This is a genomic window from Brevibacillus sp. NRS-1366 (assembly GCF_050467985.1).
This window is the reverse complement of record NZ_JBITPN010000019.1, coordinates 112,056-169,726: the sequence shown is the minus strand read 5'-3', so window position 1 is coordinate 169,726 and position 57,671 is coordinate 112,056. Positions and strand designations below refer to the sequence as shown.

Here is a 57,671-nt window from a genome sequence, read left to right as displayed (position 1 = left end):
TTTGTGTGCCCTATGGGGTCATCCCGCCTTTTCCGACCACTGTTCAGTCGGTGCAAGTGAAGGCGAGCCGTCCAAATCAGCGCGTGGTCTCAGCGATTCTGGTCGGAAAAGAAAAGAAAGTCAGGGTTGATTACCGGTTAATCAAAACTGGAAACGCCTCGTCTTTTACGATTATGAAACGGTCCGGAAGACAGTTTGACCCTAGATACCGTCCTCCTGCAGCAGCTAAACCGGAGCCATTGATGCATCCAAAGGCAAAGGCAAAGCCTAATGCTAAGCGTAAAGGAAAGAACAAGCTCCTCAGAACCCCATAATTATGGGGGCGAGGAGCTTCGCTTGTTTTATGGCTTACGCCTTTATCGTAACGCGGTATTCGCGGAGCCAGTAATCCAGTTGCCCGAGATAGGCAAACAATTGGGGGGTGCTCATCAACTGACCGAAAAAAGGGATGCTCGACGCCTCTGCATCGGATTCGGCAATTTTTCGGATCGCTTGCTTATCAATGAGCTGCACGAGCGGCGATGCCTGGTCATTCAAAATGTCCAACAGCCAAGAGCGAACAGCTTTCGTGTAGGTTGGATTATGTGTCTTTGGATACGGACTCTTTTTGCGATAGAGAACCTCGTCTGGTAGTAGACCTTCCATTGCTTTTCGCAAGATCCCTTTTTCACGATTGCCATACGTTTTCATCTCCCAAGGAATATTCCAGACGTATTCTACGATCCGATGATCGCAAAAGGGGACACGTGCCTCCAGGCTGGCTGCCATGCTCATCCTGTCTTTGCGGTCCAGTAACGTATTCATGAACCACGTGATATTGAGATAAAACATCTCTCGCCGACGAGCCTCCAGTGGATCTTCGCCCGGAAGCTGCGGGACTTCATTTAAGGCTTCTTCGTAGCGCATCGCTACATATTCCTCAGGTTTGACCCAGTCGCGCAGCTCCGGTGAGAGCCAGGAAGCCCGTTCTTTGGTAGCCCTGGACCACGGGAAAGTACCTGCTTGAAGGAGTTCCTCGCGGTGAAACCACGGGTAGCCGCCAAACACTTCATCTGCACATTCACCTGAGAGGACAACAGTCGTCTCCTTTTTGATTTCCCGACAGAATAAATAGAGAGAGGCATCTACATCAGCCATTCCCGGCAGATCGCGGGCCAGCGTGGCTATTTTCAGCGCTTCAATCAGCTCATCTGTATCGAATTCGATCGTATGGTGGTTTGTTCCAAGATACGAAGTGACGAGCTGTACGTAGGGAGCATCTTCATTTGGTTGAAACGCGCTTGCTTTAAAATGGCGTGCATTATCAACGTAATCAATCGAATAACTATGCAAGTCTTTGCGTCCTTCTCGCTTGAAATAATCGGCTGCAACGGCGGTGATGATGCTCGAATCCAGTCCGCCGGATAACAGGGTAGAGACAGGAACATCCGCTACCAACTGCCGCCTAATAGCATCCGTTACCAATTCCTTGACCCTTCTCGCAGTTTCCTCTGCGTTATCGAGATGAGGACGACTTTCCAGCTGCCAATAACGCTTTTGACGGACCCCATCACGTGTCACTGTGAGCGAGTATCCAGGGCGAACCTCATGCACATTGTGAAACACACCGTGTCCAGGTGTCCGTGCTGGACTAATGCCAAACACCTCTGCCAGCCCCTCACGTGAGAGGACGGGCTTGATGTCGGGGTGGACGAGCAGTGATTTCAACTCGGAGGCAAATAGGAATGAACTGCCTCGCTGCGCATAAAAGAGTGGCTTTACTCCCATGCGATCGCGACCAATAAATAGCTGCTCAGCCCGCTCATCCCAAATAGCGAAAGCAAAAATACCGTTCAGCTTGCCCAGGCATTCCGGACCCCATTCCAAATAAGTATGCAGCAATACTTCTGTATCGGAGTGAGAATGAAACGTATGGCCTGCTGCGAGCAGCTCCTGCCGCAAATCCTCTGTATTGTACAATTCACCATTGTAAATCATGGTGCAAGCATGCTCGCTTTTGCATGCAGCCATGGGCTGTTGTCCACCAGCAGGATCGACTACTACGAGGCGGCGATGGCCGAAAGCTACACGCGAACTCAGCCAATAGCCTTCGGCGTCTGGACCGCGATTAGCCAGGCACCGCGTCATTGCTTTTGTTACCGGAAGCTCCTGGGAAAGGTCCTTTTCCCAATCAATCCAACCGACGATTCCGCACATCATGATCACCCTTCCCTGAAGCTTTTGCACACTCAGCGTATGCGAATAGCCTAGGTGAATTGTCTGTCCAGCAGGGAAATGACAAGAAAAGGCGGAATTTTATAAAAGATTTACACACACATGGAGGCTGCGGTGGACAATCTCACACTTTTGCTCATCGAGAGGATGGGTATACTGCTGACATTGGCTTTTATTCTGACGCGGATCCCCCTCTTCCGTCAGCTATTGGATCGGGAATTGCACATGGGGACATCCATTGCTTTTTCTCTGATGTTTGGCTTGTTCGGGATGGCAGGGACTTATGCGGGTGTCGTGGTCGGAGAAGAAGGGTATTTGCCGACCTTCTGGATTTTTACGTTATCGGAAAAGGAAATTATAGCCAACTCCACGCTGGTTGGTGTCGTAATTGGGGGCCTGCTGGGCGGACCGTTAGTTGGTTTGGGAGCGGGTATAATCGCGGGCTTTCATGTCTTTCAGATGGGGGGCTTCGGAGGGCTGCCGATTGGACTCTCTATTCCTATTACGGGTTTATTGGCTGGATATGTAGCCCGGTTTTTTTCTCAAGAGCGTGTGATTTCCCCATCCAAGGCACTTTTTATCGGGATGTTCGCACCAGTTATTCAAATGTCTCTCTTGTTAATCATGGCAGGTCCTCCTGATTTGGTACGGACGATGGTGAATGTAATTGGAGTTCCAATGGTGTTGACCAACAGTATTTCTATCGCCATTTTTACGACGATGATTCGTGTTGCCTTACAGGAGGAGGAGCGTTCGGCAGCATTGGAGGCGGAGCGTGCATTTAAGATAGCGGAAAGAATTCAACCTCATTTAAAAATAGGGCTCACCCCGCAAACAGCTCAAGCGGCAGCATTGCTCCTACAGCGCGAGGTAAAAGCAGCAGCCGTAGCGGTAACGGATCGAGAACAATTACTCGCCCACGTAGGACAAGGAGCAGATCATCATTTACCTGGAGAAGCGATCCACTCTGATTTGGAGAGACGCGCCATTTTTAGCGGGGGGATTGAAAAGGGGTTTGGCAGAGAAGCTCTCGGCTGTTCGCACAAAAGCTGTGCATTGCAAGCTGCGATTTTGCTGCCGATTCGAGAAGGTGGCAGTGTCATTGGCTTGATCAAGCTTTACTTTCGGCGACCCCAACAGATTGGGAAGGTAGAGGAGGCATTAGCAAAAGGATTGAGCAATCTGATCGCCAACCAGCTTACTTTTGCCCTGACGGAAAAAATGAAGGGTCTGATGAAGGATGCAGAGCTGCGGATGCTTCAAGCCCAAATTCATCCGCACTTCTTGTTCAATACGCTGAACTCGATTGTCACCCTGATTCGCATTGATCCACAGCTCGCTCGCCATATGACCATTCAGCTTGGGACCTTCATGCGTCTCAATCTAAAACTGACTTCAAGTCCGCTCATCTCTGTCGGGCAAGAACTGGATCATCTATATGCGTATCTGGAAATCGTCCGGATTCGTTTTTCCGAGCAGTTTGTCATCACATGCCATGTTGATGAAGGAGTGGAGGAAGCGCTAATCCCGCCTGGAACTCTGCAGCCCTTAATCGAAAATAGTATTAATCATGGCCTGCGCAATATGCCTAGTGGGGGAAAAATTATTCTGACAGTTAAGAAAGAAGAAACACAGGTAGTATTTCATTTGGAAGACAACGGACGAGGAATTCCTGCAGAGCTGCTTGCAATACTCGGGAGTGTCCCGATGGAGGGTGGGGAAGGCAATGGCATTGGCGTACATAATGTAAATTCTCGTTTAGTCAGTCTGAGAGGACCGGGCGCCAAGCTTCTCTTTACAAATAAACCTGATGGTGGCTGCTACATTACGTTTACGATACCGATTCAAAAAGAGGAGAGTGCCTGATGCCGATTCGTATCATGATTGCCGAAGACGAACGACTAGCGCGTGAAGAACTGATTTACCTGCTCCAACAAGAAGCTGACGTAGAGCTGCTCCCCTATGCGACGAACGGACGGGAGCTTTTAGACATGGTGGACGAACACCAGCCGGATGTGGTGTTCCTCGATATGAAAATGCCGGAGCTGGAGGGGGATCAGGCAGCGAGGATGCTGGCTGCACGCAAACAACAGCCGTTGATTGTATTCTGCACGGCATACGAGGAGTTTGCAGTCAATGCTTTTAAATTGCATGCCGTTGATTATTTATTGAAGCCGACAGAGCCTAAGCGTCTGGAGGAAACGTTGCAGCGCATCCGTGAGCGATTGTCCAAACCCAAAGCAGAGCCTACCCATACGAAGCGTTCAAAGCTTCTGGTGGAGGAAAATAACAGACTGGTCGTCATTGATCCGGCCACTATTGTTTATGCCGTTCGTGAAGAGAGGTTTGTCCAGATCCATACCCAGACGGATACGTACACCACGCGAATGACACTTACGCAGTTAGCCCAAAAGCTGCATGGCTACGATTTTTTCCGAACCCACAAGAGTTACTTGGTCAATCTCCAATACGTGAAGGAGCTGGAGCCGTGGTTTAATGGAGCGTACAACCTGATTCTCAAAGGGGAGCAGCGGCTGAGAGTCCCTGTATCACGGACGAGTGTCAAAGATTTATTGAAGCGACTGGAAGAATAGAGAGGCATCCGGGACCGCCTGCATTTCGTGATGAATTATCTGCCTTTGACGCACGCTTCCCTACATCTTGCGCGTAAAAATCTCCACTTAGCCATCGCATTCTCTACAATGGAGGAAGCGCTTACAATCTATGTTTGAAGAGGGGGAGAATCCAATGGGCAAGTGGGCTTCAGCGCAAAATGGCGATGAGCAAACGCAGGAAAATAGCCACTACGCACAGGTGATCCAGTCGGAAACGTTTAAGGAGCTTTTGAGGAAGAAAAGAGCCTTCATTCTGCCTTCATCCATCTTTTTCTTCGTGTTTTACTTTACCCTTCCAATCTTGACCTCCTACTTCACGGTATTAAATCAGCCAGCCTTTGGAGCGATTTCGTGGGCGTGGGTTTTTGCCTTTGCCCAATTCATCATGACCTGGGGCCTCTGTATCCTCTACACCAAGCGTGCGGAGCAGTTTGATAAGCTGGTTGACAAGATCAAGCAGGAGACAGGAGGCAGAGGCTGATGAATGTAACCGCATTTTTACTCTTCTTGGGGATCGTACTGTTGACACTGGTTATCACGTATTATGCATCCAAGCGGACAAACACGACGAGTGAATTTTATACAGCCGGTGGCGGACTGACTGGTTGGCAAAACGGGTTGGCCATTGCAGGGGACTACATGTCGGCTGCCTCATTCCTGGGGATCGCAGGAATGATTGCACTCAGCGGCTTCGACGGTTTTTTCTACAGCATCGGTTTTCTAGTCGCTTATCTCGTCGTTCTTTATCTGGTTGCGGAACCGCTGCGCAACCTCGGAAAATACACAATGGCAGATATGATCGCAGCGCGTTTTGACAATAAGCAAATCCGTGGTGTAGCGGCACTTAATTCTATCTCTATATCGATTTTTTACATGATAGCGCAGTTGGTGGGGGCGGGAGCATTAATCAAGCTTCTCTTGGGGATCGATTACACGACTTCTGTACTGATAGTGGGTGCATTGATGACTGTATACGTCGTGTTTGGGGGCATGACGGCAACCTCGTGGGTGCAAATTGTCAAAGCGGTCTTGCTCATGGTCGGTACGTTCGTCATCTCTTTGATGGTGTTTGCGAAATTTGATTACAGCATTACAAATATGTTTGAACAAATGCGAACAGCCACACCGTTAGGGGATCAATTCTTGAACCCAGGCAATAAGTTCAAGGTGGGGCTGGACACGATTTCGCTCAATCTTGCTCTGGTGCTCGGGACGGCGGGACTGCCGCACATCCTGATTCGCTTCTTTACGGTCAAGGATGCTACGACTGCACGCAAATCGGTTGTCTATGCCACCTGGATTATCGGCGTATTTTATGTCATGACGGTCTTTCTGGGGTTTGGCGCAGCCGCATTTGTCGGAGCAGGGAATATGGATGCGGCGGGAAATTTGGGTGCACCGCTTTTAGCGCAAGTACTTGGTGGCAACTTCTTGTTCGCTTTCGTATCCGCGGTTGCTTTTGCAACGATTCTGGCTGTGGTTGCAGGATTGGTGCTGACCGCAGCGTCTGCGTTTGCTCATGATTTTTATGGACACGTGATCCGTCACGGAAAGGCGACAGAGAAGGAACAGATGAAAATGGCAAAATGGGCATCTGTCGGCGTATCGATTGTCTCGATTTTGCTCGCGCTGTTTGCCCAAAGCCTGAATGTAGCCTTCCTCGTTGCTCTTGCATTTGCAGTAGCCGCGAGTGCCAACCTCCCTGTCATTTTGTTCACGATTTTCTGGAGAAGGTTTAATACGACTGGAGCCGTTTGCGGTATGCTCGTCGGACTCTTCAGCGCATTGATTTTGGTTGCTTTAAGCCCGAACGTATGGAATCCGGTTGCAGGCAAAGCGATTTTGGTAGGAGAAGCCCTTTTCCCATTGCCTAATCCAGGAATAGTCTCCATCCCTCTCGGATTTTTGGCTGCATGGATCGGCACGCTTTTATCAAGCTCACGCAACGATGCCAAGTACGACGAAATTTTGGTGAAAGCGAATACAGGAATGAAAGAATCTGCGTAGAAAAATGTAATGCAAGGAAACGCATGCCAAATGAGCAAGGCTGGGGCGAACCCTCAGCTTCTTTTTTTCGTGAGGAGGAAGTACTGTCCGTGACGACCATTATCTTTTTCCTTGCAGTCATTATCGGAACGATGGCCATTACTTATTCTGCTGCCAAACAGACCGGTACTACCAAAGATTTTTATGCCGCGGGCAATCGCTTGACCGGACTGCAAAACGGCATAGCGATCGCAGGCGATTACATGAGCGCCGCCTCGTTTTTAGGAATTGCCGGGACGATTGCCATGTACGGATTTGATGGTTTCGTCTACGCAATCGGTTTTTTTGTCTCCTATCTGATCATATTGTTTCTCGTTGCCGAGCCGCTACATAATTTGGGGCGATACACGTTAGCAGATGCGATAGCGGTCCGGTTTGACAGCCTGTGGTTACGCGGGGTAGTTGCTTGCACGACACTGCTGATTACGATTTTTTACATGCTGGCTCAGTTGGTCGGTGCCGGAGCATTGATTTATTACTTGCTCGGGATCGAATACGATACAGCCGTTTTGCTTGTCGGCAGCCTGATGACGTTTTATGTCGTTTTTGGAGGCATGGTCGCGACATCCTGGGTGCAGATCATCAAAGCAATCCTGCTGCTGACAGGAACATTGGTACTCAGTCTGATCGTCTTTTCCCGTTTTCATTGGAATCTGTCAGAAATGTTTTTACATGTCAGCACGATTACACCGCTGAAGGAACAGTTTTTACAGCCTGGCAATCAGCTCAACCATCCGCTGGAAACGCTCTCGCTCCATTTAGCCTTAATCCTGGGTACGGCAGGACTGCCGCATATTATTTCCCGTCTGTTTACGGTAAAGGATGCCATCACGACCCGCTACTCCATCTACACAGCCACGTGGGTGATTGGTGCCTTTTATTTGATGACGATATTTTTGGGTTTTGGAGCCAGCGCTTTTGTCGGGTACGAGGCATTAAAAAATGTCGGCTTCGGCGGAAATTTGACCGTAACGCTGCTTGCAGATGCGCTTGGCGGAGAGTTTTTGATGGCGTATATTGCGGCTGTCGCTTTTGCCACAATCCTCGCTGTCGTGACCGGCTTGGTGCTCTCTGCGTCTTCCGCCTTCGCGCATGATGTGTACAGCCATTTGATTCGCAAGGGGATGGCTTCGGAAAAAGAACAGGTCACGATTGCCAAGTTTTCATCGGTAGCGGTAGGATTAATCTCGATTTGGCTGGCAATCAGTGCCCAAAAAATGAATGTGGCCAGCCTCGTCGGGCTTACCTTTGCAGTCGCAGCTTCTGCTAATTTGCCACTGGTGCTCTTCACGTTATATTGGCGGCGCTTTACGGTGCGAGGAGCGATTAGTGGGGTATTGACAGGTCTGATTGCTTCTGTGGTATTTGTTATTTTGGGGCCGACTGTCATGGATCCACAAAATGGGCTGATTCACAGAGAACCGATTTTTCCATTGACGAATCCAGGTCTCGTTTCGATTCCATTAGGGTTTTTGGGAGCGGTGATAGGGACGCTTCTCGATCGTCCACTTCCGGGAGCAGAAGCCCACTATGAGCGTGTGCTATTCCAGGCATTGACCGGGGTTCGCGTTTCTCATAATCAAAAAGCAGAGAGCGAGCACGCATGACGCTCAATGACTTGATTGCAGAGCTGTGTGAGGCGCTGGACGAGGAAGACACCGAGTCCTATACGCGAAAAGGTTACGAGATGGTCGGTCAATATTTTCGAACGCCGGTCAATACAGGTGATTTGGAGCTGACCCAACAAAGGGATAATGTTTCGATGGTACGTGATCAATACAGTGTGATGAAAAAGGATGAGTAAATTCCTGCCCAATTCGCAGGGTCTTTTTTTTGCGCATGAACCGTCTCTGTTCCACTCATACTAGCCATAAACCACTACTAATCGGGTGATGGTATGGAAAAAGTCGGTCTCGTCCTGCAAGGTGGCGGCATGAGAGGGATTTATACCGCTGGTGTCCTGGATTATTTCATGGAGCAGGATCTCTACATCCCGTACGTCATAGCCGTGTCAGCAGGAGCATACAATGGCGCAGCCTATTTGGCGAGACAACGTGGATTGGGCAAGATCATGCATACAAAGTACATTCATGATCCGAGGTATTTTCGTCTCGGTAATCTTTTGACCAAGAAGCCATTGTTCGGTATGGATTTCATTTTTGATGAGATCCTTCGCAAGCTGGAGCCTTTTGCTTTTGAACGATTTCGTGAGGCCAGGGAACAGTTTGTGGTGGTTACAACTGATTGTGTGACAGGGGAAGCGGTCTATTTCGGAAAAGAGGATTGCGACAATATTTTTCATGTCATCCGTGCTTCATGCAGCCTCCCGTTTGTCTCGTCGAAAGTCAGGATTCATGGTCGTGAGCTCTTGGACGGAGGTATTACTCATCCGGTTCCTTTGCAAAAGTCGATGATGGATGGAAATCAGCGGCATATCATTATCTTGACCTCGTCGGGTACACCGGGTTGGATGATGCGAAATTTTTGGCGTGCCGAACGGCTTTTTGTACGCTGCAACCAGCTTCATCAGGCGTTGGTTCGTCATTTTCGCGTATTTATTGAAAACGTGGAACAAGTTTGGCAATTACAGCGAGAAGGAAAAGCATTTGTTATCGCTACGCCAGCTGGAGCGTTTATCCGTGGTTTTGAAAGACGCCAAGAAAAGCTACTTCGTTATTACAATCAAAGGCTATGAGGACGCCCGATCCCATTTCTCGAATCTCAAAGCGTGGTTGGATCAGAGGGGAGAAGGGTGAGATCACAATGAAAATAGAGGGGACCAAACAAAAAGCGCCCGGACATGGGTGCTTTTTGTTGAAAAAGACTACGAAAGAGGTTTTTCAAACGCTAAGATAGGGAAATAGCAACAGGGGAGGATGTATTCAGGAGGAAGACCCCATGAAATATTTGAGCTTAGAACAAGTAGAGCCGGGAGATGTTTTGGCTCGCAGCATTTATACGAGTGAAGGCTTGACGCTGCTGCAGACCGGCGTCCAGTTGACTGTCGGAATGATTAATAAATTGCGTCGTTTTGGCGTGACTATGCTCAGTATCAAGGACCCCTTGTTGGACGAAGTAAAAGAGGAAGAGGTTGTGACAGAAACGACCCGCAAAGATGCCATCCGTAATTTGTCCGCTGCGATCTCGTGCGTCCAGTCAGGTAAGCACCTCGATGTGCGAGGGGTTCAAAAGTCCGTTGGCAATATCGTAGAGGAAACGTTGCGCAATCGGCGCGTATTGCTCAATTTAGGCGAAATCCGAACATCTGACAATGCCTTGTATATTCATTCCCTGAACGTGTGTATGATGGCGACGGTGATGGGTGTTGGTTTAGGCTATAACACGAGTCAATTAAAAGAGCTCGCGATTGGATCGCTGTTGCATGACATTGGCAAGCTGTCAGTGGACAAGGACGCCCCGGCCTACAAGAAGAACAGCATGGAGAACCACCATACTTGGCTTGGGTTTCATATTCTTCGGAAAAAGCATGAGATGAGTATCGTCTCAGCTCACGTCCCTTTGCAGCATCATGAATGGGTGGATGGAACCGGGATGCCCCGTGGTCTCACTGGCGAGGAAATACATGAATTCGCGAAGATCGTTGCGATCTGTAATTACTACGACAATCTCATCTCGCCTTTTTCAGAGGAAAAGGAGACCCTGCCGGCCTATGAGGCATGCGAAAGAGTCATGGGGCTGGCTGAAAAACGCTTTGATCATAAAATGGTGGTTCATTTCCTGCGTTCCATTGCGCTATACCCGACTGGTACGTCTCTCAAGCTAAGTACGGGCGAAATCGGGGTTGTGATTGATCAGAACCGTGGCTTGCCTTCCCGGCCGGTGGTTCGCATCATCAAGAGAGAGAAAGCAGCCAATAAACGAATGACAGAGGATCATGAAATCAATGATATTGATCTGAGTGAGGAGACGACGATTTTCATTACAGGTGTGATGGAATAGAGCAAAAGGATTCATCAGGGTTTTTCTCTTCCAAGATCAGGGATATTCCCTACATACAAAAAAATGGGCCAGGGCTACAATGGAGGCAGGCAAAAGATTGAACGATAAACGATATCCTTTGCCATGATGAGATGTTCTCGGTCACCATGGCTTGGGTGGTATAGCCGGAACTCTGCTGGGAAGTGTTACGTTCAAGACCATTCATCGCACCAAAACCCCGCTATTGATTGTCAAAACATAGATTTACGCCAGGTAGGAGCAACTGTCCGTTTCGCGGGCAGTTGTTTTTTGGTTGTCAAAAGGAGCGTCCCAGACAATCCGGGAGCTTCTCCAAGCGGCGAACAGGACGATGACGAATACGCTGATCAGCGAAGTAAGCTGCATGAGCGGACCTGCCAGCAATGAGCCTGTCATCATGAGTCCGACCAAGAGAGGCATGATGCGAAGCCCCATTCGGTTGAGAAAGCATGCCTCTGGGGAAAATGGGAAGTGAAGAAGGGAGGGGGGAGTTCTTTGCAGATTGGATGTCATGTCAGTATACGCTATGGCTATGAGGAAGCGGCACGAACAGCGAGCAGGCTGGGAGCAAGCGCCTTTCAGTTTTTTCCGAAAAACCCGCGAAGTTTAGGGGTAAAAGCCTATGATGCTCGTGATGCTAGAGCCTGCCGCAAGTATTGCGAGGAACAGAACATGCTCTCGATCGCTCATACTGCCTATCCGGTTAACCTTTGTACGGTTGACAGTGAGCTGTATAAAGTCACTGTGCAATCTGTGCGAAATGATCTCGACATTGCTGAAGCTTGCGGGGCAATCGGCGTTGTCGTCCATTTTGGTCATCACAAGGGACCGGATTTGCTGGAAGGCTACAAGCTGATGATCCAGATGCTCAATGAAATTCTGGACAGCTGGAGCGGCAAAGCAAAAATACTCGTCGAAAACAATGCAGGGCAGGGTAGTCGGATGGGCACGACACTGGAGGAATTGACGCAAGTGAGGGACCTCCTCGCTGAGCCGCAAAAAGTCGGCTTTTGCTTTGATACGTGCCACGCATTCGGCAGTGGTCTATGGCACGGGCATGATTGGGAACAGGTTGCGGATAAGATGCGCGAGCTCGGTTACTTCGCTCATTTGTGTGCCGTCCATCTAAATGACTCCATCTATCCGAGCGGCTCCTTTCGCGACCGCCACGCTAGGATAGGCAAGGGATTGATCGGCGACGACGCATTTGCCTCATTTCTGCGTACGTCCGAATTGCAGGGACTGCCGCTTGTTCTGGAGACTCCAAAAGAAGGGGAGGACAGCCACGCTGAAGAGATCAAGCATGTTCGCCACTTGGCAGACAATTGGCAGCTTTGACCTACTTGTGGTACAGTGTGAGATGAAGTGGTCAACAAGGGAGGGGTACCTATGATAAAGCGAATTAAGGTTACGATCGCGGATTTTGCTCCGCTTAAAGAGAATTTAAACAACCCGGAGGAATTGGCTCTGTACGAAGCTGCCAACGGGAATACATACGATGCTGAAATCGAGCATGACGGCTATGCGATTATCGACGTCACTGAGGAAGATTATATCGAGCTTGCACCAAGCGAGTACCAGCTCATGATTGAGGATTGGACGATCGCGGGACATATTGGGGAGTGGACACTGCAAACCAAATCAGATCCTGCAGACGACAAAGCTCTTTTGTACCGTAGTGTAGATGCTGACGGTAACGAGGTTCAAGCGCCGCAATCCTTGCCAAAACACGTAGTGGAACTGATTGCCAATACCTGGTTTGGGAAAAAGGCAAAAAAGATTGAGGAATAAAGTGAACAAAGAAGAATAGTACGAAGGAGCGCTGTACGATAGCGCTCCTTTTTTGTTGATCCTTTTGGTGAAAAACCGACTGCTCTTTGTTAGGTTGTTTCGTCCTCGGAATCCAGCTGGATCTCATACTTTTTGATCCGGCGCATCAAGAGAGACTGGGTGATGCCGAGGGCAGAAGCCGTTTTTCGGGTGGTTTTGTGGATGCGCAGGGCTTGCATGATAAATTCCACCTCGATTTTTTCCATCCGCTCCGTCAGGGAGAGAGAGCCTAGTGTGAGGATGCCTTCCTCGAGCTCGCGAATGCTGCGCAGCTCTTCTGGCAGATCGGTGACGTGAATCTCATCGAGCTTGGACGTGATGACGATCCGCTCAACCAAATTTTCCAGCTCCCGTACATTTCCGGGCCACTCGTATTGGTGCAAAACATCCAGCACTTCTGAGGTGAACCGCCTTTTCTGGTTATGCTTGCGGTTGAATTTCTGCAGATTATGGTGCAGCAGAGGGAATACATCATCTTTTCGCTCGCGCAATGGCGGCACATTGATCGGCAAAATATTGAGGCGATAGTACAGGTCGTGTCTGAATTTGCCCATCCGCACCAGTTCCTGGAGATTGGCATTGGTGGCTGTAATAATCCGGATGTCAGCCGTATAGGTTTTGGTGCCGCCGATGGGCATAAACGTTTTGTTTTGCAGGAGCAAGAGTAATTTAGACTGCAGGTGGTAAGGGAGCTCGCTAATTTCGTCCAAGAACAGCGTTCCTTTATCCGCCATTTTAACCAAGCCGATTTTCCCCGAATGACTCGCTCCGGTAAACGCCCCTTTGTGATAGCCAAACAGCTCAGACTCGATCAAGGTTTCCGGAATGGCGCTGCAGTTGACATGGATGAAAGGTCCGTCGCTACGCTCGCTCAACTGGTGTATTTGTTCTGCCAGATAACTTTTTCCCACACCTGTTTCACCTGTAATGAACACAGTAGTGTCGATGGGCGCGGCTTTTTTCATCAGGTCCAAAAGGGCGAGATAGGACCGGCTGTTGCCGATCAAGGTTTGGGCAGAGCTCTGGCTCGCTTCCCACTTCATCAGCTGGATCTCTTCGCTGTAGCGCTTTAAGAGTGAGACCGTTTCTTCCAACTGCGAACTGGCTCGGGCTGCCTCCGTGATGTCCCGGGAATGGGCGACGATCAGCTCAGGCTTTCCATTCTCATCAGGGATGATATGCCCGGTCACCAGGAACTTTCCTTTGCTATTGACCATTTGAATGGTAGTGGTGGGTTTCCCTGTTTCCAGCACCAAGCGCGTGACAGAGGGATTGAAAATTCCTATTTCTTCTAATTCCGACACGTTTTTCCCAATGAGCTCGGATTTTGGTACGCCACACAGGTTTTCACTCGCATTGTTGAGCCATAGTGTGGTTCCCTGCGCATCAGAAATGAAAATACCGTCTGCCAGCGCGTTCAGAATATCAATGAAACGGTCGACTGAGGACAAAGCTAGTATCTCCGCATCTTTCTCCATATGGATAAGCTCCCCCCATTTTTCAACTGATTGTACAGGATCATACTGCTTATTGTATAGTGAATCGGTTTTGAAATAAATGAGTCGAAATAGATTCGTGCGAAAATATTGCCTTTTTCCTATTTTCGATTCGAAAGTGAATCTACTTCGATTCGTCAAAAAAGACACGGTTTCAGCATAATTCGCCATTATTCAGCTTTTTTGGTGTTGGCACAGGATTTGCTAATGTAAGAGAGACGTAAGCGACTTACAAGAATAAGAGAGATAAGGAAATGCATGCTATGTTATCGAAATTGGTGACTCGCGAACAGGCTGTAGAACAGGTACAGGATGGTATCCGACTGATGCATGGCGGCTTCGGTACGATTGGTTCACCCGCATTATTGATTGATACGATCTTGCAGAAGGGCGTGCACAGTTTGACGCTCATCGGGATTGATGCCGGGTATCCGGGTGTAGGAATAGGCAAATTGATCACTCATGGTCGGGTGAGACGTCTGATCACTACGCATATTGGCTCCAATCCCGAAGCCGGTCAGCAAATGATGGACGGGAAACTCGAAGTGACATTTTGTCCACAAGGGATTTTCGCAGAAAAGATTCGTGCGGGAGGTGTTGGCATCCCCGGAATCGTTGTGGATGCAAATATGGGAGGAGAGGCGACGGAAGGAGGAGAGCCAGTCATCTTTGCCGGAAGGCCCTGTCGGATTGAACCGGCGATTACGGCTGAAGTAGGGATCGTCTATGCGAAACAAGCGGACACGTACGGAAATCTCATTTATGACAAGGCGGCGAGAAATCTGAATCCTTTGGTAGCGATGGCTTCAGATATCACCATCGCTGAGGTGGAAGACATTGTTCCTGTAGGAGAATTGGACCCGGAGAAAATCGTGACGCCTGGTATCTTTGTGGATTGGATTGTGACGCGCGGCGGAGGGAGTTACTAATGGGTCTGGAAATGGATCAGCGAAATATGATCGCGAGACGTGCAGCCAAAGAGATAGACCCCGGGATGGCTGTTAATCTAGGGATCGGGATTCCCGAGCTGGTTGCAGATTTTATCCCGAATGAATGGCAAGTGATGTTTCACTCGGTAAATGGAATCCTCGGGCTCGGACCTACGCCTTTAAAGGGTGAAGAAGATCAGCATATTTCCAATGCGGGTGGAGCGCCTGTAACCGTTGTGCCAGGGGCATCGTATTTCGACAGCACCATTGCTTATGGCATGATCCGCAGAAGGAAGCTCGATGTAGCTTTTATTGGGGCTCTGCAGGTGAACCGCAAAGGCGACTTGGCAAACTGGATCGTTCCTGGATCACGTGTTCATGGTCTCGGTGGCGGAGCAGAGCTGGCGTTCTACGCAAAAAAAGTGATTGTACTGATGAGTCATGTTGATCCCAAAGGAGAGCCGAAAATTCTGAGGGAATGCACATTGCCGCTTACAGCAAAGCGTTGTGTCGATTTGATTATCACAGAGAGGGCAGTTATTGAAGTGACACAGAATGGATTGCTGCTGACAGAGGTCATGTACCCGTACTCTTTGGAAAATGTCATTTTGCATACCGGGGCGACTTTAAATATTTCAGAAAATTTACAACTGGTAGAGTAGCGAAACAAGAAAACGCTATCAAAAATGAGGGGGCTTACCAAATGAAAAAAACAATCAAGACTATCGCATGCGTATTATTCTCCATGTCACTTCTCGTGGGATGTAGCCAAGGCGCTTCTCCTAGCAGCAATGGGGGACAAGCGGCTGCACCAGCTGGCAATGCATCTTCTATGACAAAAGAGGCGGGAGTATTCATTTACGCCGCATCAGGTGAATACCAGCCATTCAGTTATTTCAAAGACGCTCAATTGACCGGATTTGATGTCGAAATCGGTAATGAGATCGCCAAGCGCCTGGGTCTTGAGCCAAAGGCAGTGACCTCGCCATTTTCGGGGATTATTGCTGGCGTAAAAGAAGGGCGCTACGATGCGGCAATTGCCAGCCATGCGATTACGGAAGAGCGGAAGCAGCAGATTGATTTCGCTGAGCCGTACTACTTGTCCGGCGGGCAGCTGTTTACACGCCCAGACGGCACGATCAGCACACTCGAAGAATTGAAAGGCAAGGAAGTGGCGGTTGCTCTGGGCACCACACATGAAAAAATGGCGCGTGAGTATACGGATAACATCAAGACTTATGACAGTGATGTAACTGCCCTGCGTGCCATGGAGCAAGGAAAACATGATGTGGTGATTACCGATAGCGTCGTAGGAGAGATTGCCATCCAACAAGGTTTGAAAATCAAGAAAAGCGGAGCAGCCCTATCAGAAGTTCAGCATGGAATCGCTGTACGAAAAGGAAACACAGAATTGCTGAACAAGATTAACGAAGCTTTGAAGCAAATACATGAAGACGGTACCTACGTCAAATTGAGTGAAAAGTATTTCAATCGTGATATCAGCAAAAACGAATAGGCATTTCTCATACCGCCTGCCGTACCCTTGGACACAAAGGCATGGCAGGTACATTCCATTACAAGCGAGGGGTGGCATCGAGTGCCCAGTTTTGCACATCTGACAGAAGAATTTTTCCGCACATTGCCGTTTTTTTGGAAGCCATTGCTACTGACGTTCGAATTGACGATCGCTTCCGTCATTGTAGGTTCTCTTATTGGGTTGTTTGTCGCGCTTTTAAAGGTATCCAAGATCCCTGTGGCGGCGTTTATCGCCAATGTTTACATCATGGTCATCCGCGGCACTCCGCTGATCGTTCAGATTTTTGTTCTCTATTTCGGTTTTTATAAAGTCATCGATCTCGGTCAATTTTGGTCGGCCGCCCTCGCTCTGGCGATCCATAGCGGAGCTTACATCGCGGAAATTTTCCGGGGGTCTATCCAGTCGATCGATAAAGGACAGATGGAGGCGGGATTGTCTTTGGGTATGTCCGCTCGCCAAACCATGCGCCGTATCATTTTGCCGCAAGCCTTGAAAAGGTCCATTCCGCCACTCGGCAACCAGTTTATCTTGTCGCTAAAGGAGTCGTCTCTGGCAGCGTTCATTGCGATGGACGAATTGTTCTCTCTGGCACGCCGCTTGTCTGCGGAAACCTTCGATGAAATGACGTATTTTTTGATCGTGGCCTTTTACTACCTGGTGGTTGTCATGATATTTACGTATATTGTCCACCTGATGGAAAAGCGTTTGGCCAAAGGAGACGCGTAAAGCGCTGGGGGGAAAACGATGGATAACAAACAAGAAATGATACGTGTGCAAAATCTGAAGAAAAGCTTTGGTCAGGTAGAAGTTCTCAAAGATGTTACCTTGCAAGTAGGCAAGGGTGAGGTCGTGGTTTTAATTGGTGCGAGTGGATCTGGAAAGAGTACCTTGATCAGATGCATCAATTTTCTGGAAATCAAAGACGGCGGAGAAATCTTCATTGAAGGGAAAAGCGTGGATGCGAAAAAGGACGATTTGACGAAGGTCCGTCAAAAAGTTGGGATGGTGTTCCAGCACTTCAATCTGTTTCCGCACAAAACGGTTTTGGAAAACATCATGGAGGCCCCTTTGATCGCAAAGAAGGCGGACAAGGAAAAAACTAAGCAGGAAGCGCTCCGGCTGTTGCAGAAGGTAGGTCTGTCTGAAAAGGCTGACGTCTATCCATCAAGCCTCTCCGGTGGACAGAAGCAGCGTGTGGCTATCGCACGTTCGCTAGCGATGAAGCCAGAGATCATGCTGTTCGACGAGCCTACATCAGCCCTTGATCCCGAGCTGGTCGGAGAAGTCCTGGAGACGATGAAGCAGCTGGCCCAAGAGGGGATGACGATGATCATCGTGACGCATGAGATGGGGTTTGCCAAGGAAGTGGCTGATTGGGTTGCTTTCATGAATCAAGGCAGGATTGTCGAGATGGCACGGCCTGAGGAGATTTTTAACAATCCGAAGGAAGAACGTACGAGAGAATTTTTGAACCGGGTATTGTAGAGAGACAAAATGAAGGGAGCATTGGCATGAGAGAAGTTGTAATCGTATCGGGGGTGCGCAGTGCAGTTGGCGCATTCGGTAAAAGTCTGCGGGACACTGCAGCCACAGAACTGGGACGTCAGGTTTTGGAAGGCTTGATGAAGCAGGCAGCTTTTCCGAAGCAGAAAGTCAATGAAGTCATTTTTGGAAATGGTTACGTACATGGAGGAGGGCTTAATGCTGCCCGCATCAGCTCACAGCTGGCCGGATTTCCCCGTGACGTGTACGGGCACATCGTCATCAAAGCGTGCGGTTCGGGTTTGAAAGCCATTAGCAGCGCTGCTTTGGCCATTACTGCGGGACAGGAAGATGTTGTGGTAGCAGGCGGTGTGGAGAGTATGAGTAACGTTCCCTATTTGGTAAAGAACAGATGGGGGAGCAAATTCGGTAACTTGACCATGGAGGATGCACTTTTGTCCGATGGCTTGATCTGCTCGCTTGAGGGTGAGCACATGGGCATGACTGCAGAAAGACTAGCCGCGGAGTACGGGATCTCGCGTGAGGAGCAGGACCAATTTGCCTTTGAGAGCCACAGGAAGGCAGCGGCAGCCATCGAATCGGGCAAGTTCTCGGGTGAGATCGTGCCGATTGAGATCAAGGAGCGCAAAGGGATTCGGATTTTTGAGCAGGATGAATCTGTGCGGCAAGATATCAAGCTGGAGGAGCTCGCAAAGCTGCGCAGCGTGTTCCAAAAAGAGGGGACGATCACCGCGGGAAATGCTTGTCCGATGAATGATGGAGCAGCAGCCGTATTGATGATGTCTCGCGAAAAGGCTGTTGAAGCCGGGTTGATGCCACTGGTGAAAATAAAGGCGTTTGCCAGTGCTGGAGTTGAACCTGGCGTAATGGGGATCGGGCCAGTGCCAGCGACAAAAAAAGCGCTGGAAAAAGCGGGCTTGACACTCGATGAGATCGGACTTATTGAACTGAACGAAGCTTTTGCCGCACAAGCTTTGGCTGTGATCAAAAGCCTGGAACTGGACCTGGGCAAGGTGAACGTCAATGGAGGGGCGATCGCCCTGGGCCATCCGGTAGGAGCGACTGGCGCAAAACTGACTGTGACCCTGATGAACGAAATGATTCGCAGCCGAGTAAAGTATGGCATGGTGACGCTTTGCATGGCAGGCGGGATGGGCATGTCGGTGATTTATGAAAACTTGACACTCTAAAACGCAAGAGGACGACATACCAAAAGCCGGCGCTTCCTATGGAGAGGAATGCAGCCGGCTTTTGGTATTGGTAAGCAAATGGATGCGATCTACATTTCTTCAGGGGCTGCCAGACCGAGCAGACGCAGACCTTCCTTGAGGACCGCAACTACTGCCGCTACGAGCTGGAGACGGGAAGCTTTCACATCTTCTTCCTCCGCGAGAATGCGGACATTGGCATAAAACTTATTGAAAGACTGAGCCAGATCAATCACGTATTTACCAATTTGAGACGGATCGAAATGGTCTGCTGCCCGTTCGATGACTTCTGGGAAGCCGTTCAACAAAGTAATGACTGCCCATGCTTCCTTGCTGTGGAGTGAGCCTGCGGCAAGGTTGACAGTGGAGGTGTGCTGGTAGTTTCCTTTGCGCAGAAGCGAGCATGCACGAGCGTGTGTGTATTGTACGTACGGTCCTGTTTCGCCTTCAAAGGTGAGCATTTCTTCCCAAGAGAAATTGATGTCGTTCAAGCGGTAGTTTTTCAGGTCGTGGAAAATGACAGCGCCTACCCCAACCTGACGGGAGATCTCTTCTTTGTTAGCCAAGGAAGGATTTTTCTCCTCGATTACTTTCTGTACATCCGAAATGGCTTGTGCCAATACTTCTTCCAGCAGAACGACCTTCCCTTTGCGGGTAGACATTTTCTTGCCGTCCTTCAGCATCATGCCGAATGGGATGTGGTGCATATCTGCCGACCAGGAATAGCCCATTTTCTCCAGTACTTTATAGAGCTGCTGGAAGTGCAGACGCTGTTCATTCCCAACGACGTAGAGCGCTTTGGCGAAATCATACGTTTCGTGACGATACAAGGCAGCGGCCAGATCGCGGGTTGCATACAAGGTCGCGCCATCCGATTTTTTGATCAGGCAAGGCGGCATGTTGTACTCGTCGAGATTGACGACCAACGCTCCGTCTGATTCGGTCAGGAGACCTTTTTGCTCCAAAAGGGTAACGATGCGATCCATTTTGTCGTTGTAGAAGGCTTCCCCGTTTGTGGAGTCAAACGACACGTTCATCAGATCGTAAATTTTCATGAACTCTTTTAACGATTCATCACGGAACCAATTCCACAGATGTTCTGCTTCTGCGTCGCCGTCTTCCAGCTTCTTGAACCATTCGCGACCTTGGTCTTCGAGAGAGGAGTCATGTTCTGCTTCCTCGTGAAAGCGAACGTACAGGCTCAGCAGTTCTTTAATGGGCTCGGCTTTTACCTTTTCTTCGTCTCCCCACAGGCGATAGGCCACAATCAGCTTGCCGAATTGTGTACCCCAGTCACCCAGGTGGTTGATGCGAACAGGCTCGTAGCCTTGTTTTTCCATGATGTTGGCGATAGCATTTCCGATAACAGTAGAACGCAGGTGGCCCATTGAAAAAGGCTTGGCGATGTTTGGAGAGGAGAGGTCAATGGGCACCTTGCGACCTTGTCCGAGGTTGCTGTCGCCGTATTTGCTGCCTTCGGTAATAATCGTTCCGATTACTTGTGCAGCTACATTTTCTTGATCCAGGAAGAAGTTTACATATGGTCCTACTGCTTTTGCTTCTTGCAAGGGAGCGCCAGAGAATTGTCCAGCCAGCTCAGTGGCGATCATCGGTGGTGCCTTCCGGAGTGCTTTTGCCAACTGGAAGCAAGGGAACGCGATATCTCCCATGGATGGGTTTGGCGGTGTCTCCAGCATGGCGTATACGTTTTCTGTTGTAAATGTGTCCACGCCTAGCTGTTTGAGAGCGGAGGCGATCTTTTCTGCTACTTGGTGTTTGTAACTCATTATGATTCTCCTTTCTGATCTGAAAAAAAGGGTAAATGCCGAGAAAATAGAAAAAACCCCTGCGTCTCCTTCAAAAAGAGACGAGAGGTTGTACTCCCGCGGTGCCACTCTTGTTGTTTTTGTCTCCTTATTAAAAAAGGAACAAAAACCGCTTAATCTGCGATAACGGGCAGTCCCGGCAAAACCCTACACAATCCGTTGTATCACGTTCACAACTAAGATGTTCAGGACGCATCTCCGAGGGGCGCTTCCTCACATTGTACTGGCATCGGGCTCACACCATCCCCAACTCGCTTAGGCTGCACATATGGAGTACTATCCTCATCCACGATTCGTATTGTCTATAGCATTATAGCTGGTGAGCACCCTATTACGCAACTCACTCCTCCGATTTTTTCAGGATCTCGTCCAGGGAAGCGAAGTATTCCTTTGTCAGCTTTTCTTTTTCCTCAGCACTCATGCCCTCGGAAGCTGTCCATTGCTGCTTGAACTTTTCCAGTTGTTCCAGCATAGCGAGCTCTGCTGCCGCATCTTCCTCGAGATCATAATTTTCGGAAGGGTCAAAGGGAATCAGGCGATTGTCGTTGCCGCTGCGCAAATAAGCGGAGCGCCAATGATCAGGAAAACAGTATGGCTGCTCACCAAACATAAGGGCGAGGACATCATCGGAATCAATCGGCAATAAATGATCGTAATCGTCTCTACGTCCGCCCTCGGATAAATTGATGTGGGACAGGAAATAGCGGAGGAAATGCTCACCGGTCTCGGCATTTTTGACGATGGAATACGTTTCAAACTCGGTTTTCTCCAACTCTTTGATCGTCTCCAGACAGGACAAAAATTCGTCCTTTTCACGAGGGAGTAATGAGTCCATAATCGTATCGTTCCTTTCGTTTTGCTGGGTAAGCCCCATGATAGCAAAAGCCACTCGCTCTGACAATGAATGCGGGGTAGTCGAAATAAAAAATAAATGAAACCTGTCACAAAAAGGCGTTAGCTGGTTCAAATGAATGTCGTTGTTCAAAGGACTTGGCATACCTCGAAAAAGACACCCTAGTTACGATTAAGCGCGAAGAGGCAGAACAAGCGGCATTAGAAATGCTCGCCAAATATAACTTTCAGGTGAAATCGTGAAGGAGCCGTAACAAACAAAAAAGGGCTATCCCGCCGCCACTCAGATGGCTTTCGGGATAGCCCTTTCTCTACTCATTAACTAACACTCGTCACACGAACACCCAACAATGACCAGCAGGATAAACAGTACGAGCACCAATGCGAAGCTTTCGCCGAAAAAGCCATTTCCGCAGTAGGAAGTACTCATGTTTGTTTCCCCTCCTTTCCGTTATGCTCTAGTCTATACACGAATGCACAGATTGGCGTGGGCGAATGACTAGTGCCCAAAAAAATGGGCGCAGGTCGAGCAAATCGCAGTAAATAATAGACAAATTCTCAATTGACGAAGAGACAGGGGGGTGTTAAGATACTGTCAAACCTTAAAAACAATTGACAAAGATCGAATAACTTAATAACATTGTACGACTCTTATCCAGAGAGGCAGAGGGACTGGCCTGATGAAGCCTCGGCAACCGGTAAAAATCCGGTGCCAATTCCAGCAAAGCTACGTGCTTTGAAAGATAAGAGGATGGTTCAGGCGTTGCTGTATCCGCGGACAAATCCTCTTCTTTCTAAAAGAAGGGGATTTTTTTCGTCCCCGATTAAATAAATAAGCCAAAGCAGTGGAGAAGGAGCAAGTGAATGAAACCTACTTTTCGTGAACAACTTTCCCGAAAAATTCTGATTTTGGATGGTGCGATGGGGACCATGCTGCAGCAGGCAAACCTGACTGCAGATGATTTCGGCGGAGAGGAATACGACGGTTGTAATGAACTGTTGAATTTAACCAGACCCGATGTGATCCGTTCCATTCATGAAAAATACTTGGAAGCAGGGGCTGACATCGTTGAAACCAATACGTTTGGTGCAGCTTCAGTCGTATTGGCCGAGTATGATGTAGCAGACAAGGACCTGGAAATTAACATCGCGGCAGCCAGGTTGGCAAGAGAAGCTGTGGATGCCTATTCGACAGAGGAGTGGCCACGCTATGTGGCTGGCGCCATGGGTCCAACGACCAAAACGCTCTCACTGACAGGCGGCGTTACGTTTGATGAACTCGTTGAGGCGTACTACCGCCAGGCAAAAGGACTCATCATCGGTGGTTCTGATGTTCTTCTACTGGAAACCTCGCAAGACACGCTAAACGTCAAGGCTGGAGGCATCGGGATCCGCAAGGCGTTTGCGGAGCTGGAAAAAGAGATTCCGGTCATGCTGTCTGGAACAATCGAGCCGATGGGAACCACTCTTGCTGGCCAAAACATCGAAGCGTTCTACTTTTCCCTGGAGCACTTGAAGCCAGTCTCCATTGGTTTGAACTGTGCGACAGGGCCAGAATTCATGCGTGATCACCTGCGTACGTTATCCGGGCTGGCACAGTGCGGGGTGAGTTGTTATCCCAATGCCGGATTGCCGGATGAGAACGGTCATTATCACGAAACACCACAGGGACTTGCAGCCAAAATGCGTGCTTTTGCAGAACAAGGGTGGTTGAACGTAGCTGGTGGATGCTGCGGGACGACTCCAGATCATATCAGGGCGCTGGCAGAAGAACTGAAAGACTGCAAGCCGCGGGCAAGCGTCACTGAACCAGTGAGTGCCGTCTCTGGTATAGAGGTTGTTTATGTTGAAGACGACAATCGTCCTCTCTTGGTAGGAGAACGTACCAACGTAATCGGTTCCAAAAAATTTCGGGATCTGATCAAAGACGGGCTTTACGAAGAAGCATCAGATATTGCCCGAGCCCAAGTGAAGCGCGGCGCACACGTCATCGACATCTGTTTGGCTGACCCCGATCGCGACGAATATGAAGATATGGAAAAATTCTTGCAATTTATCGCGAAAAAAGTGAAGGCGCCACTGATGATCGACTCAACAGACGCCAAAGTGATGGAGCTGGGACTGCGTTATTCCCAAGGAAAGGCGATTCTCAACTCTATCAACCTGGAGGATGGACTAGAGCGATTTGAAGAGGTCGCTCCGTTGATTCATAAATTCGGTGCCGCTGTTGTAGTCGGAACGATTGAGGAAGCGGGCATGGCAGTCACGCGCGAAAAGAAGCTGGAAGTAGCCAAGCGCTCTTATGATATTCTGGTCAACCAATACGGAGTAAAGCCGCAAGACATCATCTTTGACCCGCTTGTCTTCCCTGTAGGAACCGGTGATGAGCAATATATTGGTTCCGCAAAAGAGACGGTAGAGGGTATTCGATTGATCAAACAAGCGATGCCAGAATGTAAGACAATCCTTGGCGTGAGTAACGTTTCCTTTGGATTGCCGGCAGCAGGACGTGAAGTGCTGAACGCCGTGTTCTTGTACCACACGACAGTAGCGGGTCTGGATTACGCCATTGTGAACACGGAGAAGCTGGAGCGTTATGCCTCGATTCCTGAGAACGAAAGAAAACTGGCTGAAGCCCTTTTGTTTGAGACAAACGACGAGACCTTGGCAGCTTTCACCGATTTTTATCGGCAGAAGAAAAAGGATGTCAGTGTAGAAGTATCCTCCCTCACCCTGGAGGAAAGATTGGCCCGCTATGTAGTCGAAGGCTCCAAGGACGGACTGATCGAAGACCTGAAGCTGGCTTTGGAAAAATACGTGCCGTTAGAGATCATCAATGGTCCGCTGATGACCGGGATGGAAGAGGTAGGCCGCCTGTTCAATGGAAACCAGCTCATTGTAGCTGAAGTATTGCAAAGCGCAGAAGTAATGAAAGCATCCGTATCTTTTTTAGAGCCGTTCATGGAAAAGTCGGATGCAGCCGCAAAAGGAAAAATCCTCTTGGCTACGGTCAAAGGCGACGTGCATGACATCGGCAAGAACTTGGTCGAAATCATCTTGGCAAACAACGGGTATGAAGTAGTCAATCTCGGGATCAAGGTGCCGCCTGAGCAGTTGATTGCGGCATGCAGGGAACAGAAACCAGATGCCATCGGCTTGTCAGGTCTACTCGTTAAATCAGCGCAACAGATGGTCATTACCGCGCAGGATTTGCGCGAAGCAGGAATTGACGTCCCGATGATGGTAGGGGGCGCTGCCCTCACTCGCAAATTCACGTCGAATCGGATTGCGCCTGAGTACAAAGGAATTGTGTTGTATGCAAAAGATGCGATGGACGGACTTGATCTCGTAAATCGTCTGCAAAATCCTCTAGAACGTGATCGACTTGTAGAAGAGCAGCAAAACTTGTTGGAGGCCGCGGCCACCGTACAACCGATAGTGGAAGCTAAAAAAGCGCCACTCCCTGCGCGCTCTGCAATCAGCCGGACAGCACCGATTCATTTGCCGCCTGATTGCGATCGACATGTGTTGCGTCAATACCCGATCAGCCATTTACAGCCTTATCTGAATCTACGGATGCTCTTGGGAAAACATTTAGGGGTTCGCGGGAATGTCGAAAAACTGATTGAGGCAGGCGACGAAAAAGTAGTTCAGCTGTACGATTTGGTTGAAGAGCTATTGACCGAAGCCAAACAGCAGGGCACGATCACTGCACATGGTGCGTATCAGTTTTTCCCAGCCCAAGCGGACGGCAACGACATTCTAGTCTACGATCCCAAAGACCACACCAAGCTCTTGGAGCGCTTCTCATTTCCGCGTCAGCCGGAAGAGCCGCACCTGTGCCTCTCTGACTTCTTGCGCCCTGTAGAGAGCGGGGAGATGGATTACGTCGGATTCTTGACGGTAACAGCAGGAGGAGGGATTCGGGAGCTTTCCACCGAGCTGAAGGAGCGGGGAGACTACTTGCGCTCTCATGTACTCCAAGCGTTGGCGCTTGAGCTGGCAGAAGCCTTTGCCGAACGTGTTCACCACATTATGCGTGACGGCTGGGGGATTCCTGATCCGCCGGAAATGACGATGCTGGAGCGTTTCGGTGCTCGTTATCAAGGGATTCGTGTATCGTTCGGATATCCGGCTTGCCCGAACTTGGAGGATCAAGCACAGTTGTTCCGCCTTTTGCAGCCTGAAAACATCGGTATTCACTTGACGGAGGGCTTCATGATGGAGCCGGAAGCTTCCGTGTCAGCGATGGTATTTGCCCATCCAGAAGCTCGTTATTTTAATGCTGGCCCGTCGGTATTCGAAATATAAAAGGATGTTCAAAAAGTCCGGAAAACGGCACGGTTCTATAAATGAAAATTGATAAAGGAGAGAAGTGATTTCGTTGGCAACAAGCAAGAAAAATTTACAAGAGTATCTAAAGGACCACCTGCTGATCGGTGACGGAGCGATGGCAACCCAGCTTCATAGGCTGGGTGTCCCGGTGGGGGTCAGTTTCGAAGAGCTGTGCCTTTCCAATCCACGATTGGTCCATGATGTTCATGCTTCCTACTACCAGGCTGGGGCACGCTTTTTAGAAACGAATACATTTGCAGCGAATCGGGATGCTCTGGCGCGATACGGTCTGGAGCATAAGGTAGCACGGATCAATCGACTAGCTGTTGCCATTGCCCGGGAAGCAGCGCAGGAAGATGCCTATGTAGCAGGCAGCATCGGTTCGATCCTGGCAGGACGGGTACGGAAAAAAGTGCTGGACGAATATCGGGATCAGTACGAGGAACAGGCGATTGCCTTATTGCATGCGGGAGTTGACGGGGTCATTCTGGAGACCTTCCTTGACTTGGAGGAATTGCTTCTTGCCCTTGAGGTGATTCGTCCGCTTACAGACGTTCCTTTGATTGCCCAGCTCGCGACGCTGGAAGTAGGACGGACACGCGACGGATATTCGCTGACGGAAGCTTTTTCACAGCTAAAGGCAGCAGGGGCAGACGTCATTGGTCTGAATTGTCGACTTGGCCCAGCCGAAATATTGCGATCCTTTGAGCAAGTACAAATTCCAACAGATGCGATCTTGTCCGCTTTTCCAAACGCGGGACGCTTGGGGATGACAGATGGGGAGTACGCGTTCAAGTCATCGCCTGACTATTTTGCGGAAAGCGCGCTTCGACTGAGAGAGCAGGGGGTTCGACTGCTTGGCGGATGCTGCGGAACGACTCCTGAGCACGTGCAGGCAATGGCAACTGCCCTGAAATCGTTGGAACCACACGTGCGTGTCAATCCGACAGTTGTACCGGGAGACAGTCCTACGATTTCCGTTCAAAGTTCCCGACTTCATGATAAACCGAGCATCGTAGAGCGGGTGAAAACCGGAACCACGATCATTGTCGAGTTTGATCCTCCGCGGGATTTGGATGCTGAAAGTTTTCTTCACGGATGCTGCGAGCTGCACAAGGCTGGAGCAGACGCGATCACCTTGGCTGACAACTCACTGGCAACTGTGAGGATGAGCAATATGGCTCTCGGCGCGATGATGAAGGGCAGACATGGCATTGATCCGCTTTTGCACATCGCATGCCGTGACCGGAATCTGATCGGGCAACAGTCACATCTGATGGGGCTGCATGCCCTGGGAATTGATCAAATTTTGGTGATTACCGGCGACCCCTCCCGATTCGGTGATTTGCCTGGGGCAAGCTCTGTGTTTGATGTGACTTCGTTTGATCTGATCCGCATGGTGAAGCAGTTGAACGAAGGCGTCTCGTTCTCAGGTCGTCCATTGAAACAAAAGGCGCAGTTCATTGTTGGCGCTGCGTTTAATCCGAACGTGAGGAAGATTGAAGCAGCCATTGCGCGGTTGGAAAAGAAAGTGGAGGCAGGAGCGGACTACATTATGACGCAGCCTGTTTATGATGCAGAATCCATCAAGCTGGTCTACGAGTCTACCAAACATATCGGCATTCCAGTCTTTATCGGGATTATGCCATTGACCAGCTCGCGAAATGCGGAGTTCCTCCATAATGAGGTGCCTGGAATCAAGCTGTCTGCAGAGGCGCTGGAGCGGATGAAAAAGGTACAGGGAGAGGACGCGCGAAAAGAAGGGATTGCGATCGCCAAGGAATTGCTTGATACGGCCGTTCGCTACTTCAACGGAATCTACCTGATTACGCCATTCAATTATTACGCCATGGCGGCAGAGCTGGTCCAGTATGTTCGTCAGCAAAGCTCGCTGGTAAAGACTGTGGTACAGAGTTAACCCAATTTGGATCGATAAAACCGGAATACCGCAATGAATTTGTGATGGTAAAAAAGTGGATGGATACGAGTGCTATCGAACAGCACTTTGAAACACCTCACTTTATAACGTTTGATAAAAGAGCCATAGATCTGCTGCAAGAGCCTTTTCGTGTAGAAAAATACGGGGTACCACCAAACTTGTATAAATGATCAAAATGTTACCAGTCAAACAGTCCACCTTGTAAAAGGATCAGGGCTGTTTTTATTATTAGCGTTGGCTCGTATCAACCTTCCTTATTTGGAAAGACGAAGAGAGGAAGGAATGAAACGTATGTCTAATCAAATCATGGAACAGAGCTTAGGATACCAGGGGAGTCAGGGGTTCATTCCTCTTTCAATCCGAGATTCAAATTATTAGTTTAAGCGGGGCAGGACCTCCTTTGATTGCGGTTACGCCGGATAACTCCCGTGCTTACGTTCCAAATAGAATTTCCAATAATGTCTCCACCAGATTTGGGGGGCACAGCAGCCATTGAACGTATTATAGAGAGGAAAACAGTGCTTGAGAAGCTGATTGTTCTTCTATAGAACAGAAAAGAAATCGTAAAAAAACCAAGCTGACAAGAGGATCGGCTTGGTATTTTCGTCCAACTTTGAGATAGTGTTCGTGTTAGCCTGCTTGTCATTCACGGCTGGAGCGGACATTCCGGTCAACAGCCCGATTGACGGTGTTTGCGGCTCAGGATGAATGTCGCGGTCTGTAATATCCCAATTTTGCGGAAATTTCTTGGCTTGCCTCAACCACTTTCTTGGTGAGCAGGGGGAACTTTTGCCGTCCCATCCGCTGTTTGGGGCCGACGATGTTTAGCGCGGCGATGACGTTACCGGTGTAATCGCGGATCGGGGCAGCGATTGAATGGACGCCCTCCAGCAGCTCTTCAAAGCTGGTCGCGTAGCCATCGGCTCTGATTTTTTGCAAGCTATGCTCAAGGAATACGGGATCGGTTATCGTGTTGGGTGCCCTTTTGACCAGCGATTTTTCAATTTCCTGAAGAAACTCGCGATCCTTGTAAGCGAGCAAGACTTTCCCGGAGCTCGTGCAGTAAAGCGGGTTACGTCTGCCCACGTGAGTGAGGAAACGCACCTGGTGGTTGCACTCGATTTTCATCACGTAGATGATATCGTGCCCATCCTGGATGCCGATATGGGAGGTTTCTCCTACGGAGTCGACAAGCTTGCGAACGATCGGCAACGCTTCCGTATAGATGTCCAGATTGGAGGTGACCACGCCGCTCAGGGTGAGCACCGAGTAGCCCAGGCGATATTTCTGCGTGTCTGCTTCTTTCACGAGAAAGCCTTCGTTGGTCAAGGTCGTCACGAGACGATGGACTGTGCTTTTACCCAAACCGAGCGAAGCGGCAATTTCTGTAATCCCCTGGCTCGGCCGGTCAAGCGTATAGGATCGCAGGATGCGGAGGGCGTTGCTCACGGATGATAATGAACGTTTGTCCGTACTTTCTGTCATTGGGTCACGTCCCTTTCGTTTTTAAGTGAGGATTTTGCAAAAATCCATAGAGCTACTTCCGGAGCGAGTGGAACCAAATTTTGCTAAATCCTGATGTTTTTCATTTCTATTCAGAAAGTCAGTGCGACTACACGGCATTACTGGCCAAGCTGTTGAAATGTTGGCATAAAAGCAGAGGTTTTGACAGAACCGGTCTGTAACGGTCGCTGCCGGAGTAAAGAGCCGGGCGGGATAAAACTTGGCTTCATTATATAGAAAAGAGCCCGGGCTCAGCAATGACTATCCCGAGACGGTCATTTCCGTTGTGGACCAGACGGCGAAGGGAGATGGGTACGAAAATGCAAAAAAAAAATGAAAAAAATCTCACGCTGTTCTTCATAGAGGAACAGCGTTGTTTCTTTCGGCAAATGATCCATTTATATTATGGGTACAACATACACAAATTTCCGAATAGTAAGGAAGGTGTCATATGTCACTGAGTCTTGGAGTATTAGCGGCGCATGTCCCCTCGATATGCCATGAAACGGACGTTCCTGATTTCCAGCAGCCTTTGGTGAAGGCACTGTACCAGGTGAAAGCAGAAATCGACCAGCTTCAGCCAGACGTCATTGTCCTGATGTCCTGCCATTTTCCTGCGACATTTCACCATTACGTGAATTCGGCTCCCGTGCACAAAGGGTTGTTGACCGCAGTGGAATGCCCGGACCTGATCGCCGATGTCGCCTACAATTACCCGGGTGACGCAGAGCTGGCCAACCAGTTGGTTCAGGCAGGAAAAAATGCCGGTGTACCGGCGATCGCCTTCAACGAGCCGACTTACATGTGGGACTATGGAACGCTTGTGCCGCTACGCTATCTTGTTCCGCAGGCAAACATCCAGATTATCGACCTCTCTGTTTGCTGGGCGTCCAGCCTCGAGGAAAGCTATCTCTGGGGACAGCAAATCGCCAAGGTGCTGCAGGAGAGCGATAAACGCGCTGTGTTTGTCAGCAGTGGCGCACTCTCGCACAACCTTGTGCGCGGTCGCCACAATATGCCGACGCTGTCTGAACAGGCGATGGACAACCAATTCATCGACTATATCGTTTCGGGAGAGTACGGCCTGGCCCGGCAAATGCTTACCCAGTATGCGCGTATCGCCGGTGTGGAATCGGGCGGCCGTCATCTGGCCTCACTACTCGGCGTACTCGGTGATCAGTTCAAGGCGACGTATTTGGGATACGCCCAGTCATCCGGAAGCGGAAACGCTGTCTTTACCTTTCGCCCCAAATAAATCCACTAACTAAACATTGTAGCAGGAAACCATCATGCAACCAAATGTAAAACCAATCGATTGTCTGCACATTATCAATGGCGAGTTTGTATCGTCTGTCAACGGTTCGGTGTTTGAAAACATCAATCCGGCAACAGAAGAAGTGCTGGGAACCGTAGCGCTTGGCGGAAAAGAAGAGATCGAGCTTGCCGTAGCGGCAGCGAAGGAAGCGTTCAAAGGACCGTGGAAAAAAATGACGGCGACCGAGCGGGTGAACATCCTGCGCCGCGTGAGCGAGCTGATCATGGAACGACTGGAGGAATTGGCGGTAATCGCTCGATACCGGCAAACCGCTCTGGCTGTCCAAAAGCATCGACATCCCTCGTTCAGCGTATAACTTTCAGTTCTTTGCCGACTATATCCGCACGCTCGGTACAGAAGCTTCGCAATCGGATGACATCGCCCTGAACTACGCGATTCGCCGGCCACTTGGCGTAATCGGCCTGATCAATCCGTGGAATCTGCCGCTGCTGCTCTTGACCTGGAAGCTGGCTCCGGCACTCGCAGCGGGAAATACAGTCGTGATGAAACCGGCCGAGCTGACGCCGATGACGGCGACTGTTCTGGCGGAAATTTGCCGCGATGCGGGCGTTCCGGCCGGCGTGATCAACCTCGTGCACGGTTTCGGGCCTGATTCTGCTGGCGCTGCCCTGGCTGAGCATCCGGATGTAAACGGAATTTCGTTTACCGGCGAAACAACGATCGGCAAAATCATTATGCAAACGGCTGCCAAATCGCTCAAGCGTCTTTCCTACGAATTGGGCGGAAAAAATCCGAACATCATCTTTGCCGATTCCGATCTCGATGAAGTGATCGAAACGACGCTGAAATCGAGCTTTATCAACCAAGGGGAAGTTTGCTTATGCGGCTCGCGGATCTATGTCGAGCGCTCCGCCTACCAAGCGTTCCTCGACAAGTTCGTGGCGAAAGCAAAAGAACTCGTGGGTGGCGATCCGTTCCATGAAAAAACCAAGGTGGGCGCTTTGATCAGCGAAGAGCACTTCTACCGCGTATCAAGCTACATCGAGCTGGCCAAAGAAGAAGGCGGAGAAATCATCCTCGGCGGACGTCGCCCGGAAGGCTTGGAAAAAGGTTATTACCTGGAGCCGACGATCATTACCGGCTTGAACAACAACTGCCGCGTGGTCAAGGAAGAAATCTTCGGACCAGTCGTAACCGTGATTCCATTCGACACGGAAGAAGAAGTCATCGAAGCGGCCAACGATACGCATTACGGTCTCTCCGCAACGATCTGGACGAACAATTTGCGTCGGGCTCACCGCGTTGCCGGGCAAATCGAAGCGGGGATCATCGAGCTGACCAACGTCTGCATCAAGCTGTAGGAAGGGGAATGGACGATGAGCGAATCAGATTTATCTGTTCAATACGCTGACCATTTGGCGAAAGCAATGGTGCAGGGCAAAGGAGTAGCCCCGATCACGTCCCTGTATCCGGAAATTACGCCAGCGGAAGCGTACCAAATCCAGCTCGTCACGATTCAGCGCAAGCTCGAGCAAGGCTATCGGGTAGTCGGGAAAAAAATCGGCCTGACCTCCCAGGCGATGCAGAAGCTGCTTGGCGTAGACCAGCCGGACTACGGTCATCTGCTGGATGACATGGTCGAGGAAAACGGCGGCGAGATCCCGTTTCACAAAGTGCTGCAGCCGCGCGTTGAGGGGGAAATCGCCTTTGTTCTGAAGCGCGACTTGATCGGTCCGCGGGTCACGGAGCTTGATGTGCTGCAGGCCACGGATTACGTGCTGCCTGCACTGGAGATTGTCGACAGCCGCATCGCGGATTGGAAAATCACCCTGCCTGACACGATTGCCGACAATGCTTCCTCTGGCCTCTATGTACTGGGCGGCAAGCCGGTGTCCGTCGACAAGATAGACCTCGCCCAAATCGGCATGGTGCTGTACAAAAACGGCGAAATCGTCAATACGGGCGTCGGCGCGGCGGCATTGGGCAACCCGGCCACCTGCGTTGCTTGGCTGGCGAACAAACTGTTTGAATTCGGTATCGTCCTCAAAGCCGGGGAAGTGGTTCTGTCGGGTGCACTGTCCGCAGCAGCCAACGCTGCTCCTGGGGATCACTTCCAGGCTCGGCTGGCTCATCTGGGCGAAGTAAGCGTGAGATTTACTGAGGCGAAAAGGCATTACGGCGATTGACCTCACACCTGCTGGGGTCGGATCGTTCGTCGTGCCGACGGTGAACCTTGACGACATGCGGATGCGCCCAACGTGAACCTGATCACGTGCGGCGGGCAGGCGACGATTCCGATCGTCCATGCGGTGAACAGAGTAGCGCCGGTCGTGTACGCTGAGATCGTAGCGACGATCTTGGGCAAGAGCGCAGGGCCCGGTACGCGTGCGAATATTGACGAATTTACGCAGACGACTGCACGCGGTCTGGAACTGATCGGCGGCGCGAAAAAAGGAAAGGCGATCATCATCCTGAACCCGGCGGAGCCGCTGATCATGATGCGTGACACATGACGGCTGCCGCCGTAAAGGTTTCCGAGGAAATTGCCAAGATCAAGCTGTCCAAAACGACCGTGTAGAGTTCAAGAAAGTGGAGGGATACAGGCTTATGAGCAAAGAACGCGATTTGTTCATTACAGAGGTAGCATTGCGGGATGGAAGTCATGCCATAGCCCATCAGTATACGGTCGATCAGGTTGTAATTATTGCCAAGGCATTAGGTGAAGCGAATGTTCCTTATATCGAAGTTTCTCATGGCGACGGATTGGGCGGTTCTTCACTGCAATACGGATTGTCGCGGACGAATGAGATGGAATTGATCGAAGCCGCCGTATCCGTAGCGGGCGATTCGAAAATAGCGGTCTTGATCCTTCCGGTGATCGGAACGGTAAAGGAATTGAAACAAGCGGCCAGTCTCGGAGCAAAAATGGCCCGGGTAGCGACGCATGTCACGGAAGCGGACGTCTCCGCCCACCACTTGCAAACCGCCAAGGAACTCGGACTGGAAACCGTAGGGTTTTTGATGATGGCCCACATGGCTCCAGTCGAGAAGCTCGTGGAGCAGGCAAAGCTGATGGAAAGCTACGGCGCGGATACGGTGTACATCGTCGATTCGGCAGGCGCTTTGCTGCCGGATCAGGTACGTGAGCGGGTGCGTGCACTGCGTCAGAGCCTGTCCGTCAATGTCGGCTTCCACGGGCACAACAACCTGTCGCTGGCGATGGCAAATACGATGGCCGCGATCGAAGCGGGAGCCAAGCGGATCGACGGCAGCATTCGCTGCCTGGGTGCCGGTACGGGCAATACCCAGACGGAAGTGCTCGTCGCCTTACTTGAAAAGCTGGGCATTCGCACAGGCATTGATCTGTACAAAATCATGGACGTGGCGAAGAGATCATCGCGCCGATTCTGACAACACCGCAAGAAATTATGCGTGACAACCACGCCCTCGACTACGCGGACGTCTACTCGAGCTTCCTCCTCATGCGCAGTGCGCGGCGAAGCGATTCCAGTTCGATTCCCGCGACATTTTGATGGAGCTGGGACAGCGCATGGTAGTAGGCGGACAGGAAGACATGATCGTTGATATTGCAGCTGTACAAGCACGGCGCAAAAGCCAGGCAGCTGTCAACTAGGGGGATCGTTATGGATAGAGCTACTGCGACATCAATTGCCAACTTCTTGATTTCAGCCGAAGTGGAAAAGCGCGAAGTGACGCGCATTACGGAAAAATACCCGGATATGTTGGTCGAAGATGCATACGTCGTCCAGGAACAACTGATTGGGATCAAACTGGAGGAAGGCCACCAGGTAGTCGGACCGAAAATGGGTCTGACCAGTCAGGCAAAAATGAAGCAGATGAATGTGGAAGAGCCAATCTACGGCTACATCCTGGACTATATGGTCGTAACCGGCGGCGAGCTGTCGATGAGCGATTTGATCCACCCGAAAGTAGAGGCGGAGATTGCCTTTATCCTCGGCCGCGATATTGAAGGACCGGGGGTGACGGGTGCACAGGTGCTGGCTGCGACGGAATACGTTATTCCGGCACTGGAAATCATCGATAGCCGCTATGAGAAATTCCGCTTTACTTTGCCGGATGTCATTGCCGACAACGCGTCTTCTTCCCGCGTCGTCTTTGGCAGCACGATGAAGCGCCCGACTGACATGGACCTTGCCCTGGTCGGCGTGACGCTTTCGATCAATGGAGAAATCAAGGATCTGGGCGCAGGCGCAGCCGTTCTCGGCCATCCCGCCAACTCTGTGGCGATGCTGGCGAACATGCTGGCTCGCAAAGGGCTGAAGCTGAAAGCAGGGCAGACGATTTTGACCGGCGGCATCACGGGCGCGGTTATGTTGAAAGCAAACGCCTTCGTCAGTGCCAAGCTCGATGGTCTCGGTACCGTAGAGTTCCGCATGAAAGAATAGTCACTCAGAAGCAAAAGGAGAGGAACGACCATTCCAATCATCAACATTCAAATCCTCGAAGGACGATCCAAGGAAAAAATCAGTTCCATGATCGCCAGTGTAACGGAAGCGGTGGCGACCGAACTGGAAACGCCGAAAGACCGGGTTCGCGTACTCGTGACGGAAATCCCGAAAACCCATTGGGCGGTAGGCGGCGTTCCGATGTCGGAAAAGGGCAACTGACGAACTGCGGAAGAGAACAAGAACACAGCATGGAGGGAAAGAAATGTACGATGTCCATACACACATTGTCCCACCGGACGTAATCGATTGGCTGAAGCGCAACCAGGAGCAGGTAAATGCCAACTGGGTCAAGCGCGATCCGGCAAAGGCCGAATTTCTGAGCGTCAACGGGAAGTGGGAATTCGAACTGAAGGAAGCGTTTGTCAACCCGGCGATCTATCTGCAGGAGCAAGCGAGGGCAGGCGTCGTACATTCGCTCGTTTCCCCGATTCCACAGCTGTTTCTCTACGAATTTCCTGTCGAAATCACACAGGAGCTGGTCACCGTGTACAATCAGTCGCTTGCGGCCTGGGTCAAAGCGGAATCGCCGCGCATTTCCGCGCTGGCGACTGTGACCATGCAGGATCCCGTGCAGGCGGCAAAGGATTTGCGCGACGCCATGGGCTTGGGACTCAGAGGAGCCATCATCGGTTCCTCTTGGTCACAGCACTTGCTCACAGAAGAGCAATTCACGCCGTTCTGGGAGGAAGCGAACCGGCAAAAAGCGATTGTGTTCCTGCACCCGTTGTTAAGCGAAGATCCGCGGTTAAAGCAGCGCATGATGGCTAACCTGATCGGTGTTCCGTGGGAAACGACCGTCTGTGTGACTGATCTTTTGCTCAGCGGTTTACTAGATACGTACCCTGATGTGAAAATCCTGCTGGCGCATGGCGGAGGATTTCTCCCGTACCAGATCGGCCGACTGGACAAAGGCTATGAGAAATGGAAGGCAGTCAATGCCAGCTTGCAGGCGCAGCCGAGCGAGTACCTCAAGCGCTTCTGGTATGACACTGTCCTGTGGAATCCGGAGGGAATGGATTATCTGATCAATCTGGTAGGAGCGGACCGGGTCGTGCCGGGGACGGATTATCCGTTTGATTTATGTGAATGGCCGTCTTACTTGACAGGGACGAGCGGCTTTCAGACACTGATGGCCAAGTGAATATTTTATGCCGTCAGAAGCTGCTTCCCTGACGGCATATGCTTTTTTGCCACTCTACCACTCCGACGGCAGCCCGACGTAATTCTCGGCAAGGCTGGTGGCGGTATAGCGCTAGAGCATTGCCTGGTCGCCTGATTGGTAAAAGGCTTGCAGACCGCGAGCGAGCACTTGCACGTCGGCGACAGCCAGATTGAGTCCGTTGGCCCTGGTCGGTGGAACGATGTGGGCGGCATCACCTGCAAGGAATAACCGGCCGTACCCCATCGGAACGCAGACGAAGCTGCGCATGGCGACGATGCCTTTTGAATGATCGGGCCTTCGATCAGCTTCCAGCCATTCTTGCTGGCTGTTCTTGCATGCAGCTCAGACCAGATGCGGTCATCTGACCAGTTAGCGATGTCGTCCTTGGGATAGACCTGGAGATAAAACCGCTGTATCTCGGGTGAACGGGTGCTGATCAGGGCGAACCCCCTGGTCGCTGTTGGCGTAAATCAGCTCCGGGGATGACGGCGGTGCTTGCGTGAGAATGCCGAGCCTGCCAAACGGATACACTTTCTGGTATTCTGTGCGCACATGTGGGGAATGGCTGGCCGTGACGGACCGTGGAAGCCATCGCAGCCTGCGATGAAGTCACAGGTGATCTCCTGCAGCTCGCCGTCTTTGTTCTTGTGAAAACGGATCGTCGGGGAGTCGAAATCGAGCTCGTGCAAGCTAACGTCGCCTACGTTGAAATGGATTTCACCGCCAGCCTACAATCGGCTGCAATCAGGTCTTTGATGACTTCATGCTGGGCATAGACCGTGACTTATTTACCGCCGGTCAGATCATGCATATTGATCCGGTGACGCTCGCCATTGAAGAGGAGCTCGACGCCTTTATGGGAATGCCCTTCCCGCATCAAACGCTCGCCGACGCCCGTCGCCTTCATGAAGTCAACCGTACCCTTCTCAAGTACGCCGGCTCTGATCGTCTCCTCGATTTCTTTGCGGCTGCGATTTTCAATGACGATCGATTCGATTCCCTCAAGATGCAGCAAGTGGGAGAGCATGAGTCCGGCTGGCCCCGCTCCTGAAGGAGACTAGTCATTGAGTTTAACATGAAGTTTCTAGGATTTTGCGTGAGAGCCGAACCAGCCCTCAACATGCAATTTGGAATGCACCCCGTCAACTAGACAGCACAATAAAGTAAAATCATGAAGCAGCCTTGGTTCGAACTTCCGTCGGACGAAGGCTGTTTAGTGTCGACGATACATTTTACTTCGGTTCCGGCTTCGAGAGCCGGAAGAGTCAGCAGCTGAAACATAACCCGAAAGCGGCTCTAACATTCTACTGGCCTATTCTGGGTAGGCAGATCCGTTTGCGGGGGACGGTCGAGGATATGGGCGATGAGGCCGGGGCTGCCGATTTCCGGCAAAGGTCGGCGGAAGATCGAGCCGTAGCGCTAACGGGAAATCAGAGTCAGGAGCTTGTAAGGGAGGAAGAACTGGAGTATTCACTTGCTGAGCAGAGGGAGAGGATCAGCCGCAATCAAGATATAACAACCCTCAATTGGAGGCTGTATGCACTGAATGTAAAGGAGGCGGAAATCTGGCAAGGGGATACTCATAGGAAGCATACCCGGATTCAATATTATTGGAGTTAAGGACAGTGGAAGCATCGTAGGCTCTGGCCTTGATACGGTCACGGTCGATCAGTGTTCTCTCGGATAGATCCTGACGAGCCCACTTTTCGGTGGAGGCCCGGACAGGTGGCATAGGCCGGCCAGATCGTGCGCAGAACACGGGTAAAGTCATCAGTACTAAAAGGTGAATAATACCATTCAGGATGAGTAAATTGTCTTAGCTGATCTAATATATAGCTATTGTCAATGAAAATGAGGCTAGCCAGATTAAGCTGCCTAGCCTCATAATGCAAAATTCTTTACAGAGATTTCATTAAAGCGTCCATAAAGCTTCGCTAGGTTTCCTCAGTGTCCCATTCAGTGCTCCTTCAATATATTTTCCAATCGCCAGTACGAGTTCATCCGCTCCCGCCTGGCAGGTGATCTGCATTCCGATTGGCAAGCCTTCACGGGTATATCCGACCGGTACCGATAGGGCTGGAAGACCCCACAGATTGTCGAACGGGGTAAATTCGCCATTGACCGTCTTGCCGTCCGGGGACGAAGATCCCAAAGGACGCGCGGCCCAAGGGCAGGTTGGGATAACGATCGCGTCGACCAAATCCCAAAGTCGAGAAACCACATTTTTGGCCTGTTCCCTCCAAGCCAATGCACATGCATATTCCTCAGGGAGGATCTCCTGCCCTTTTTCCAGGCTAGATATCAGGGAGCGACCGTAAAAGCCGGCATCATTCTTCAGCTTCAGTTTATGAATTCGGTAGGCCTCCGCAAGTAGTATAGTCCAGGTAGTTTGCTTGACAAGGGCGATGGGAAGATCCAATGGCCGAAGCGATATGAGTTCTGCACCTTCGCGCCGCAGGATCTCTAGTGTTTCCCAGACGGCTTTGGCAGTTTCGGGATCAGTTGGTGCTTCGAAGCAAGACTCAAGAATACCGAATCGTAACTTCCGAATTGGTCTGGGTTCGGGACGGTAGTGAACTTCGTTGGTAAGCACTTGGAATAAGATTTCCGTATCTGTACATGAACCGGCCAGTATTCCAACGTGGTCTAGTGACGGTGCAAGAGGGGTGATACCACGTAAGGATAAACGTCCAAATGTCGGTTTGAAACCAACTGTACCACAAAAGCAGGCAGGAACCCGAACCGAACCAGCTGTATCAGTACCGAGAGCTCCTAGTGCAAAGCCTGCTGCTATACCTGCGGCAGCACCCGAACTGGACCCGCCAGGAAGATAACCTGGATGCCACGGGTTGCGCACAGCGGGCAAAACCGGATGAAAATCGCCATAAGCGAATTCCGACATGTGGGTTTTACCAACGATGACGGATCCGGCTTCGGTAAGTGCCTTTACGACAGGAGCGGATTTTGTTGGTATGAATGAGGTGAAGGCAGATCCGTTGGTCATGGGTACGCCTGTAAGAGCGATATTGTCTTTCAATGTCACGGGAATTCCGTGTAATGGACCGCGATCAAAGCCTTGATGCCATTCTCGTTCAACCTGACGCGCTGCCTCGAGTGCTTGTTCGATCAACACGATCCTAAAGGTATTTAGTACAGGTTCATATGTTTCAATGCGATTCAGGTATGCTTGTACAAGTTCTACAGGCGAATAAATCCGACGTCGAAGAGAGTCGGCTGTCTTGAGAATCGAACTATTGATAGGCCCATCCATCTTTACCATCTCCTTGAGATAATCTTCCCTAATATTACTTTAAATCATTGTTATTGAAATGGATTGTGCATTCATATAACGATTTTGCGATATGTAGAGTTCCGACTTTACAAATTAGGAAAACCTGAAATATTATTGCTCAAACAGATGCTTAATACGAGCCTAACGGACGACTTTCATCTGTTGAAAACGGTTTCAGGAGGGAGTGTTTGTACAAAAAACGATAAACTGGATCGCAAAAAAGTATAACGCTGAGAATGAGAAGGGAGATTGGAACGATGAGGAAAATTGCTCTGTTGATTGTTTCTGTGATTATGGTGCTGATCGTAATAGCCTGCGGTAACGTTGCGAAAGAACAAAAAGCATCCCCATCTTCCAGGTTGTCGGTGGAAGACTCGCAAGAAAAAACGGATTTGGAAAAGTTGAAAGAAAAAGGGCAATTCGTCATAGGTACGACTGGAGCGTACCCTCCATTTGCATATCATACGGATAAGGGTAACCGGGAACTGACGGGGTTTGATGTCGAGCTGCTTAATGAAGTAATTGGGAAAATCGGACTTAAGGTAAGTTATATGGAGACCGAATGGGAAGGAATGCTGGCAGGTCTTGGCGGGGGGCGGTTTGACTCCATTCATCAGGTCACTGTCCAGGATAGACAGGAAAAATATGATTTCTCCGATCCATATCTTACATCGTACACTACACTGATAGTCCTGGATGAAACGGCGGATATTAAAAGCTTCGATGATTTAAAAGGAAAAAAGGTATATGGATCCAATAGTAGCACTTACGGAAAGTTAGCAAAATCAAAAGGGGCAGAGCTAGTACCGGAAGGAGAATTTGTTGAGTTGCTAAATACCAAACGGGTCGATGCGCTTATCTTTAATAATCTTTATTACCTGAATCTGAAAAAAAGTCGACCAGATCTTAAAATTAAAGCGGTTGACCAGCTCAAGGAGAAAGAAGAGATTGCTCTTCCGTTTGTAAAAGGAAATGATGGTACAGTCATAGCAGCGATTAACCAAGCCCTTCGGGAAATAAAAAAAGACGGTACTTATGCGAGGCTAACGGAAAAATGGTTTGGACAAGATTTGACCCAATGAGGAGTTGTTTATCATAATGGATCGCGCTGAATGGTTAGGGGATATAGTTTTAAGTTCGCTGTGGCCATTGCTTGAGGGGACGCTCAATTATACGATTCCGTTGTCAATTGTTTCATTTTTATTATCCATTCCATTGGCGTTTGTCGTGGCAATGTCTGCTCGTTCTCATAATAAATGGTTACGTTATCCCTCCCAATTTTACGTTTGGATTATTCGGGGAACGCCAGTGCTTTTACATTTATACTTAATCTTCTACGGTCTTCCGAGTATCGGGATTGTGTTACCGGCGTTTCTGACAGTGGCCATTTCCTTTACTATAGCAGAAGGCGCCTACTCTTCAGAGATCGTTCGAACTGCGATTGATTCGGTAGCCCAATCGCAATGGAGAGCAGGGTATGCGCTTGGGATGACGCGTTCGCAAACGTTTAGGAGAATCGTGTTGCCCCAGGCAGTGCGAATCAGTATACCGCCATTGGGCAATCAGTTTATCAGTTTGGTTAAGACGTCGTCTCTGGCCGCGCTAGTCACATTGCAGGATCTATTCGGTGTTGCGAAGCAGATCGCCGCCACAACATATGAACCGTTGCTGCTTTTTATTGTGGCAGGCTTCTATTATCTCGCTATTTGCTCAATTCTGACATTTATTCAACATCGAATGGAGAGACGATTTGGACATTACAGTATTTGAGAGATTCACGCGATTGTCATCAGATTTAAAGGAGGAGCGACTATTCTTTACGTAAGTGGGCTTTGCAAATCGTTCGACGGAAAAGCTGTACTTCAAGATATTTCGCTAGAAATCGGTAGGGGCACTACAACCATTCTGATCGGTCCATCTGGTTCCGGGAAGTCAACACTTTTAAATTGCCTAAATCTTCTTGAAACTCCTGATGTTGGAGAAATGGAATTGAACGGCCATCGCTTGAAGTTTGGAAAAGGGGAGAAGTACTCAGAAAAAGAACGGATTGCATACCGAAGGCAAACTGGAATGGTGTTTCAAAGCCATCAATTGTTTCCTCATCGAACAGCGCTGGAAAACGTGATGGAAGGACTGGTCGTGGTCAAGAAGATGAGGAATTCTGAAGCAAAAAGTCGTGCAGAGCGATTGCTGGATAAGGTCGGGCTATTTTCTTTAGCGAGCCGATACCCAAATCAGATGTCCGGTGGACAGCAACAGCGGGTTGGCATCGCAAGAGCATTGGCTATGGAACCGACAGTGCTATTGTTTGACGAACCTACCTCTGCGCTTGATCCCGAACTGGTCGGTGAGGTGCTCGAGGTTATGAAAGAACTTACGCGAGAAGGCATAACTTTGATCATCTCTACTCACGAGATGAAATTTGCACGCGAGGTTGCGGATCAAGTTTTATTTCTTGACAATGGTGTCGTAATTGACAGTGGCTCACCGTTGCATATTTTTGAAGATAGCCCTAACGATAGAGTCCGTCGATTCCTAGCTCGTTTTGATTAAGTTGCTTTCATCGTGATGTAGCATCCATTTTATTAGACGAGGAAGTGTATTCCAAATGAAGAAATATTTAAAGCTTGGTACCATGCTTCATGGTGTTGGTGGCAACACCCGTGCGTGGAGACATTCGGAGATTGATCCAAATGCAAGCATTAGTTTCTTGAGCTGATGAGTGGGAATCACTTATGAGTCGTTCTCTAAATACAATGCCTCAGTTCGAGAATTACTTTTTGTTTTTTAATAGATATGAGACCCGAGAGCACAACTGGGAAATGATAAACGCTCATCAAGGGATCGAGATGGTATACGTAAGGGAAGGTGAGGGGCAAGTCATCTTGAACGAGAAGATGTATACAATCGTACCAGGTACACTTGTTTTAGTTCAACCTTTCCAGCTTCATCATTATAAAATGAAATCGCATTATGTCCGAATGCCTATCGTGTTCGAACCTCAAGTATTCGAACGTTATTTTTCGACGTTTCCTGCCTTACTTGCTTTCTTTCGTCGAATATGGAAAGGACAACTTGATTGGCAAGTTTTTAGACTTAATATCCAAGAGCAGAAGGAGTTCGAGCGAATCGGACTTGAATTGCAAGAGAGACTGAATGGAGCTTCGGTATTTGCTCAGCAGGAAGAGTTTGGATTGTTTTTAATCGATTGGTTTCGCCTGCTTCGCAAAGTGGTGCAAAGAAATGACGACACGGGCAGGGACACCTCCATTCATCGGGAGAAACGTCATATTGAACAGATGATGGAATGGATTGAGGTTCATTATCAGAAGGGATTCTCGCTGGAAAGTCTAGCTCGAAGTTTACATATATCTACTTTTCATGCATCTCATTTGTTCCGAGAGGAAACAGGATGCACGTTAAGTCAATATGTACTAGCGAGGCGAATCCGCGAAGCATGTTTTTTATTAGCGACAACTGACAAGTCGATTACAGAAGTCGGTAGACAAACCGGGTTCAATAGCAGTGCTTATTTTTGCAAGCAGTTCAAAAAACAGATGGGCTTATCCCCTCAATCCTTTCGCAAGCGCTCGCCTTAAGCTCTAGAATTCTAAGGAGGTTCTTGTAATGAAGGTTGCCTTGCATTCAGCTTCTGCCACGCGGTTTTCGTTATCGGGGTTGATACAAGTCACCAAAATGAATATAGAAGGAAGGTGTAATATTGAAACATTTGCAAAGTCAATATGATGTCATCGTGTGCGGAGGTGGACTGGCTGGCCTTTGTGCTGCAGTTGCAGCCGCTAGACACGGTGCGAGAACGGCGTTGATCCATGACCGTCCCGTACTTGGAGGCAATAGCTCCTCTGAGGTGAGGGTGACGCCTCACGGCGCGGCTCGATTTCACGCCTATGCTCGGGAAACGGGCATTATCTCCGAACTTATGGAGCTGGATCGAGCATATAATCACGAACAATTCTACAACAATGGTTGGACGAACAGCTTGTGGGACATGAGACTATACGACATGGTTACACAGACAGCCAATTTGGATCTTTATTTAAACACAACGGTGGTTGAAGTGGTTATGTCGTCTGAACGAACGATCTCTTCGGTAGTTGGGCGTGTAGCAAATGCTGAGACGAATATTACATTCACAGGGGGAATATTTATCGATTGCACTGGGGATGGTATCGTGGCAGCGCTTGCGGGCAACGAATGGCGGATGGGAACAGAGAGCCGTGTGGAATTCGGGGAGCCTCATGCACCGGACGTGGCGAGCGGAGAAACGATGGGAACCACGATTCATTTTCGGGCGAAGGACATGGGCAAGCCAGTGCCGTTTCAACCTCCCGAATGGGCCGTAGTCTATGACGATCCTTCTTTTTTCTATGATCATGACCGCAATCTGGAAGATATTAGAGCAGGATATTGGTGGATTGAGCTCAGTGTTCCGTGGGATACGATCCACGACGCTGAACAAATACGCCATGAGCTGACACGTCATGTCTTTGGGATCTGGGATTGGATTAAAAATAAAGATCCCAACACGCGAGAAATGGCGTCTCATTATGCATTAGATTGGATAGGTCAGGTTCCGGGAAAACGAGAGAGTCGCCGAATCATGGGTCACTACCTAATGACGGAACATGATCCGGTGGACCGAACAGTCTTTAATGATGAGGTTGCCTTTGGCGGTTGGTATATTGACCTTCATATTGCTGGTGGGTTGCTTGGTCCAACTAGTAATCCTCCTAGCGCAGCAGACATTTGTGGACCGTATGGGATTCCGTTACGAATCCTAATCGCTAAAGATAGGGACAACCTGATGATGGCCGGACGCAATGTCAGTGCTACTCATGCGGCGTTAGGAACTTTGAGGGTCATGGCCACAACAGCTCTGATGGGTCAAGCTGCTGGAACGGCGGCTGCAGTAGCATGGCAAGAAGGTCTGTCTGTTGCTGAAATTCCTGAACGAGCTATGGAACAGGTGCAACAGACATTGCTTAGAGAGGGTTGCTTTTTACCAAATGTCGAGAACATGGATCCAGGAGATATAGCTAGAAATGCCATTGTGAAAGCCGACAGCGAAGCGTTGTCATTCGGGTCTGGGATGCCAGATGAAAACGTTGGCGCAGAGAACTCACTTCTCTCCACTAAAGCGCAATGGATCGCTGTTCGCGGTGAATTAAAGAGTGTGTCCGTCTATCTATCAAACATAACTGAGTACGATCAGACAGTCGAGGCCGCTCTACTGCCCGTCGAGCACATTTGGGATTATCGGGCGAATGACGAACGTCAGCCTGTTTGCCGTGAAAAACTGATTGTCCCTCCCTTATTTACGGGATGGATTGAATGGAAGGTTCATTTGCAGGAACCGGTTTTGAACGAGGGTAGATATGTTCGTCTTGATTTATCGTCAGAAGATCAAGGAGTGCGCTGGCATCCAGCAAAGGTGCTAGCACCTGGACAGCCATCTGCTTACGAGATGCGGGAAGGAAAGTTCCGCAGCCGGGACGACGGACTCTCCTATAGTTTCAAAGTCGACCCACCCCAACCGATCTTTCCGGCCTTTTCGACAATCCGAGGAGCCGCTCGTCCCTATCGCTCGGTCAACATGTGGCGTTCAAATCCAAGTTGCTCTTTACCACAGCGGTTGGAACTTTACTGGGAGAAGCCAGTTTCTGTTGGCAGCGTGGTAATGACTTTTCCTGGTCATTTGCTTCAGGATTTCAATCAGTACCCAGCGTTTTTCCGGGAGCCCGAATGTCCGAGCGATTATCGAATCGAAGCTTGGTCACCCGACGGTTGGCAAACAATTCTCCGTGTAGAAGGCAACTTTTGTCGCCATGTTCGTCACGTATTACCTCAATTGATCGTTACGGATCGATTGAGCGTCGTGTTCGAAGCAACAAACGGAGCTGAGTCAGTTGTCGTCCATGAAATTCGATGTTATGAGACTATATAGAGGCTCGGAATTAAGCAGGTGAGAAACAAGTTTCACAGCAATCACCCAATTCTCTAAGAGATAGGCAATCAATATGCCTTCCCGCCGACTTTAGGAATGTTTCGAAAATGCTAATAGGAATATTTGTTCGCACCTCGCTTTTGGAGGTGAAATAATAAAAGACCCTGGCCGTCAGGCCAGAGCCGATGCGGAATTATGAATTTCGAGAGGCTTAACTATTAATCAGGAGGGATACAAATGAAAATCAATAATCAAGCTGTGGCAATTACCGACCACCAAAAGGCGGAGTTAATCGAGTGGGAAGATCCGGGGAAGCCGGGAGAAGGTGAGGTGATTGGGGAACTTATTGTATCTCTAATTAGTCCGGGTACCGAGTTGGAGCGGTTTTATTTTGGAAGTCCTCCATATCCTCAGTTCTCGGGTTACTCAGCGATCATGAAAGTGACGGAGATTGGACCAGGTGTTAACCAAATCAAAACTGGCGATTTGCTTTACTTCATGGGGCGGCATATTCGTAAACAGAAGGTTAAAGTAGAGAATACGTTACCGCTTCCGTCCGGACTATCTCCATATGAGGCGGTTATTGCCCGATTGATTGGCGTCAGTTGGACGACGCTGATTACGACTAGTGCTCGGCCAGGTGACCGTGTTCTCGTACTAGGGCTCGGACCGGTTGGCCATTTAACTGCTAAGTTATTTGCTTTGAATGGTTACATAGTGACCGGTTACGACCCCGATCCAGAAAGACGTGAACTGTTAAAAGGGAGCGGCGTTGCAGAAATCATTGATTCACTTCCTGTTCCAACAGTCAATTCCAGCGCAGAATATGACAAGCTTGAAGGACGTTATGAGTTGGTGTTGGAGTGCTCAGGACGTGAGCAGGGCGTCTTGGACGGAGTAAAGTTAGTGTGTCGGGGAGGGGAAGTTGTCATGATCGGCCTGCCGTGGAGGCGATATGGTGATGTACAAGCACAGGCTTTACTGGATGTCATCTTCCGTCGCTATGTCAAACTACGAAGTGGCTGGGAGTGGGAAATCCCCCTTCATGCAGGAGAACTTCAACCCCATAGCGTATTTGGCAATTACAAGACAGCACTTCGCTGGCTCATGGAAGGAAAGTTCCAATTGGAAGGTCTAATAAGAAAAGTATCGCCAGAAAAAAGCTCTGAAGTATACCGAGCGCTTGCCAATAGGGAAATTCGCGAACTTTTCGTAGAATTTGATTGGAATTTGATTTAATAAAAAGAATAACCTTATTTTTCAAGTTGATTATTGTTCACATGACCTATGCAGTTCAAGTAATTAACTGGTAATAATTCGCCACTTTAAAATTATCATAATCATCCGAAAAATCACTTGACTTTTCAGGATAACCTTCACAATCGCGAAGGATGCCTTTTTTAAAATATCTTCGCGATTATAGGAGGTTTTCAATGTCAGCGTTGCAAAAACCGAAGTCCATTTTTCCGAAAATGCAGGGGCATCGCCTGCAACTGGATTATGGATCGGTTTTAAGCGAAAGGGATAAAACTGAAGTGTCCGGTAGGCAATGGAGGGAAGAACGGCCAATATGGAAGTACAACAAATGAAGGAATACGATCTGGAAGACTTTATTCGGGAAATGACTGCGCTCGTTGACCGGGCGGAAAGCGACTCGGAACGCGTCACGTACGCCGAACGACGAAGGATATGCCCGCCATTTGCTATACAGCGATCCCCAAGGACGATTTGAAATCATTGCCTTGGTTTGGAAGCCCGGTCAGCGAACTCCCCTTCATGACCATGATAATACTTGGGGAGTCGAAGGCGTGGCGTTAGAGCAAATAAAGGTAACCAACTTTATGAGAGTCGATCATCACTCCGGGGAAGTAGCCAGACTCCGTGAAAACGGCACTTTGCTCGTAAACGAGCAGTGTACGGAACAGCTCCTGCCTCCGGCAGATTGCTATATTATGGAAACTATTGGCAATCAAAACGCGATCACCATCCACGTTTATGGAAAACAACTGCGGCAGTATCTTATATTCGAACCTTCGGAAGAACCGGGTGTTTATTTCGCTCGTGTACACCGGGTTGGTTTTGTTTCTTGAATCAGGCTGCCGCACCGCAGCTTGAGCTTGTTGAGAAAGTGGTCAATTGAGGTCATAGATGTTACGGAGGGGTGGGGTAACCACTTCCGGTCGCTGTTGTCTGCAGGAAATTTGGATTGGAAGCCGCTTAACAGCTGCAGACAAAGGCGAACGCTATTGCTCCTTCAGTGGATACCCCACCTTCGTATGTATATCTATTCTTTCAACAAAGAAAAAACGAGTGATGATGAAGTCTACTCCCACGGCGAAATGGTTCGTGGCCTCTTCCACACTCGTTGTGAAACACCACAAAGGCATTCAGCGAATCTCTATTGATTGAGACACACAAGTGCAGCAATTTGCAAGACTTATTGACTACATCCAAACCGGAAATTTACCAACGTTTACCAGCTTCCGCAATGGTTGAAATGAGTTCAATTTTAAAACAATGTATTAGATTAGAAAGATGAATTTTTTGATTATTATAACAAAAATAACAAGTCTTGTGTGGCATCAAAATAGAATTGTATCAAAATTCGAACAGTTATTTATTCGTCTCCGTCCTCATAACCGCTTCATTTTGCCTTAATCCGATTGGCATGACAATTGCTACTTTGTAAGTTGTAACACTTACTACAGTTGAACCAAATATAAGGAGGAGAAAGATGGGAAAACGTATTCCATGGGATTTTGACAAGAACAAGGCGGTGCTGCTGGTCGTCGACATGCAAAATGATTTTGTAAACGAGGGGGCTATTATGGAAGTACCGATGGCGCGGCAATATCTTCCCAACATGAAGAAGTTGTTGGAGGCGAGCCGCAAACACGGTATCCCCGTCATTTTTACGACGCATGTACTTTACAATCATTTCGAAGTTTCACCTTTGGAAGTAGCTTATAATCCCAGGCTGGAAAATGCGGGGATGCGTCAAGGGACGGCCGGCGTTGAAGTGGTCGATGGTTTGAAACCGCTCGCAAATGAAACGGTTATCCAAAAGCATCGGTATGATGCCTTTCATAACACACAATTGGAAACGATTATCCGAAACATTCGGGGGCTGGGCGTGGCCGATACGGTGATCATTACCGGGACCGTTACCAATGTATGCTGCGAGACGAGCGCCCGAAGCGCGTTTATGCGCGATTTCAAAGTTGTGTTTGTCAGTGACGCGAACGGCGGGTTCGATGAGATGTCCCATCAGGCAACGTTGACCATCATCGATAAAGTATTTGGCCGGGTGATGAATACGGAAGAGCTGCTGCAAGAAATCGAAAGGAGTTGAACGTCAATGGAGAACAACTTACTGGCAAAAGACCGCAACTAGTGCGGGTGGAATTTAAGGACGAAATCCGGAACCGGAGGAGCGAGCCGGCCGCGTCCGTTCTCCGAACGCCTTTCCGCATCCATCGTGGAGCAGCTATCAACGAGGTGGACATAAAATGAAATCCGGAAAAGAGATGAGATTCCCCAGTGGTCATACCCCGTCAAGTAGACAACGATAAAAGGCTCTATGCCGCGACTGCTTTCCTGTACTCTACAGGGGAGCGGTCGTTTCATTTTTTCTGGTACCTATTGTGGTTGTACTCGGCAATATAGAACGCTTAGGCCCGAGTGTAGAGAGCGATTGTTACAGGAGCTCCCTTACTCAAGGGCCTTTTGTTGTTCCATGGGATGCACTCTTTACTCGCATGTTGAACGTGTGATTTTGTTACGTAGGCGGGGGCAACAGGGGAATCGGATGCCATTCTTTCGCGCGCAAAAAGGCACTGAGCTCACCGAATTTGGCGATTCGTTCTTCACGCGTAAACGAGGCGTTGGCACCGCTTGTAGAGGGGATGACAAACAAGTAGCTGCCAGGCCAATCTGCAGTCCCAAATGCCAGCTGCGGTTGGAGGCCGAGAGAAATAGCAGCTTTCTTTTGCCCCGTGGCATGGCGAAAGGCGGTAATGCCATTAAAACAGATGACGCGAGGACGATAGGTCTGAATCATTTGGACAAATTGTTCGGCACCTGCCGCATAATCTTCTTCTCGCAGGTCAGTAGACGAGCGGGTAGGGCGTGACACCAAATCGGTAATGCCATAGTCATAATCCAACAGCTTGGCCGTTTCTTCGGGCAAAAGTCGTCGAGGTGTCAGACCTCCCTCATACAAGCCGCGCCAAAAGAGGTTGGCTGGGTTGGCATAATGGTACCCGGCTGTAGCAGAGACGCGTCCCGGGTTAATTCCGCAAAATAAAACCGCCAGATCGCGGCGGATGTAGGTAGGCAGCCATTTATCCGTAAAGTCAACCATTGCGAATTCCTCCCTTTCACCACATTGTAGCACATCAGTGAGCGCTTTCAGAAACTCGCAAAAAAAGCTGCCGATTAGGGCAGCTCATGACTCTTACAGATGAGGATATAGCACGATTTGTTCAGGATGATTCACCGTGAACTGTTCCATTTCGTTACGAACGTATGTCTTTGTTTCAAACGGAATAACTTCATGCTCTTCTTTGCCCCACAACCAGCGTGACAATGATACGAACATCATTTTTAAATCCCTCACTTAGTGGAAATGTTTTACATGAACATCATACTCCTGTTTTGTAAGTTTGTGGTTGGTAAAGTGTGAAGAAGACGTGAAGAAACGGTGGATAGAACGTGAACAAAAAGGAAGCGATTTCAGAAAAAGGTTAAAAAGACGGGAAGATCAGGCTGTAGTAGAGGAGAGGAAACCGGAGAAAACGCTCCAGCTTCTTGGGACTCCTGCTGAGGAGCTAGTACTGTCCGCCTCCATTCCAAAAACAAAACCGCGTCCAAAGTAGCCGCTTCAGGAAGTATCTCAGAGGTGGACGCTAAGGGCGTGTTTCGTTTTTTCCATTCCGGCTCGGTTGGCGCCCCAAAGAGCTTCGTTATTTTCTCCGATTTCCTCTCACGAGCGTTGGTAATTTTCCCCGGGTACTTTTGCGGGTTCCTATGCTAAAAAAAAAGCGCCCCCTTTTTAAAAGGGAGCGCCAGGATACAAAGGACAAAAGGACACACTACAGCTTGTAAATCTCGGTGTATTTTTTCTCCAGGTAATTCATCAAGTAGGTAGCGTTTGTGCCTTCACCGGTGATGGCGGAAACGAGTTCTCGTGGGCTCTTCATTTTACCGTATTGATGAATTTTGTCTTTCAGCCATTGACGGATAGGGCCAAACTCTCCGTTTGCCACCAAATCCTCGTAACCGCTGATTTCTTGCTCCATTACGTGGGCAAACTGGGCAGCATATACGTTACCGAGCGAGTAGGTAGGGAAGTAGCCAAAGCTTCCGCCAGACCAATGGACATCTTGCAAGACTCCCAGTGTATCGGTAGGAGGTTCTACGCCGAGATATTCTTTCATTTTTTCATTCCAGATAGTAGGGAGATCAGCAACCTCCATTGTGCGGTTGATCAAGCCCTTTTCAATTTCGTAGCGAATCATGACATGCAGATTGTAGGTTAGTTCATCCGCTTCGGTACGAATAAAAGAAGGAGTTACCTTATTAATCGCACGGTAGAAATCTTCTACGCTGACACCCTCGAATTGGGCTGGGAATGCTTTTTGCAAGTCACTGAAAAAGTGCTTCCAGAAAGGCAGGCTGCGTCCGACCATGTTTTCCCAGTAACGGGATTGCGACTCGTGAATACCCATGGATGTGCCGTCACACAATGTCGTGAAGAGCAGGGCCGGGTTAATGTTTTGTTCGTACATGGCGTGTCCGGCTTCATGTATGCAGCTGAACAGCGCTGAGTTGAAATCGTTTTCAGCAAAACGGGTCGTGATACGTACATCGCCCGGGTTAAAGGTTGTGCAGAAAGGATGAACGCTGCGATCCATGCGACCGGCAGTAAAATCGTAACCGATACGTTCAAGGATAAAGCGGCTGAATGCGTCTTGTTCCGGAATGGGGAAGTGTTTGGTCAAAAACGAAGTGTCCGGCTTATTTGGGGAATCCGCAATTGCTGCAACCAGTTCGACGGTTTTTTCACGAAGGGTAGCGAAAATGGGATCTAGCTGATCAACCGTCATGCCCGGCTCATACAGGTCCAACAAGATGTTGTACTTGTTTTTGCCATCATGTCCCCAATACTCGATGAATTCGAGCTGGAAATTGACGATTTTCTCCAAATAAGGCTGGAAGAGTGAGAAATCGTTTTTCTCGCGCGCTTCTTCCCAGACAGTCTCAGCATTAGAAGTAAGCACGACAAATTCTTGATAACGATCTGCTGGAATTTGCTTGTTACGGTCGAATTCCTTTCTGCACTCCAGGACAGTATGCCGCGTGATTTCATCGAGAGCTTCGAGAGCAGAAGGTTCGCCAAGTGTTTCCAGGAAATCTTCCATTTCTTTGGAGGTTGCCAGTTTAAACTGCTCTGTCGCCAAAGTACCGATAATTTCGGAACGAGCTTCCATTCCTTTGCGCGGAGCTTGGGTTGCTTTGTCCCAATGCAGTACAGCAAGCGCTTGGTTGTAGCTGGTCATTTTTTTCACATAGTCGCGAAATGCGATGGCACGTGTTTCGAGGTTTGTCGTCATAAGGTCCCTCCTATATCATTTTGAGTTATGTAGGTGCGAAATACAGTCAAAAAATTTTTACTACTAATCATTATAACTGTTTGTACAAAAATTACTAGGTGGATGCAGCATGCCTTTGTCTTGTATAATCGTAAAAGTAAAGAATGTGGCTACTTAATCGAAAGTGACAGGAGAATGAAGATGAGTCAAACCAATCCCCAATGGGAAAATGAGATAGCAAAAAGACGTACCTTTGCGATCATCTCCCACCCGGACGCAGGTAAAACAACGATGACGGAAAAGCTGCTATACTACGGCGGAGCGATCCGTGAAGCAGGGATGGTCAAAGGGCGCAAAAATTCCAAACACGCAACCTCCGACTGGATGGAGATCGAAAAAAAGCGCGGAATCTCCGTTACGTCCAGTGCGATGGATTTTGAATACAATGGGCATCACATCAATATCTTGGATACGCCCGGTCACCAGGACTTTAGTGAGGACACATACCGTACCCTTACTGCTGCGGACGCTGCCGTGATGATTATTGACGTGGCCAAAGGGGTAGAGGCACAAACGATCAAGCTGTTCAAAGTTTGTCGGATGCGCGGTATCCCGATCTTTACTTTTGTAAACAAGCTAGACCGCCACGGAAAAGACCCATTTGAGCTGCTGGAAGAGATCGAGCGTGTACTGGGGATCCGTTCCTATCCGATGAACTGGCCAATCGGGATGGGCAGTTATTTTAGCGGAGTATACGATCGGATGAAGTCCCGTGTGGAGCTGTACCAGAATGGTTCTCAGCATGAAGATATCTCATTCTTCCCTGTAGAGGGAGCAGAAGATCCGTTGATCGGAGAGCGGGTCGGGAAAGACCTCTGGCAACAGCTACAAGACGAGGTTTCCCTTTTGGATGTGGCGGGGGATGAATATGATCCTGAGCTGATCAACAAAGGGCAATTGACCCCGGTATTTTTCGGTAGTGCGATTAACAATTTTGGCGTGCAGACGTTCCTGGACAACTTTTTGCAAATGGCTCCGCCACCTTCTGCTAAGAAAAGCAATGCAGGCTTGATTGATCCGTATTCCAATGCGTTTTCTGGCTTCATTTTCAAAATCCAGGCCAACATGAATCCGGCTCACCGCGATCGCATCGCCTTTTTGCGTATTTGCTCCGGTAAATTCGAGCGCGGAATGGCAGTTAAGCATGTACGTCTGGGAAAAGACATCAAATTGGCGCAGCCGGTACAATTTATGGCGCAAGACAGGGAAATCGTTGAGGAGTCTTTCGCAGGGGATGTCATCGGCTTGTTCGACCCGGGCATTTTTCAAATCGGGGATACCCTCTGTGTAGGGCAAGCGTTCGAGTACGAAGAAATGCCGCACTTCTCGCCGGAGTTTTTCTCCAAAGTGATGGTAAAAGACGCTATGAAGCATAAACAGTTCCAAAAAGGAATCATGCAATTGACCGAGGAAGGCACGGTTCAGCTTTTCCGCACGCATCCGATGGAAGAATTGATCCTCGGTGTGGTCGGCGTGCTCCAGTTTGAAGTGTTGGAATACCGGCTGAAAGCGGAGTACGGCGTAGATATCATGCTGACGCGGATGCCGTACCAGATCGCTCGCTGGCTTGAAGGCGAAAAAGCGGCTCTGGATGTTCTTAAGAACAAGACAGTAACCGACCGCTACGGACGCCCGGTCATGCTGTTTGAGAGCGAGTATCAGCTACGTGTAGCGGTGGATAAGTACTCTGATGTTACATTCCACGAGAGTTCACTTGGGTTAAAAGCAGTAATTTCTTAATTGAATCCTACAGAGGGTCTCACATACTTGTGAGGCTCTTTTTTGTACAGATAAGAATTTATAACCATTCTGATCCAGTATAAGTGCAACTACGGCTCTGCTGTCGCCTAAAGGCTCGGCATCGCCGAGTTTTCTAATAGGACAGGAATTTGACTCGGTGGTAGGGCTCTATCCCATCCTACCTAAGATTGAAACAATTTTTCCCATTTTTCGTGCGTTTGACTATTTTTTGCATGGTATAATTTGGATATCAATTCCTTTTCAAAAAAGAGGAGGCTAACATGCTTGCGATAAGAAATGTCATTGAGCAAGACTACTCCAAAATGATTGCTGTAGTAAACGACTGGTGGAATGGGCGGCAAATGTCTGAGATGCTACCCAAACTATTTTTTATCCACTTTCAGCCTAGTAGCTTTGTTGTTGAAGAAGGGGGAGAAATAGTCGGCTTTCTCATCGGCTTTATATCCCAAACCAACCCTGAGGAAGCGTATATCCATTTTGTCGGTGTCCATCCTGACAAGCGAAAAGACGGGATTGGTCACGAGATGTATCATCTGTTTTTTAACGAGGTCAAAAAAAGAGGGTGTCAAACAGTCCGCTGCATTACATCCCCGGTGAATACGGCATCCATCAAATTCCACACCAAAATGGGCTTTCAAATCGAAGAAGGAGATAAGGTCGTTGACGGAATTTCTGTCAACTCTGACTATGACGGTAAAGGAAACGACCGTGTTCTCTTCGTAAAATCGATTTAACCCTATCAAAGGAAAGGAAGGAGAGCATGTTATGGAAATGCACAACTTTCTAGGCGGGGTGAAGTAGGATATGAAAAGCATCTATTTGCTGCTGGCGATTGCTGGTGCAGTCTTACCGTATAGTCATTTCGTACCTTTTCTGCAAGCGAACGGATTAAATCTGGCGTTATTTACATCTCAACTGTTCGTAAACGATATTTCCTCGTTTTTTGCAACGGATTTTCTCATTTGCTGTGTCGTGTTTTTCTTGTTTCTTTACCAGGAGACGAAAAAGCGTAACATCAAATATGCGTGGCTATACGTTGTGGCAACTTTAACAATTGGTCTATCCTTTTCTCTCCCTCTGTTTCTTTATTTCAGACAAAAGACCATAGAAAGATCCCAAGCATTTTAAAAAGGGTCCAGCAAAAAAACGCGGCAAATTCCGCGTTTTTTTCATTCATGCTATCGATACATATCATCCATCCGGTTGGTATATGAGGTTTCATCTTCTGCAAGCCGAGCTAAAAATTGATCGCAAACAGCTTGAGCTTCTCAGGATCACTCCCTAGTTGAACGATTCCTTCCAATTGCAATCCGAGCCTTTCCAGAAGCTTGGATGAAGCGTGATTATCCTCTGTGGTGATGGCAACGATGCGTCTTAGGCTGATCGTTTCTTTCCCGTACGAAAGAACCGCAGAGGCCGCCTCATATGCATAACCTTTTCCCCGATAATTAGGGAGAAAGGCATAGCCAATATCGACATCCTCTAGTGTCTCTCTCTTTACCAATCCACAAATACCGATAGGAACATTTCCACCCTTCAATTCGGTGAGGAAAAACCCAAAGCCGAGCCGATTATACATATCAATGGAAACATTCAAAATATAGTTACGAGCGTCTTCTTCCGTTCGTACACCCCGATCTCCGATGAATTGCAGCCATGAGGGATCATTCAATAACGTAAGGATAAATGGTGCGTCATCAACAGTCTGCCAACGAAGAATTAGTCTATCCGTTTCCAAAACGTTCATAGTCTTGGCACCAACCTTTCATCAATTACGATTCGATTCCTTTTTCCGAAATCTTCGCAAAGCTTTTCCTATCCTACTTGGACGACTCCCTTCATATACTGGGACAAAGACTGGGGGTTAGGGAGAGGAAGGGAATGAGTTGAGAGTTCTCCTGTTTGTTGTACTGTTTCTAGTTGCATTTGATATGCACGCCCAAACACCATTACTCGCCCCGTATTTAAATATACTGGGCGTGTCTGCAGCCATGATTGGATTTGTTCTGGGAGGGTACGCCGTCAGTAATTTGACGGGAAATCTGATAGCAGGTCCCTTTTTAGATCGTTATCCTAAAAAATGGTTCATTGCTGGCGGACTGATCCTCGCCGGATTCATGCTGATGGGCCAAGGGCTTGTTCAAAATACAGGGGGGTTTTTTGCTTTTCGGCTCATGCTGGGGTTTCTCATGGCATTTGTATCTCCAGCGTGCTCAGCAATGCTCGGGGAGACAGGCAAAACCGCGGTTGAGCAAGGCGAAATTATGGGGAAAAAAGGGCTTGTTCTTACAACAGCCGGGATTGTATCACCTGCGGTAGGAAGCTTTTTTGCTGTCCAATTCGGGTATGGTCAGTCCTTTGTGATTTTGGGCTACATCATGCTAGCGGCTGGAGTATTCGCATGGATGGTGCTTCCTGTCAAAGTAGAGGGAGGGAGTACGTCCACTGCGGGGATGCAGATAGCAGGGAAACACAGTCTGCAAGTCGTCCTGGAAAACCGATTACTCTATCCAGCCTTTTTGGGTGGATTTGCCATTATCTACGCCCAGGGAACAATCATTTACGAGGTTCCTTTATTGATTCAAAAGCAGGGATTATCTCCAGCAGTGACAGGTATATTGTTCAGTTTAAAAGGGCTGGGGGCACTGGCTATTCTTAGTCAGTTTTGGCTTTATCGTGTTCCTGTCGAGACGAGATCATTTGCAGGTCTTGGGGTGCTGAGCTTTCTCTTGTATGTCCTTGCGATCGGCTGGGCCGTCCCTATTCAAGTCATGATGTTCTTACTTGGCGCCTGTTTTGGAATGCTGTTCCCTGCGTTTGCGACCATTTTGACTGTTCACTCACCGCGGGAGCTGTACGGAAGCGTATTTAGCATCTATTCTGCGGTTCTGTCTATAGGGGCGGTGCTCAGCCCGATTGTGGCCGGACTGCTCGGTAACTGGCATCATTCCTACTTTATCGCCTTTTTCGTGACGGCAGGAGTGTGCCTGGTGGGTGGGCTGCACAGGCTTTTATTGAGTGGCGTCCCTAGATAACGAGCCAAAACTATCGGGAGAGGGCCTTCGGACGAGATTGCTGAGAAGGCCTTTTTGTTGTGTCTGTCTGGGTTAACACATTTCCATGTTATAATTATGAAACTTGTATAAAAATGCAAATTCAGTCAGGAGTGTGATGAAATGCTGGCACCCGTATTTCCCACTATAATAGAACAACAAAGGGAAAGCGATCAGGAATTTGCCAATGCGATACGACCTTAAGAGC

General features: G+C 49.1%; 51 protein-coding genes, 6 pseudogenes and 1 riboswitch (1 of these 58 only partly in view). Of the genes and pseudogenes, 43 read left to right on the top strand and 14 right to left on the bottom strand.

Annotation, left to right across the window (positions count from 1 at the left end; all coding sequences use genetic code 11):
* Positions 1 to 314: the 3' portion of a DL-endopeptidase inhibitor IseA family protein gene (locus tag ACIFQN_RS13175; protein WP_429833486.1), read on the top strand. Its footprint begins 238 nt before the window's first position; only the last 314 of its 552 coding nucleotides appear in the window; its start codon lies beyond the left edge, outside the window; its stop codon occupies positions 312 to 314.
* 34 nt (positions 315 to 348) lie between these two features.
* Here the strand turns inward: ACIFQN_RS13175 and asnB are convergent, their stop codons facing one another.
* On the bottom strand, positions 349 to 2,196 hold the full coding sequence (asnB, locus tag ACIFQN_RS13170) for an asparagine synthase (glutamine-hydrolyzing) (RefSeq protein ID WP_429833576.1): 1,848 nt from the start codon (positions 2,194 to 2,196) through the stop codon (positions 349 to 351).
* Between the two features lie 132 nt (positions 2,197 to 2,328).
* Here asnB and ACIFQN_RS13165 point away from each other — a divergent pair, with 132 nt between their 5' ends.
* The 9 genes and pseudogenes from ACIFQN_RS13165 to ACIFQN_RS13125 form a co-directional block, all read left to right on the top strand.
* Complete coding sequence (locus ACIFQN_RS13165; RefSeq protein WP_429833484.1) at positions 2,329 to 4,080, top strand: LytS/YhcK type 5TM receptor domain-containing protein; 1,752 nt, start codon at positions 2,329 to 2,331, stop codon at positions 4,078 to 4,080.
* On the top strand, positions 4,080 to 4,808 hold the full coding sequence (locus tag ACIFQN_RS13160; protein ID WP_429833483.1) for a LytR/AlgR family response regulator transcription factor: 729 nt from the start codon (positions 4,080 to 4,082) through the stop codon (positions 4,806 to 4,808). Before ACIFQN_RS13165 ends, ACIFQN_RS13160 begins: the two co-directional genes overlap by 1 nt.
* Positions 4,809 to 4,962: 154 nt before the next feature.
* Positions 4,963 to 5,310, top strand: a complete 348-nt coding sequence (locus tag ACIFQN_RS13155) for a DUF485 domain-containing protein (RefSeq protein ID WP_429833482.1) — start codon at positions 4,963 to 4,965, stop codon at positions 5,308 to 5,310.
* Complete coding sequence (locus tag ACIFQN_RS13150) at positions 5,310 to 6,836, top strand: solute symporter family protein (RefSeq protein ID WP_429833481.1); 1,527 nt, start codon at positions 5,310 to 5,312, stop codon at positions 6,834 to 6,836. The genes ACIFQN_RS13155 and ACIFQN_RS13150 overlap by 1 nt, the downstream gene beginning before the upstream one ends.
* A gap of 83 nt (positions 6,837 to 6,919) precedes the next feature.
* Positions 6,920 to 8,482 (top strand): solute symporter family protein, encoded by a 1,563-nt coding sequence (locus ACIFQN_RS13145; RefSeq protein ID WP_429833575.1) that lies wholly within the window; start codon positions 6,920 to 6,922, stop codon positions 8,480 to 8,482.
* Positions 8,479 to 8,679, top strand: a complete 201-nt coding sequence (locus tag ACIFQN_RS13140; protein ID WP_429833480.1) for a hypothetical protein — start codon at positions 8,479 to 8,481, stop codon at positions 8,677 to 8,679. The genes ACIFQN_RS13145 and ACIFQN_RS13140 overlap by 4 nt, the downstream gene beginning before the upstream one ends.
* 93 nt (positions 8,680 to 8,772) lie before the next feature.
* Positions 8,773 to 9,570 (top strand): patatin-like phospholipase family protein, encoded by a 798-nt coding sequence (locus ACIFQN_RS13135; protein ID WP_429833479.1) that lies wholly within the window; start codon positions 8,773 to 8,775, stop codon positions 9,568 to 9,570.
* Positions 9,571 to 9,773: 203 nt separating this feature from the next.
* Positions 9,774 to 10,835 carry an HD-GYP domain-containing protein gene (locus tag ACIFQN_RS13130; protein WP_429833478.1) on the top strand — a complete coding sequence of 354 codons (1,062 nt, stop codon included), beginning with the start codon at positions 9,774 to 9,776 and terminating at the stop codon, positions 10,833 to 10,835.
* Between the two features lie 145 nt (positions 10,836 to 10,980).
* Positions 10,981 to 11,076 (top strand): annotated as a pseudogene (locus ACIFQN_RS13125) (universal stress protein); the annotation flags it as partial.
* A gap of 2 nt (positions 11,077 to 11,078) precedes the next feature.
* On the opposite strand, the gene ACIFQN_RS13120 reads toward ACIFQN_RS13125, so the two are convergent.
* Positions 11,079 to 11,273 carry a hypothetical protein gene (locus ACIFQN_RS13120; RefSeq protein WP_429833477.1) on the bottom strand — a complete coding sequence of 65 codons (195 nt, stop codon included), beginning with the start codon at positions 11,271 to 11,273 and terminating at the stop codon, positions 11,079 to 11,081.
* Positions 11,274 to 11,348: 75 nt separating this feature from the next.
* Between ACIFQN_RS13120 and ACIFQN_RS13115 the strand changes: the two genes are divergently transcribed.
* Both ACIFQN_RS13115 and ACIFQN_RS13110 read left to right on the top strand, forming a co-directional pair.
* A complete protein-coding gene (locus ACIFQN_RS13115; protein WP_429833476.1) occupies positions 11,349 to 12,191 on the top strand; it encodes a deoxyribonuclease IV in 843 nt (280 codons plus the stop codon).
* 51 nt (positions 12,192 to 12,242) lie between these two features.
* Entirely contained in the window at positions 12,243 to 12,644 is a 402-nt protein-coding gene (locus ACIFQN_RS13110) for a hypothetical protein (RefSeq protein ID WP_429833475.1), read from the top strand.
* An 89-nt stretch (positions 12,645 to 12,733) separates the two neighbouring features.
* Here the strand turns inward: ACIFQN_RS13110 and ACIFQN_RS13105 are convergent, their stop codons facing one another.
* Complete coding sequence (locus ACIFQN_RS13105) at positions 12,734 to 14,161, bottom strand: sigma-54 interaction domain-containing protein (protein ID WP_429833474.1); 1,428 nt, start codon at positions 14,159 to 14,161, stop codon at positions 12,734 to 12,736.
* 281 nt (positions 14,162 to 14,442) lie between these two features.
* Between ACIFQN_RS13105 and ACIFQN_RS13100 the strand changes: the two genes are divergently transcribed.
* The 6 genes from ACIFQN_RS13100 (at position 14,443) to ACIFQN_RS13075 (ending at position 19,338) form a co-directional block, all read left to right on the top strand.
* Complete coding sequence (locus ACIFQN_RS13100; protein WP_429833473.1) at positions 14,443 to 15,108, top strand: CoA transferase subunit A; 666 nt, start codon at positions 14,443 to 14,445, stop codon at positions 15,106 to 15,108.
* Positions 15,108 to 15,770, top strand: coding sequence for a 3-oxoacid CoA-transferase subunit B (locus ACIFQN_RS13095; RefSeq protein WP_429833472.1), 663 nt, complete (start codon positions 15,108 to 15,110; stop codon positions 15,768 to 15,770). Before ACIFQN_RS13100 ends, ACIFQN_RS13095 begins: the two co-directional genes overlap by 1 nt.
* Positions 15,771 to 15,811: 41 nt before the next feature.
* Entirely contained in the window at positions 15,812 to 16,624 is an 813-nt protein-coding gene (locus ACIFQN_RS13090) for a transporter substrate-binding domain-containing protein (protein ID WP_429833471.1), read from the top strand.
* Positions 16,625 to 16,705: 81 nt separating this feature from the next.
* On the top strand, positions 16,706 to 17,371 hold the full coding sequence (locus tag ACIFQN_RS13085) for an amino acid ABC transporter permease (protein ID WP_429833470.1): 666 nt from the start codon (positions 16,706 to 16,708) through the stop codon (positions 17,369 to 17,371).
* Positions 17,372 to 17,389: 18 nt separating this feature from the next.
* Entirely contained in the window at positions 17,390 to 18,130 is a 741-nt protein-coding gene (locus tag ACIFQN_RS13080; protein WP_429833468.1) for an amino acid ABC transporter ATP-binding protein, read from the top strand.
* Positions 18,131 to 18,156: 26 nt separating this feature from the next.
* Positions 18,157 to 19,338 carry a thiolase family protein gene (locus tag ACIFQN_RS13075; protein ID WP_429833467.1) on the top strand — a complete coding sequence of 394 codons (1,182 nt, stop codon included), beginning with the start codon at positions 18,157 to 18,159 and terminating at the stop codon, positions 19,336 to 19,338.
* Between the two features lie 89 nt (positions 19,339 to 19,427).
* Here the strand turns inward: ACIFQN_RS13075 and argS are convergent, their stop codons facing one another.
* The 3 genes from argS to ACIFQN_RS13060 all read right to left on the bottom strand — a co-directional run bounded on the left by argS (position 19,428) and on the right by ACIFQN_RS13060 (position 22,464).
* Positions 19,428 to 21,143, bottom strand: coding sequence for an arginine--tRNA ligase (gene argS, locus ACIFQN_RS13070; protein ID WP_429833466.1), 1,716 nt, complete (start codon positions 21,141 to 21,143; stop codon positions 19,428 to 19,430).
* A 379-nt stretch (positions 21,144 to 21,522) separates the two neighbouring features.
* Complete coding sequence (locus tag ACIFQN_RS13065; RefSeq protein ID WP_429833465.1) at positions 21,523 to 22,179, bottom strand: hypothetical protein; 657 nt, start codon at positions 22,177 to 22,179, stop codon at positions 21,523 to 21,525.
* Between the two features lie 177 nt (positions 22,180 to 22,356).
* A complete protein-coding gene (locus ACIFQN_RS13060; protein ID WP_429833464.1) occupies positions 22,357 to 22,464 on the bottom strand; it encodes a YjcZ family sporulation protein in 108 nt (35 codons plus the stop codon).
* Positions 22,465 to 22,682: 218 nt separating this feature from the next.
* Positions 22,683 to 22,784, top strand: a riboswitch (SAM riboswitch).
* A 114-nt stretch (positions 22,785 to 22,898) separates the two neighbouring features.
* On the opposite strand from ACIFQN_RS13060, the gene metH reads away from it, so the two are divergent.
* Positions 22,899 to 26,345, top strand: a complete 3,447-nt coding sequence (metH, locus tag ACIFQN_RS13055) for a methionine synthase (protein ID WP_429833463.1) — start codon at positions 22,899 to 22,901, stop codon at positions 26,343 to 26,345.
* Positions 26,346 to 26,418: 73 nt separating this feature from the next.
* Complete coding sequence (locus ACIFQN_RS13050) at positions 26,419 to 28,287, top strand: bifunctional homocysteine S-methyltransferase/methylenetetrahydrofolate reductase (RefSeq protein WP_429833462.1); 1,869 nt, start codon at positions 26,419 to 26,421, stop codon at positions 28,285 to 28,287.
* 720 nt (positions 28,288 to 29,007) lie between these two features.
* Here the strand turns inward: ACIFQN_RS13050 and ACIFQN_RS13045 are convergent.
* On the bottom strand, positions 29,008 to 29,793 hold the full coding sequence (locus ACIFQN_RS13045) for an IclR family transcriptional regulator (RefSeq protein WP_429833461.1): 786 nt from the start codon (positions 29,791 to 29,793) through the stop codon (positions 29,008 to 29,010).
* Positions 29,794 to 30,262: 469 nt separating this feature from the next.
* Between ACIFQN_RS13045 and ACIFQN_RS13040 the strand changes: the two genes are divergently transcribed.
* From ACIFQN_RS13040 to ACIFQN_RS13005, 8 genes and pseudogenes are all read left to right on the top strand, one after another.
* The gene (locus tag ACIFQN_RS13040; protein WP_429833460.1) at positions 30,263 to 31,066 is read left to right on the top strand and encodes an extradiol ring-cleavage dioxygenase; all 804 of its coding nucleotides are present in this window, start codon (positions 30,263 to 30,265) and stop codon (positions 31,064 to 31,066) included.
* Positions 31,067 to 31,100: 34 nt separating this feature from the next.
* Positions 31,101 to 32,418 (top strand): annotated as a pseudogene (locus ACIFQN_RS13035) (aldehyde dehydrogenase); the annotation flags it as partial.
* Between the two features lie 45 nt (positions 32,419 to 32,463).
* Positions 32,464 to 33,273 (top strand): 2-keto-4-pentenoate hydratase, encoded by an 810-nt coding sequence (locus tag ACIFQN_RS13030; RefSeq protein WP_429833459.1) that lies wholly within the window; start codon positions 32,464 to 32,466, stop codon positions 33,271 to 33,273.
* Positions 33,257 to 33,597: pseudogene (locus tag ACIFQN_RS13025) on the top strand (acetaldehyde dehydrogenase (acetylating)); the annotation flags it as partial. The gene ACIFQN_RS13030 and the pseudogene ACIFQN_RS13025, both read left to right, overlap by 17 nt.
* 97 nt (positions 33,598 to 33,694) lie before the next feature.
* Positions 33,695 to 34,721 (top strand): annotated as a pseudogene (gene dmpG / locus ACIFQN_RS13020) (4-hydroxy-2-oxovalerate aldolase).
* Between the two features lie 10 nt (positions 34,722 to 34,731).
* Positions 34,732 to 35,514 (top strand): 2-keto-4-pentenoate hydratase, encoded by a 783-nt coding sequence (locus ACIFQN_RS13015; protein ID WP_429833458.1) that lies wholly within the window; start codon positions 34,732 to 34,734, stop codon positions 35,512 to 35,514.
* A gap of 27 nt (positions 35,515 to 35,541) precedes the next feature.
* Positions 35,542 to 35,736, top strand: a pseudogene (locus ACIFQN_RS13010) (4-oxalocrotonate tautomerase); the annotation flags it as partial.
* Between the two features lie 43 nt (positions 35,737 to 35,779).
* Positions 35,780 to 36,718: an amidohydrolase family protein gene (locus ACIFQN_RS13005; RefSeq protein ID WP_429833457.1), complete on the top strand. Its 939-nt coding sequence runs from the start codon at positions 35,780 to 35,782 to the stop codon at positions 36,716 to 36,718.
* A 111-nt stretch (positions 36,719 to 36,829) separates the two neighbouring features.
* Here the strand turns inward: ACIFQN_RS13005 and ACIFQN_RS13000 are convergent.
* Both ACIFQN_RS13000 and ACIFQN_RS12995 read right to left on the bottom strand, forming a co-directional pair.
* Positions 36,830 to 37,428: pseudogene (locus ACIFQN_RS13000) on the bottom strand (FAD-dependent monooxygenase).
* A gap of 95 nt (positions 37,429 to 37,523) precedes the next feature.
* Entirely contained in the window at positions 37,524 to 37,766 is a 243-nt protein-coding gene (locus ACIFQN_RS12995) for an FAD-dependent monooxygenase (protein WP_429833456.1), read from the bottom strand.
* A 155-nt stretch (positions 37,767 to 37,921) separates the two neighbouring features.
* Between ACIFQN_RS12995 and ACIFQN_RS12990 the strand changes: the two genes are divergently transcribed.
* A complete protein-coding gene (locus ACIFQN_RS12990; protein ID WP_429833455.1) occupies positions 37,922 to 38,359 on the top strand; it encodes a pyridoxamine 5'-phosphate oxidase family protein in 438 nt (145 codons plus the stop codon).
* 292 nt (positions 38,360 to 38,651) lie between these two features.
* On the opposite strand, the gene ACIFQN_RS12985 is transcribed toward ACIFQN_RS12990, so the two are convergent.
* The gene (locus ACIFQN_RS12985; protein WP_429833454.1) at positions 38,652 to 40,010 is read right to left on the bottom strand and encodes an amidase; all 1,359 of its coding nucleotides are present in this window, start codon (positions 40,008 to 40,010) and stop codon (positions 38,652 to 38,654) included.
* 278 nt (positions 40,011 to 40,288) lie between these two features.
* Here ACIFQN_RS12985 and ACIFQN_RS12980 point away from each other — a divergent pair, with 278 nt between their 5' ends.
* From ACIFQN_RS12980 to ACIFQN_RS12935, 10 genes are all read left to right on the top strand, one after another.
* Positions 40,289 to 41,113, top strand: coding sequence for a transporter substrate-binding domain-containing protein (locus ACIFQN_RS12980; protein ID WP_429833453.1), 825 nt, complete (start codon positions 40,289 to 40,291; stop codon positions 41,111 to 41,113).
* Between the two features lie 16 nt (positions 41,114 to 41,129).
* On the top strand, positions 41,130 to 41,801 hold the full coding sequence (locus ACIFQN_RS12975; protein ID WP_429833452.1) for an amino acid ABC transporter permease: 672 nt from the start codon (positions 41,130 to 41,132) through the stop codon (positions 41,799 to 41,801).
* Positions 41,802 to 41,843: 42 nt separating this feature from the next.
* On the top strand, positions 41,844 to 42,584 hold the full coding sequence (locus ACIFQN_RS12970; RefSeq protein WP_429833574.1) for an amino acid ABC transporter ATP-binding protein: 741 nt from the start codon (positions 41,844 to 41,846) through the stop codon (positions 42,582 to 42,584).
* A gap of 182 nt (positions 42,585 to 42,766) precedes the next feature.
* The gene (locus ACIFQN_RS12965; protein ID WP_429833451.1) at positions 42,767 to 43,630 is read left to right on the top strand and encodes a helix-turn-helix domain-containing protein; all 864 of its coding nucleotides are present in this window, start codon (positions 42,767 to 42,769) and stop codon (positions 43,628 to 43,630) included.
* 122 nt (positions 43,631 to 43,752) lie between these two features.
* A complete protein-coding gene (locus ACIFQN_RS12960; protein ID WP_429833450.1) occupies positions 43,753 to 45,996 on the top strand; it encodes an FAD-dependent oxidoreductase in 2,244 nt (747 codons plus the stop codon).
* A gap of 237 nt (positions 45,997 to 46,233) precedes the next feature.
* Positions 46,234 to 47,235: a zinc-binding dehydrogenase gene (locus ACIFQN_RS12955; protein ID WP_429833449.1), complete on the top strand. Its 1,002-nt coding sequence runs from the start codon at positions 46,234 to 46,236 to the stop codon at positions 47,233 to 47,235.
* Between the two features lie 194 nt (positions 47,236 to 47,429).
* On the top strand, positions 47,430 to 47,585 hold the full coding sequence (locus ACIFQN_RS12950; protein ID WP_429833448.1) for a hypothetical protein: 156 nt from the start codon (positions 47,430 to 47,432) through the stop codon (positions 47,583 to 47,585).
* Positions 47,567 to 47,728, top strand: coding sequence for a hypothetical protein (locus ACIFQN_RS12945; protein ID WP_429833579.1), 162 nt, complete (start codon positions 47,567 to 47,569; stop codon positions 47,726 to 47,728). The genes ACIFQN_RS12950 and ACIFQN_RS12945 overlap by 19 nt, the downstream gene beginning before the upstream one ends.
* Positions 47,697 to 48,086: a cysteine dioxygenase gene (locus ACIFQN_RS12940; RefSeq protein ID WP_429833573.1), complete on the top strand. Its 390-nt coding sequence runs from the start codon at positions 47,697 to 47,699 to the stop codon at positions 48,084 to 48,086. Before ACIFQN_RS12945 ends, ACIFQN_RS12940 begins: the two co-directional genes overlap by 32 nt.
* 644 nt (positions 48,087 to 48,730) lie before the next feature.
* A complete protein-coding gene (locus ACIFQN_RS12935; protein ID WP_429833447.1) occupies positions 48,731 to 49,348 on the top strand; it encodes an isochorismatase family protein in 618 nt (205 codons plus the stop codon).
* 426 nt (positions 49,349 to 49,774) lie between these two features.
* On the opposite strand, the gene ACIFQN_RS12930 is transcribed toward ACIFQN_RS12935, so the two are convergent.
* The 3 genes from ACIFQN_RS12930 to ACIFQN_RS12920 form a co-directional block, all read right to left on the bottom strand.
* On the bottom strand, positions 49,775 to 50,359 hold the full coding sequence (locus tag ACIFQN_RS12930) for a mismatch-specific DNA-glycosylase (RefSeq protein ID WP_429833446.1): 585 nt from the start codon (positions 50,357 to 50,359) through the stop codon (positions 49,775 to 49,777).
* 93 nt (positions 50,360 to 50,452) lie between these two features.
* Complete coding sequence (locus tag ACIFQN_RS12925; protein ID WP_429833445.1) at positions 50,453 to 50,599, bottom strand: hypothetical protein; 147 nt, start codon at positions 50,597 to 50,599, stop codon at positions 50,453 to 50,455.
* A 490-nt stretch (positions 50,600 to 51,089) separates the two neighbouring features.
* Positions 51,090 to 52,610, bottom strand: a complete 1,521-nt coding sequence (locus ACIFQN_RS12920) for a carboxypeptidase M32 (RefSeq protein ID WP_429833444.1) — start codon at positions 52,608 to 52,610, stop codon at positions 51,090 to 51,092.
* A 180-nt stretch (positions 52,611 to 52,790) separates the two neighbouring features.
* Between ACIFQN_RS12920 and ACIFQN_RS12915 the strand changes: the two genes are divergently transcribed.
* The 3 genes from ACIFQN_RS12915 (at position 52,791) to ACIFQN_RS12905 (ending at position 55,538) form a co-directional block, all read left to right on the top strand.
* Positions 52,791 to 54,389, top strand: coding sequence for a peptide chain release factor 3 (locus ACIFQN_RS12915; RefSeq protein ID WP_429833443.1), 1,599 nt, complete (start codon positions 52,791 to 52,793; stop codon positions 54,387 to 54,389).
* Positions 54,390 to 54,670: 281 nt separating this feature from the next.
* Positions 54,671 to 55,144, top strand: coding sequence for an N-acetyltransferase family protein (locus tag ACIFQN_RS12910; protein ID WP_429833442.1), 474 nt, complete (start codon positions 54,671 to 54,673; stop codon positions 55,142 to 55,144).
* Positions 55,145 to 55,214: 70 nt separating this feature from the next.
* Complete coding sequence (locus ACIFQN_RS12905) at positions 55,215 to 55,538, top strand: DUF2834 domain-containing protein (protein WP_429833441.1); 324 nt, start codon at positions 55,215 to 55,217, stop codon at positions 55,536 to 55,538.
* A 109-nt stretch (positions 55,539 to 55,647) separates the two neighbouring features.
* Here the strand turns inward: ACIFQN_RS12905 and ACIFQN_RS12900 are convergent, their stop codons facing one another.
* Entirely contained in the window at positions 55,648 to 56,157 is a 510-nt protein-coding gene (locus tag ACIFQN_RS12900) for a GNAT family N-acetyltransferase (RefSeq protein WP_429833440.1), read from the bottom strand.
* A gap of 139 nt (positions 56,158 to 56,296) precedes the next feature.
* Here ACIFQN_RS12900 and ACIFQN_RS12895 point away from each other — a divergent pair, with 139 nt between their 5' ends.
* Positions 56,297 to 57,445, top strand: a complete 1,149-nt coding sequence (locus ACIFQN_RS12895) for an MFS transporter (protein ID WP_429833439.1) — start codon at positions 56,297 to 56,299, stop codon at positions 57,443 to 57,445.
* Positions 57,446 to 57,671: the final 226 nt, after the last annotated feature.

Bases quoted from the DNA above. Each gene is read 5' to 3' on its own strand.
- asnB (WP_429833576.1), bottom strand. From the start codon at position 2,196: ATGTGCGGAATCGTCGGTTGGATTGATTGGGAAAAGGACCTTTCCCAG.
- ACIFQN_RS13160 (WP_429833483.1), top strand. From the start codon at position 4,080: ATGCCGATTCGTATCATGATTGCCGAAGACGAACGACTAGCGCGTGAA.
- ACIFQN_RS13155 (WP_429833482.1), top strand. From the start codon at position 4,963: ATGGGCAAGTGGGCTTCAGCGCAAAATGGCGATGAGCAAACGCAGGAA.
- ACIFQN_RS13150 (WP_429833481.1), top strand. From the start codon at position 5,310: ATGAATGTAACCGCATTTTTACTCTTCTTGGGGATCGTACTGTTGACA.
- ACIFQN_RS13140 (WP_429833480.1), top strand. From the start codon at position 8,479: ATGACGCTCAATGACTTGATTGCAGAGCTGTGTGAGGCGCTGGACGAG.
- ACIFQN_RS13135 (WP_429833479.1), top strand. From the start codon at position 8,773: ATGGAAAAAGTCGGTCTCGTCCTGCAAGGTGGCGGCATGAGAGGGATT.
- ACIFQN_RS13130 (WP_429833478.1), top strand. From the start codon at position 9,774: ATGAAATATTTGAGCTTAGAACAAGTAGAGCCGGGAGATGTTTTGGCT.
- ACIFQN_RS13120 (WP_429833477.1), bottom strand. From the start codon at position 11,273: ATGCCTCTCTTGGTCGGACTCATGATGACAGGCTCATTGCTGGCAGGT.
- ACIFQN_RS13110 (WP_429833475.1), top strand. From the start codon at position 12,243: ATGATAAAGCGAATTAAGGTTACGATCGCGGATTTTGCTCCGCTTAAA.
- ACIFQN_RS13105 (WP_429833474.1), bottom strand. From the start codon at position 14,161: ATGGAGAAAGATGCGGAGATACTAGCTTTGTCCTCAGTCGACCGTTTC.
- ACIFQN_RS13100 (WP_429833473.1), top strand. From the start codon at position 14,443: ATGTTATCGAAATTGGTGACTCGCGAACAGGCTGTAGAACAGGTACAG.
- ACIFQN_RS13095 (WP_429833472.1), top strand. From the start codon at position 15,108: ATGGGTCTGGAAATGGATCAGCGAAATATGATCGCGAGACGTGCAGCC.
- ACIFQN_RS13090 (WP_429833471.1), top strand. From the start codon at position 15,812: ATGAAAAAAACAATCAAGACTATCGCATGCGTATTATTCTCCATGTCA.
- ACIFQN_RS13080 (WP_429833468.1), top strand. From the start codon at position 17,390: ATGGATAACAAACAAGAAATGATACGTGTGCAAAATCTGAAGAAAAGC.
- ACIFQN_RS13075 (WP_429833467.1), top strand. From the start codon at position 18,157: ATGAGAGAAGTTGTAATCGTATCGGGGGTGCGCAGTGCAGTTGGCGCA.
- argS (WP_429833466.1), bottom strand. From the start codon at position 21,143: ATGAGTTACAAACACCAAGTAGCAGAAAAGATCGCCTCCGCTCTCAAA.
- ACIFQN_RS13065 (WP_429833465.1), bottom strand. From the start codon at position 22,179: ATGCCAAGTCCTTTGAACAACGACATTCATTTGAACCAGCTAACGCCT.
- ACIFQN_RS13060 (WP_429833464.1), bottom strand. From the start codon at position 22,464: ATGAGTACTTCCTACTGCGGAAATGGCTTTTTCGGCGAAAGCTTCGCA.
- metH (WP_429833463.1), top strand. From the start codon at position 22,899: ATGAAACCTACTTTTCGTGAACAACTTTCCCGAAAAATTCTGATTTTG.
- ACIFQN_RS13045 (WP_429833461.1), bottom strand. From the start codon at position 29,793: ATGACAGAAAGTACGGACAAACGTTCATTATCATCCGTGAGCAACGCC.
- ACIFQN_RS13040 (WP_429833460.1), top strand. From the start codon at position 30,263: ATGTCACTGAGTCTTGGAGTATTAGCGGCGCATGTCCCCTCGATATGC.
- ACIFQN_RS13030 (WP_429833459.1), top strand. From the start codon at position 32,464: ATGAGCGAATCAGATTTATCTGTTCAATACGCTGACCATTTGGCGAAA.
- ACIFQN_RS13015 (WP_429833458.1), top strand. From the start codon at position 34,732: ATGGATAGAGCTACTGCGACATCAATTGCCAACTTCTTGATTTCAGCC.
- ACIFQN_RS13005 (WP_429833457.1), top strand. From the start codon at position 35,780: ATGTACGATGTCCATACACACATTGTCCCACCGGACGTAATCGATTGG.
- ACIFQN_RS12995 (WP_429833456.1), bottom strand. From the start codon at position 37,766: ATGCTCTCCCACTTGCTGCATCTTGAGGGAATCGAATCGATCGTCATT.
- ACIFQN_RS12985 (WP_429833454.1), bottom strand. From the start codon at position 40,010: ATGGATGGGCCTATCAATAGTTCGATTCTCAAGACAGCCGACTCTCTT.
- ACIFQN_RS12980 (WP_429833453.1), top strand. From the start codon at position 40,289: ATGAGGAAAATTGCTCTGTTGATTGTTTCTGTGATTATGGTGCTGATC.
- ACIFQN_RS12975 (WP_429833452.1), top strand. From the start codon at position 41,130: ATGGATCGCGCTGAATGGTTAGGGGATATAGTTTTAAGTTCGCTGTGG.
- ACIFQN_RS12965 (WP_429833451.1), top strand. From the start codon at position 42,767: ATGAGTCGTTCTCTAAATACAATGCCTCAGTTCGAGAATTACTTTTTG.
- ACIFQN_RS12955 (WP_429833449.1), top strand. From the start codon at position 46,234: ATGAAAATCAATAATCAAGCTGTGGCAATTACCGACCACCAAAAGGCG.
- ACIFQN_RS12950 (WP_429833448.1), top strand. From the start codon at position 47,430: ATGTCAGCGTTGCAAAAACCGAAGTCCATTTTTCCGAAAATGCAGGGG.
- ACIFQN_RS12945 (WP_429833579.1), top strand. From the start codon at position 47,567: ATGGAAGTACAACAAATGAAGGAATACGATCTGGAAGACTTTATTCGG.
- ACIFQN_RS12935 (WP_429833447.1), top strand. From the start codon at position 48,731: ATGGGAAAACGTATTCCATGGGATTTTGACAAGAACAAGGCGGTGCTG.
- ACIFQN_RS12930 (WP_429833446.1), bottom strand. From the start codon at position 50,359: ATGGTTGACTTTACGGATAAATGGCTGCCTACCTACATCCGCCGCGAT.
- ACIFQN_RS12925 (WP_429833445.1), bottom strand. From the start codon at position 50,599: ATGATGTTCGTATCATTGTCACGCTGGTTGTGGGGCAAAGAAGAGCAT.
- ACIFQN_RS12920 (WP_429833444.1), bottom strand. From the start codon at position 52,610: ATGACGACAAACCTCGAAACACGTGCCATCGCATTTCGCGACTATGTG.
- ACIFQN_RS12915 (WP_429833443.1), top strand. From the start codon at position 52,791: ATGAGTCAAACCAATCCCCAATGGGAAAATGAGATAGCAAAAAGACGT.
- ACIFQN_RS12910 (WP_429833442.1), top strand. From the start codon at position 54,671: ATGCTTGCGATAAGAAATGTCATTGAGCAAGACTACTCCAAAATGATT.
- ACIFQN_RS12905 (WP_429833441.1), top strand. From the start codon at position 55,215: ATGAAAAGCATCTATTTGCTGCTGGCGATTGCTGGTGCAGTCTTACCG.
- ACIFQN_RS12900 (WP_429833440.1), bottom strand. From the start codon at position 56,157: ATGAACGTTTTGGAAACGGATAGACTAATTCTTCGTTGGCAGACTGTT.